Source organism: Lysinibacillus sp. FSL K6-3209, from assembly GCF_037976175.1.
Lineage (GTDB): Bacteria > Bacillota > Bacilli > Bacillales_A > Planococcaceae > Lysinibacillus > Lysinibacillus sphaericus_D.
The window spans coordinates 976,619-1,034,289 of the sequence record NZ_CP150264.1 but is presented as its reverse complement, the minus strand read 5'-3'; the positions used below and the strand labels follow the sequence as shown (position 1 = coordinate 1,034,289).

General features: G+C 38.8%; 52 protein-coding genes and 1 other annotated feature (2 of these 53 running past the window's edge). Of the genes, 6 read left to right on the top strand and 46 right to left on the bottom strand.

Features of this window, described 5'->3' with window-relative positions:
• The 5 genes from MHH88_RS04865 to MHH88_RS04845 form a co-directional block, all read left to right on the top strand.
• Positions 1-879, top strand: partial view of a peptide ABC transporter substrate-binding protein gene (locus MHH88_RS04865; RefSeq protein WP_339261711.1) — the 3' portion only. It extends 777 nt beyond the left edge of the window; 879 of the gene's 1,656 nt are visible here — the last part of the coding sequence; its start codon lies beyond the left edge, outside the window; the stop codon is at positions 877-879.
• Positions 880-1,008: 129 nt separating this feature from the next.
• On the top strand, positions 1,009-1,938 hold the full coding sequence (locus MHH88_RS04860; RefSeq protein ID WP_069510206.1) for an ABC transporter permease: 930 nt from the start codon (positions 1,009-1,011) through the stop codon (positions 1,936-1,938).
• Positions 1,938-2,858, top strand: a complete 921-nt coding sequence (locus tag MHH88_RS04855; protein ID WP_024362097.1) for an ABC transporter permease — start codon at positions 1,938-1,940, stop codon at positions 2,856-2,858. Before MHH88_RS04860 ends, MHH88_RS04855 begins: the two co-directional genes overlap by 1 nt.
• Positions 2,859-2,871: 13 nt before the next feature.
• On the top strand, positions 2,872-3,927 hold the full coding sequence (locus tag MHH88_RS04850; protein ID WP_024362098.1) for an ABC transporter ATP-binding protein: 1,056 nt from the start codon (positions 2,872-2,874) through the stop codon (positions 3,925-3,927).
• The gene (locus MHH88_RS04845; protein WP_069510208.1) at positions 3,920-4,846 is read left to right on the top strand and encodes an ATP-binding cassette domain-containing protein; all 927 of its coding nucleotides are present in this window, start codon (positions 3,920-3,922) and stop codon (positions 4,844-4,846) included. Before MHH88_RS04850 ends, MHH88_RS04845 begins: the two co-directional genes overlap by 8 nt.
• An 85-nt stretch (positions 4,847-4,931) precedes the next feature.
• Here MHH88_RS04845 and opp4A (MHH88_RS04840) read toward each other — a convergent pair whose 3' ends face one another.
• The 26 genes from opp4A (MHH88_RS04840) to MHH88_RS04715 form a co-directional block, all read right to left on the bottom strand.
• A complete protein-coding gene (gene opp4A, locus MHH88_RS04840; RefSeq protein WP_339261710.1) occupies positions 4,932-6,737 on the bottom strand; it encodes an oligopeptide ABC transporter substrate-binding protein in 1,806 nt (601 codons plus the stop codon).
• A 62-nt stretch (positions 6,738-6,799) separates the two neighbouring features.
• Positions 6,800-8,608, bottom strand: a complete 1,809-nt coding sequence (locus MHH88_RS04835) for an oligopeptide ABC transporter substrate-binding protein (protein ID WP_339261709.1) — start codon at positions 8,606-8,608, stop codon at positions 6,800-6,802.
• A gap of 17 nt (positions 8,609-8,625) precedes the next feature.
• Positions 8,626-9,528, bottom strand: a complete 903-nt coding sequence (locus tag MHH88_RS04830; RefSeq protein WP_069510214.1) for an ABC transporter permease — start codon at positions 9,526-9,528, stop codon at positions 8,626-8,628.
• A gap of 30 nt (positions 9,529-9,558) precedes the next feature.
• Positions 9,559-10,521: an oligopeptide ABC transporter permease gene (gene opp4B / locus MHH88_RS04825; RefSeq protein WP_069510216.1), complete on the bottom strand. Its 963-nt coding sequence runs from the start codon at positions 10,519-10,521 to the stop codon at positions 9,559-9,561.
• A 1-nt stretch (position 10,522) separates the two neighbouring features.
• A complete protein-coding gene (locus MHH88_RS04820) occupies positions 10,523-11,470 on the bottom strand; it encodes an ATP-binding cassette domain-containing protein (protein ID WP_069510218.1) in 948 nt (315 codons plus the stop codon).
• Positions 11,467-12,477 (bottom strand): ABC transporter ATP-binding protein, encoded by a 1,011-nt coding sequence (locus MHH88_RS04815; protein WP_103977314.1) that lies wholly within the window; start codon positions 12,475-12,477, stop codon positions 11,467-11,469. The genes MHH88_RS04820 and MHH88_RS04815 overlap by 4 nt, the downstream gene beginning before the upstream one ends.
• A 589-nt stretch (positions 12,478-13,066) precedes the next feature.
• Positions 13,067-13,876, bottom strand: coding sequence for a hypothetical protein (locus tag MHH88_RS04810; protein WP_339261708.1), 810 nt, complete (start codon positions 13,874-13,876; stop codon positions 13,067-13,069).
• Between the two features lie 54 nt (positions 13,877-13,930).
• The gene (gene opp4C, locus MHH88_RS04805; protein ID WP_069510219.1) at positions 13,931-14,842 is read right to left on the bottom strand and encodes an oligopeptide ABC transporter permease; all 912 of its coding nucleotides are present in this window, start codon (positions 14,840-14,842) and stop codon (positions 13,931-13,933) included.
• 13 nt (positions 14,843-14,855) lie between these two features.
• Entirely contained in the window at positions 14,856-15,821 is a 966-nt protein-coding gene (gene opp4B, locus MHH88_RS04800; protein ID WP_069510221.1) for an oligopeptide ABC transporter permease, read from the bottom strand.
• A 92-nt stretch (positions 15,822-15,913) separates the two neighbouring features.
• A complete protein-coding gene (gene opp4A, locus MHH88_RS04795) occupies positions 15,914-17,641 on the bottom strand; it encodes an oligopeptide ABC transporter substrate-binding protein (RefSeq protein ID WP_339261707.1) in 1,728 nt (575 codons plus the stop codon).
• Positions 17,642-17,703: 62 nt separating this feature from the next.
• Entirely contained in the window at positions 17,704-18,693 is a 990-nt protein-coding gene (locus MHH88_RS04790; RefSeq protein ID WP_069510223.1) for an oligopeptide/dipeptide ABC transporter ATP-binding protein, read from the bottom strand.
• A gap of 4 nt (positions 18,694-18,697) precedes the next feature.
• Positions 18,698-19,693, bottom strand: coding sequence for an ABC transporter ATP-binding protein (locus tag MHH88_RS04785; protein WP_029747186.1), 996 nt, complete (start codon positions 19,691-19,693; stop codon positions 18,698-18,700).
• Between the two features lie 788 nt (positions 19,694-20,481).
• Positions 20,482-21,111 (bottom strand): orotate phosphoribosyltransferase, encoded by a 630-nt coding sequence (gene pyrE, locus MHH88_RS04780; RefSeq protein WP_069510225.1) that lies wholly within the window; start codon positions 21,109-21,111, stop codon positions 20,482-20,484.
• Positions 21,108-21,818, bottom strand: coding sequence for an orotidine-5'-phosphate decarboxylase (gene pyrF / locus MHH88_RS04775; protein WP_069510227.1), 711 nt, complete (start codon positions 21,816-21,818; stop codon positions 21,108-21,110). The genes pyrE and pyrF overlap by 4 nt, the downstream gene beginning before the upstream one ends.
• Positions 21,818-22,729 (bottom strand): dihydroorotate dehydrogenase, encoded by a 912-nt coding sequence (locus MHH88_RS04770; protein WP_103977318.1) that lies wholly within the window; start codon positions 22,727-22,729, stop codon positions 21,818-21,820. Before MHH88_RS04770 ends, pyrF begins: the two co-directional genes overlap by 1 nt.
• Entirely contained in the window at positions 22,726-23,499 is a 774-nt protein-coding gene (locus MHH88_RS04765) for a dihydroorotate dehydrogenase electron transfer subunit (RefSeq protein ID WP_024362113.1), read from the bottom strand. Before MHH88_RS04765 ends, MHH88_RS04770 begins: the two co-directional genes overlap by 4 nt.
• A gap of 1 nt (position 23,500) precedes the next feature.
• A complete protein-coding gene (gene carB, locus MHH88_RS04760; RefSeq protein ID WP_339261706.1) occupies positions 23,501-26,698 on the bottom strand; it encodes a carbamoyl-phosphate synthase large subunit in 3,198 nt (1,065 codons plus the stop codon).
• Positions 26,691-27,791, bottom strand: coding sequence for a glutamine-hydrolyzing carbamoyl-phosphate synthase small subunit (gene carA / locus MHH88_RS04755; RefSeq protein WP_024362115.1), 1,101 nt, complete (start codon positions 27,789-27,791; stop codon positions 26,691-26,693). The genes carB and carA overlap by 8 nt, the downstream gene beginning before the upstream one ends.
• Positions 27,791-29,068 (bottom strand): dihydroorotase, encoded by a 1,278-nt coding sequence (locus MHH88_RS04750; RefSeq protein WP_339261705.1) that lies wholly within the window; start codon positions 29,066-29,068, stop codon positions 27,791-27,793. Before MHH88_RS04750 ends, carA begins: the two co-directional genes overlap by 1 nt.
• Before the next feature lies 1 nt (position 29,069).
• Positions 29,070-29,948, bottom strand: coding sequence for an aspartate carbamoyltransferase catalytic subunit (locus MHH88_RS04745; protein WP_069510231.1), 879 nt, complete (start codon positions 29,946-29,948; stop codon positions 29,070-29,072).
• A 206-nt stretch (positions 29,949-30,154) separates the two neighbouring features.
• Positions 30,155-31,465, bottom strand: a complete 1,311-nt coding sequence (locus MHH88_RS04740) for a solute carrier family 23 protein (protein WP_069510232.1) — start codon at positions 31,463-31,465, stop codon at positions 30,155-30,157.
• Positions 31,466-31,485: 20 nt separating this feature from the next.
• Positions 31,486-32,028 (bottom strand): bifunctional pyr operon transcriptional regulator/uracil phosphoribosyltransferase PyrR, encoded by a 543-nt coding sequence (gene pyrR / locus MHH88_RS04735; RefSeq protein ID WP_024362119.1) that lies wholly within the window; start codon positions 32,026-32,028, stop codon positions 31,486-31,488.
• 279 nt (positions 32,029-32,307) lie between these two features.
• Entirely contained in the window at positions 32,308-33,219 is a 912-nt protein-coding gene (locus MHH88_RS04730) for an RluA family pseudouridine synthase (RefSeq protein ID WP_339261704.1), read from the bottom strand.
• Positions 33,216-33,695, bottom strand: coding sequence for a signal peptidase II (lspA, locus tag MHH88_RS04725; RefSeq protein WP_069510235.1), 480 nt, complete (start codon positions 33,693-33,695; stop codon positions 33,216-33,218). The genes MHH88_RS04730 and lspA overlap by 4 nt, the downstream gene beginning before the upstream one ends.
• Before the next feature lie 572 nt (positions 33,696-34,267).
• Positions 34,268-35,836, bottom strand: a complete 1,569-nt coding sequence (locus MHH88_RS04720; RefSeq protein ID WP_069510236.1) for a cation acetate symporter — start codon at positions 35,834-35,836, stop codon at positions 34,268-34,270.
• 23 nt (positions 35,837-35,859) lie between these two features.
• The gene (locus MHH88_RS04715; RefSeq protein ID WP_024362123.1) at positions 35,860-36,189 is read right to left on the bottom strand and encodes a hypothetical protein; all 330 of its coding nucleotides are present in this window, start codon (positions 36,187-36,189) and stop codon (positions 35,860-35,862) included.
• A 245-nt stretch (positions 36,190-36,434) separates the two neighbouring features.
• On the opposite strand from MHH88_RS04715, the gene MHH88_RS04710 reads away from it, so the two are divergent.
• On the top strand, positions 36,435-37,613 hold the full coding sequence (locus MHH88_RS04710; protein WP_069510240.1) for an AraC family transcriptional regulator: 1,179 nt from the start codon (positions 36,435-36,437) through the stop codon (positions 37,611-37,613).
• A gap of 181 nt (positions 37,614-37,794) precedes the next feature.
• Here the strand turns inward: MHH88_RS04710 and ileS are convergent, their stop codons facing one another.
• The 20 genes from ileS to MHH88_RS04610 form a co-directional block, all read right to left on the bottom strand.
• Positions 37,795-40,563, bottom strand: coding sequence for an isoleucine--tRNA ligase (ileS, locus tag MHH88_RS04705; RefSeq protein ID WP_339261703.1), 2,769 nt, complete (start codon positions 40,561-40,563; stop codon positions 37,795-37,797).
• A 193-nt stretch (positions 40,564-40,756) separates the two neighbouring features.
• Positions 40,757-40,978 (bottom strand) — a binding site (T-box leader).
• Between the two features lie 109 nt (positions 40,979-41,087).
• A complete protein-coding gene (locus MHH88_RS04700) occupies positions 41,088-41,612 on the bottom strand; it encodes a DivIVA domain-containing protein (RefSeq protein ID WP_024362126.1) in 525 nt (174 codons plus the stop codon).
• Positions 41,613-41,707: 95 nt separating this feature from the next.
• Entirely contained in the window at positions 41,708-42,496 is a 789-nt protein-coding gene (locus tag MHH88_RS04695; RefSeq protein WP_339261702.1) for an RNA-binding protein, read from the bottom strand.
• A 115-nt stretch (positions 42,497-42,611) separates the two neighbouring features.
• Complete coding sequence (locus MHH88_RS04690; RefSeq protein ID WP_024362128.1) at positions 42,612-42,890, bottom strand: YggT family protein; 279 nt, start codon at positions 42,888-42,890, stop codon at positions 42,612-42,614.
• Positions 42,891-42,910: 20 nt separating this feature from the next.
• A complete protein-coding gene (locus MHH88_RS04685; protein WP_069510245.1) occupies positions 42,911-43,405 on the bottom strand; it encodes a cell division protein SepF in 495 nt (164 codons plus the stop codon).
• A complete protein-coding gene (locus tag MHH88_RS04680) occupies positions 43,389-44,093 on the bottom strand; it encodes a YggS family pyridoxal phosphate-dependent enzyme (protein WP_339261701.1) in 705 nt (234 codons plus the stop codon). Before MHH88_RS04680 ends, MHH88_RS04685 begins: the two co-directional genes overlap by 17 nt.
• A 171-nt stretch (positions 44,094-44,264) precedes the next feature.
• A complete protein-coding gene (locus MHH88_RS04675) occupies positions 44,265-44,501 on the bottom strand; it encodes a YlmC/YmxH family sporulation protein (protein ID WP_024362131.1) in 237 nt (78 codons plus the stop codon).
• A 216-nt stretch (positions 44,502-44,717) separates the two neighbouring features.
• Positions 44,718-45,491: an RNA polymerase sporulation sigma factor SigG gene (gene sigG / locus MHH88_RS04670; protein ID WP_024362132.1), complete on the bottom strand. Its 774-nt coding sequence runs from the start codon at positions 45,489-45,491 to the stop codon at positions 44,718-44,720.
• Between the two features lie 114 nt (positions 45,492-45,605).
• The gene (sigE, locus tag MHH88_RS04665) at positions 45,606-46,313 is read right to left on the bottom strand and encodes an RNA polymerase sporulation sigma factor SigE (RefSeq protein WP_024362133.1); all 708 of its coding nucleotides are present in this window, start codon (positions 46,311-46,313) and stop codon (positions 45,606-45,608) included.
• A 13-nt stretch (positions 46,314-46,326) separates the two neighbouring features.
• Entirely contained in the window at positions 46,327-47,160 is an 834-nt protein-coding gene (locus tag MHH88_RS04660) for a sigma-E processing peptidase SpoIIGA (RefSeq protein WP_103977323.1), read from the bottom strand.
• A 201-nt stretch (positions 47,161-47,361) separates the two neighbouring features.
• On the bottom strand, positions 47,362-48,519 hold the full coding sequence (ftsZ, locus tag MHH88_RS04655) for a cell division protein FtsZ (protein ID WP_339261700.1): 1,158 nt from the start codon (positions 48,517-48,519) through the stop codon (positions 47,362-47,364).
• A 53-nt stretch (positions 48,520-48,572) separates the two neighbouring features.
• Positions 48,573-49,856 (bottom strand): cell division protein FtsA, encoded by a 1,284-nt coding sequence (gene ftsA / locus MHH88_RS04650; protein ID WP_024362136.1) that lies wholly within the window; start codon positions 49,854-49,856, stop codon positions 48,573-48,575.
• 94 nt (positions 49,857-49,950) lie between these two features.
• Positions 49,951-50,322, bottom strand: a complete 372-nt coding sequence (locus MHH88_RS04645; RefSeq protein ID WP_069510250.1) for a small basic family protein — start codon at positions 50,320-50,322, stop codon at positions 49,951-49,953.
• Positions 50,323-50,325: 3 nt separating this feature from the next.
• Positions 50,326-51,045, bottom strand: a complete 720-nt coding sequence (locus tag MHH88_RS04640) for a DUF881 domain-containing protein (protein WP_103977324.1) — start codon at positions 51,043-51,045, stop codon at positions 50,326-50,328.
• A gap of 150 nt (positions 51,046-51,195) precedes the next feature.
• Positions 51,196-51,924, bottom strand: coding sequence for a DUF881 domain-containing protein (locus MHH88_RS04635; RefSeq protein ID WP_339261699.1), 729 nt, complete (start codon positions 51,922-51,924; stop codon positions 51,196-51,198).
• On the bottom strand, positions 51,902-52,735 hold the full coding sequence (locus MHH88_RS04630; RefSeq protein WP_024362140.1) for an FtsQ-type POTRA domain-containing protein: 834 nt from the start codon (positions 52,733-52,735) through the stop codon (positions 51,902-51,904). Before MHH88_RS04630 ends, MHH88_RS04635 begins: the two co-directional genes overlap by 23 nt.
• A 21-nt stretch (positions 52,736-52,756) precedes the next feature.
• A complete protein-coding gene (gene ftsW, locus MHH88_RS04625; RefSeq protein ID WP_339261698.1) occupies positions 52,757-53,836 on the bottom strand; it encodes a putative lipid II flippase FtsW in 1,080 nt (359 codons plus the stop codon).
• A gap of 40 nt (positions 53,837-53,876) precedes the next feature.
• Complete coding sequence (gene murD / locus MHH88_RS04620) at positions 53,877-55,226, bottom strand: UDP-N-acetylmuramoyl-L-alanine--D-glutamate ligase (RefSeq protein ID WP_339261697.1); 1,350 nt, start codon at positions 55,224-55,226, stop codon at positions 53,877-53,879.
• Positions 55,226-56,197 (bottom strand): phospho-N-acetylmuramoyl-pentapeptide-transferase, encoded by a 972-nt coding sequence (mraY, locus tag MHH88_RS04615; protein ID WP_024362143.1) that lies wholly within the window; start codon positions 56,195-56,197, stop codon positions 55,226-55,228. The genes murD and mraY overlap by 1 nt, the downstream gene beginning before the upstream one ends.
• 125 nt (positions 56,198-56,322) lie before the next feature.
• Positions 56,323-57,671, bottom strand: the 3' portion of a protein-coding gene (locus MHH88_RS04610) for a stage V sporulation protein D (protein ID WP_069510263.1). Its footprint extends 568 nt past the window's final position; the window shows 1,349 of its 1,917 coding nt (coding positions 569-1,917); its start codon lies beyond the right edge, outside the window — the gene reads right to left on this strand; it ends in the stop codon at positions 56,323-56,325.

The window sequence follows — 57,671 nt, the reverse complement described above, 5'->3', positions numbered from 1 at the left end:
GAAAACGAAGCAACTGCTGTAACAATGTTCAAAAATGGAGAAATTGATTACTTAGGTTCTCCATACCAAACAGTGGCACTTGATGCTATTGATGGATTCAAAGCTGACAAGTCATTAAATATCGATGACTATGCTGCTATCTATTGGTACAAATTCAACACAACAGATAAAGTTACTGGAAACGCTAACATCCGTAAAGCGTTAACATTAGCAATCGACCGTCAAGGCTTAATTGACAACGTAACTAAAGGTGAACAAAAACCTGCATTAGGTATGGTTCCATCTGCAATCAGTGGTTTTGAAGAAGACCGCGGTTACTACAAAGATAACGATGTTGAAGGTGCTAAAGCAGCACTTGAAGCTGGTATGAAAGAACTTGGTATTAAAGACGCTAAAGATATCAAAATTAACTTATCATTCAATACAAGTGAAGCACACGCTTCTATCGCTCAATACATCCAAGAAGGATGGAGCAAAAACCTTGGAATTACTGTAAGTCTTGATAACTCAGAATGGCAAGTTTACTTAGAAAAACTTAACGTTCTTGACTATCAAATCGGTCGTATGGGCTGGATTGCAGACTACAACGATCCTTACACATTCTTAGAAATGTACGATACTGCTAAAAACGGTAACAACGATACTGGTTGGGAAAATCCGAAGTACAAAGAATTGTTAAAACAATCAGTTGCAGAAGTAGATACAGCTAAACGTCTTGAGCTATTAAAAGAAGCTGAAGCTATCGCAGTTTCAGAATTCCCAGTAGCGCCAATCTACTACTACACAAACCTTTCAGTAAAACAAAAGTATGTTAAAAACATGGGACCAGATAGACTTGGTATCATCCAACTTAAAAACGTTGATTTAGACGCTAAATAATCTAAATAATATTTTTTAAGCTCTACAGCGAAGAGCTGCCTCGAAGCCACTTCGGCGCGAGTCAGCTCTTTTTAAAATACGAAGGCATATATTTGTCAGAAAATTGACAAATAGAAGGAGGAGTTTTATGTGATTAATTATATTTTGAAAAGGCTGATGTATATACTTCTCGCGCTTTTCGTCATCGTAACGGCTACGTTTTTCTTAATGCGTCTTGCTCCAGGTAGTCCTTTTGCAAGTGAACGTAATTTCCCTCCGCAAATCGAGGAAAAGTTAAACGAAACGTATGGATTAAATAACCCTTGGTATATTCAATATAAAGATTATTTAATCGATACGGCCTCATTTAATTTCGGTGAGTCTATGAAGTATAAAGCGCGTTCTACAAATGACATGATTAATGAGAGCTTCCCTGTTTCGTTAACTCTTGGGATTGAAGCTATGCTATTGGCGGTTGGATTCGGTGTATTAATAGGCGTAGTTTCAGCGCTTTATCATAATAAGTGGCCGGATTATTTGGCAACGTCCTTTGCGGTGCTCGGAATATCGGTACCATCGTTTATTTTGGCAGGCTTAATGCAGTATTTCTTAGCTTATAAATTAGGCTGGTTCCCTGTTAGTGGATGGAAAGGCTTCGTTTATAGTATTTTACCTGCCCTTGCTATTGCGTTCTCACATATGGGCTTTATCGCTAAACTAACACGTTCCAGTATGCTTGAACAAAACAGCAGTGATTATGTAAAAATGGCTCGTGCGAAAGGGATTGGCAAATGGACAGTCGTTTTCCGCCATACTTTACGTAATGCCCTTCTACCAGTTATCACGTACCTTGGTCCATTAACAGCTGGTGTTGTAACAGGTAGTTTTATCGTTGAAAATATATTCGCAATCCCTGGTCTAGGTAAACACTTTGTACAAAGTATTACAAACCGTGATTACACAGTTATCATGGGAACGACAGTGTTCTATTCAATCATCCTTTTATTTGCGGTATTAATTGTCGATATTTTATATAGCTTTATTGATCCGCGAATTAAGTTGAAGGGAGCGAAAAAGTAATGACGCAACAACCGATTAACAAAGATATGTTTAAAATTGTCGGTGGAAATCATGAAGCAACTGATAAATTAGCTGATAAATCCGTTTCCTTCTGGAAGGAAGTATTTATTCGTTTTTCACATAACAAGATGGCGATTTTTGGTTTAGTCACTTTAATCATCATTATTTTAATGGCGATTTTTGCACCGATGCTTTCACAATATAAATACAGCGATCAACTTGGTGTTTTCAACTCCCCACCATCTGCAGAATTTTGGTTTGGGACAGATGATTTAGGGCGTGATATTTTCGTACGTATTTGGGCAGGTGCTCGTATTTCCTTATTTATCGGTATTACAGCGGCGGTTATTGACTTAATTATCGGCGTTCTTTGGGGAAGTATTTCAGGTTTAGCTGGTGGTCGCGTTGATAATATTATGATGCGTATTGCCGACGTATTAACTGCGGTTCCTTACCTATTAGTCGTAATCGTATTATTAGTTGTTTTACAACCAGGTTTATTCCCTATGATTATCGCCCTTTCGATTACAGGCTGGATTAACATGGCTCGTATCGTCCGTGGTGAAGTATTATCGATTAAAAATCAAGAATATGTACTTGCTGCACGTACTTTAGGTGCTAGCACAGGGCATTTAATTTTAAAACATTTAATTCCAAATGCGCTTGGTGCAATTTTAGTAACAATGACATTAACAATTCCATCTGCTATTTTCACGGAATCGTTCTTAAGTTACCTTGGACTTGGTGTCCCTGCTCCACACGCTTCATGGGGTACAATGGCATCTGACGGAAATAAAGCGATTGCTAACGCTCCGTGGCGCTTAATTTTCCCAGCAGTATTTATCTCGCTAACAATCTTTGCGTTTAATGCTATTGGTGATGGCTTACGAGATGCACTAGATCCAAAACTACGTAAATAAGGAGGTGGCCGAAATGAGTAAAACAATTTTAGAAGTAAAAGATTTAAAAATTAACTTTAAAACTTATGCTGGACTTGTCCATGCTGTTCGTGGTGTAAACTTCGATTTAAAAGAAGGTGAAACGCTAGCGATCGTTGGTGAATCTGGTTCTGGTAAGAGTGTTACGAGTAACGCCTTAATGAAATTAATTCCACAGCCACCTGGTATTTATGAGTCAGGACAAATTTTATTCAATGGCCGTGATTTAATTCCACTTAGTGAAAAAGAAATGTCAAAAGTGCGCGGAAATGAAATTGCTATGATTTTCCAAGATCCGATGACAAGTTTGAACCCAACGATGAAGGTCGGACGTCAAATTACTGAAGTAATTTTACAACATAAAAAAGTTTCAAAAGATGCGGCGAAAAAACGCGCGATTGAACTTTTAACGCAAGTAGGTATTCCATTCCCTGAAAAACGTTATAACCAATATCCACATGAATTTTCAGGCGGGATGCGCCAACGTGTTGTAATCGCTATTGCACTTGCGGCAGATCCGAAGTTGTTAATTGCCGATGAGCCTACAACAGCATTAGACGTAACTATTCAAGCACAAATTTTAGAATTAATGAAAGAAATTCAAAAGAATTCTAAAACATCTATCATTTTCATTACCCACGACCTTGGTGTTGTGGCTAACGTTGCTGACCGTGTAGCCGTTATGTACGCTGGTCAAATCGTTGAATACGGTACAGTAGATGATATTTTCTATAATCCAAAACATCCTTATACTTGGGGATTACTTGGTTCTATGCCTGATTTAGATAGTAATGAGGACGAGCTATTACGTACGATTCCAGGTTCACCACCGGATCTTACAAATCCTCCAAAAGGTGATGCGTTTGCTGCTCGTAATGAATTTGCAATGGCCATTGACTATGAGCAAGAGCCACCAATGTTCAAAGTAAGCGACACACACTATGCAAAAACTTGGTTGTTGCATCCTGACGCGCCAAAAATTCCACTTCCAGATGCGGTTGCTAAACGTATTGAAGGCTTTATTGCGAAGGAGGAAGAATTCAATGACTAAAACGGGTGCAAAAAAAATTCTTGAAGTTAAAAACGTAAAACAATATTTCGGTTCACCAAGCAACCCTATTAAAGCTGTTGATGGTATTAGTTTTGATGTCTACGAAGGTGAAACACTTGGTCTTGTTGGTGAATCAGGCTGTGGTAAATCAACGACTGGTCGTTCAATCATTCGCCTCTATGATATTACAGGTGGCGAAATTATTTTCGACGGTGAAAACGTTCATGGTAAAAAATCTAAAAATGAATTAAAGAATTTTAATCGTCAAATGCAAATGATTTTCCAAGATCCATACGCATCGTTAAACCCGCGTATGACGGCTGGCGAAATCATTGGGGAAGCTTTCGATATTCACGGTTTGTATAAGGATAAGAAAGCACGTCGCGAAAAAATCAACCAATTGCTTGAAGCTGTTGGTTTAAACAAAGAGCACGCTAACCGTTATGCCCATGAATTCTCTGGTGGTCAACGTCAACGTATCGGTATCGCACGTGCGCTAAGCTTAGATCCTAAGTTTATCATTGCCGATGAACCTATCTCTGCACTTGACGTATCGATTCAAGCGCAAGTTGTAAACTTATTAAAACAACTACAAAAAGAACGTGGCTTAACGTATCTTTTCATTGCCCATGACCTTTCGATGGTTAAATATATCAGTGACCGTATCGCTGTTATGTACCGTGGTAAAATTATGGAAATCGGTAAAGCAGATGATATTTACAATCATCCTGTACACCCTTATACAAAATCATTATTATCAGCTATTCCGCTTCCAGACCCTATGTCAGAAAAGCGTCGTCAACGTATTCCTTATAAACATACAGAAGTTGACGAAAGCGCCACATACCATGAAGTTGGCGAACAACATTATGTATATGGTACTGCTGACCTTGTGAAAACTTGGGTTGCCACTAAGTAATATATATGATCCATCCGCTGCAATTATGCATTGGATGGATCATTTTTTTAGGATTATTCTTTTAAACATCTCTTTCTCTTTACGCTTATTTTATTGGCGCATCAGCTATCAATTCAAGATCTTGAATCTCTGTACCTGTTTCACGATCGATATTATAGCTTTTTATTCGTTTATTAATCGCAATCGTGGATGTACTAAATAACATCGGAATAACCATTGCCTTGTCAGCCATATATTCTTGCCATTTACGGAATGCTTGCGCACGATACGTGGCATCTAACGCCTCTTGTGAGTCAATATCATTTAATAGCTTCGTTAAATCATCCGAAACGTAGCGACTAAAGTTAAATGCGGCTCCTTTGCTGTACAATCCTGCTGGTGATGGGTTCGTACCAGTACTCCATGCAGCGATAAAGATATCAATTTCAGGATCGTCTGCTTGTACTTTATCGTAGAAGTTGTTAAATTCAATTAAACGACCAGTCGTGAGTTGTACATCCAAGCCAACATCTTTCCAGTTTTGACGGTAGTACTCAATAATTGCTTCAGCCGTATCAGAACCTGACATTGCAGCTAAACGAATCGTAAACTTATTGCCTTCTTTATCTTCACGAATACCGTCTCCATCAATATCTTTATAACCTGCTGCATCTAATAGTTGTTTCGCTTTTTCAGGATTATAGTGGTAGCCCTTTAGCGTGTCATCATAGTATGTTTTAAACGCTGGTGGAATTAGAGAATTGGCACGCACGCGAAGACCTTGATAAAATCTATCTGTTACCGTTTCAATATCCATCGCATAAGCAATAGCATGCCGTAAATCAATATCATTCATTTTTGCGTTTTCATCATAAATGTTTTCGCCCTTTTCTTGATCGTATTTCCCTAATTTAAAGCCTAAGTAGCTGTAAGATAATTCAGGACGACCTAATATTGATATATTCGTTAAATCCTTTACACTGTCATATTGCGTTGCAGGGAAAGAAGCGATATCAAATTGCCCTGCTTTCAATGCTTCACTAATCGTAGACGTCGAAACCACTTGTACAATCAGCTTATCAATTTTTGGCTTCCCTTTATAATAATGCTCATTGGCAACAAACTGTACTGACTCGCCATTGACGATATTATCAAATTTAAATGGTCCAAGTGTAATTGGATTTTTGCGTACAGCATCGGATGAAATTAAATCTTTTACCGCAATGGAGGCTAGTTGATGTTTCGGTGCCGCATAGCCCCATAAGCCATCGCCACCTGAATAAATAGCTGGTGACACTTTTTTAAATGCGATTTCAATCGACTTATCATCTATTTTTTTAATACCTGCTATCGTATCTGCTTTGCCATCATGGTATTCTTCAGCTCCTATAATATTTCGAAAATCATCATCATAGCGCACACCGTCATAATCCGGATGACCGATAATTTCATACGGATAGATTAAATCTTCTGCCGTTAATGGCGTGCCATCCGACCATTTCACATCACCTTGAATCGTGATTGTCACCTTTTTATTGTCCGTATCGACATCTAACTTGGCAATTCCCTCATCTGTTATTAAAAAGTCGCCATCGACATCAAATAGACCATTTGAAGCATAACCCATAATAGATGCATCCGTAGCATCCGCAGCAAGTTCAGCAAGGAAAATGCCCTTGAACGGCGAGTCCGATACAAGCCCTACATGTAATGTACCACCTTCAATGGCTTCCCCCTCATTTGTAACTTCCATCGGTAGCAAACTTGTATCTACTTTGTTATCTTCTGTTTCGGCTGGTTTATCATTGCTATCTTCCGCCTCGTTTGCCTGCTCTTTATTCTTGCTACTGCAAGCAGCTAATAACAACATGATTATGAATATCACGAATAACGTCAACGACTTTTTTGTCATCGTTATTCCTCCCCCTTACATTGACATTGTGAATCTCGCATCTGTACTAGACTTAAATTGCCCTATTTGATTGGTGTTTCTGCTAATAATTCAATATTTTGTTTCTCTGTCGTATTTCCATATTGAATATTGTAATTTTTAATGCGTTTATTGACAGGAATAATCTCAGTACGGAAATACATTGGAATAATCGTTGCTTTATCATTCATATAAACTTGCCATGCACGGAAAGCTTGTGCGCGATAATGTGCATCTAGTGCTGCTTCAGAATCAATATTATTTAATAGCTTTGTAAGGTCATCTGAAACATAGCGACTGTAGTTAAATGAGGCTCCTTTACTATAGAGCCCTGCTGGTGAAGGGTTTGTCCCCGTACCCCATGCAGCCATATACATATCAATTTCAGGATCATCTGCTTGTACTTTCTCGTAAAAATTATTGAATTCAAGAAGACGCCCTGTCGTTAATTGCACATCTAAACCAACATCTTTCCAATTTTGACGATAGTATTCAACAATCGCTTCATCCGTATCAGAACCGGCTATTGCCGCTAAACGAATGGCAAACTTATTGCCGTCTTTATCTTCGCGAATACCATCACCATCTGTATCTTTATAGCCTGCTACATCTAGTAATTGTTTCGCTTTTTCAGGATCATAGTGGTAGCCCTCTAGCGTGTTATCATAGTAAGATTTAAAAGCTGGTGGGATTAAGGAGTTCGCCCGCACCCGTAATCCTTGATAAAATTTATCTGTTACCGTTTCAATATCCATGGCATAAGCAATTGCTTTACGTAAATCAGCATCATTCATTTTGGCCTTTTCATCATAAACATTCTCGCCTTTTTCTTGATCATAGTGTCCAAGCTTAAAGCCTAAATAGCTGTATGCTAATTCAGGACGCCCTAATATCGAAATATTCGTTAAATTTTTTATACTATCATATTGATTGGCTCTAAATTCGGATGTTAAATCGAATTTCCCCGTTTTCAGCGCTTCCCCCACCGATGTTGAAGGAACAACTTGCACAACTACTTTCTCTATCTTTGGCTTCCCTTTATAATAATGCTCATTGGCAACAAACTGTACGGACTCTCCATTGACGATATTGTCAAATTTAAATGGCCCAAGTGTAATTGGATTTTTGCGTACAGCATCAGAAGAAATTAAATCTTTTATGGCAATGGATTCGAGTTGATGCTTCGGTGCTGCATAGCCCCATAAGCCATCCCCTCCTGAATAAATAGCGGGTGACACTTTTTCAAGTGCGATTTCAATCGACTTGTCATCTATTTTTTTAATGCCTGCTATCGTGTCTGCTTTGCCATCATGGTACTCTTCAGCCCCTATAATATTTTTAAAATCATCATCATAGCGCACGCCTTCATAATCGGGATGGCCAATAATCTCATATGGATAGATTAAGTCATCTGCCGTTAATGGTGTGCCATCCGACCATTTTACATCGCCTTGTATTGTAATAAGCACTTTTTTATTGGCAGCATCGACATCTAATTTAGCTATTCCCTTATCCGTGATTAAAAAGTCTTCATCTAATACAAATAAGCTATTTGTTGCGTAAGCCATGATTTCTGCGTCATAAACATCAGAGTAATACTCCCATGAGAAAACGCCTTTGAATGGAGAATCTGTCACAAGCCCAACATGTAATGTGCCATCTTGCACAGCATCCCCTTCGTTCGTTACTTCAAATGGAAGTGTACTTGTATCTACTTTGTTATCTTCTGTTTGTGCTGGTTTATCATTGCTATCTTTTGCTTCGCTTGCTTGCTCTTTATCGGAGCTTTTACAGGCAGTTAATAGCAATATGATTGTCAACGTCACGACAGTTATCAACCACTTTTTTGTCATTGTTATTACCTCCTATATCATCCCAATCTTTGTTTTGCATCAGCGGCACGACGAAGGGCTTGACCGATATAATTGATGCCAAGTATCAATAGTAAAATTAATAACGATGCTGGTAACCATACCCACCATTTCTCGGCTAACACAAGTGGATTTCTAGCATAGCTTACTAAAGTACCTAAACTTGGCGTAGAGGGTGGTAGCCCAAATCCTAAAAATGATAAGCCTGTTTCGATTCCAATATTGCCAGCAAGACTTAAAGTAAACTCTACAATTAATAACGAACTTAAATTAGGCAAGACGCCTTTAAACATAATTGCGAAATCACTTGTCCCCATTGTTTTAGAAGCGCTTACATAATCCCTTCGCCCTTCCGATAATGCTTTACTTCGAATTAACCGTGCAATGCCTATCCATTGAAATACACTAATAATCATAACGAGCTCAAAAACACCATATTCAGGGATAATGGACACAAGGACTATAAAAATCATAAATGTCGGCAATGTAATAATAAAATCAATGATGCGCATCATGACATTGTCTACAATTCCGCTGTAATAGCCCATAATAATCCCTAGCGCAATTCCAATTATATTGGCAATAACAGTCACCCAAATGGCGATTAACAGTGAATTTTTAGCGCCAATCACTAATTGCCCAAGTACATCACGTCCTGCTTCATCCGCCCCTAAAATATAGCCATTCTCGCCTGGCTCTGTGTAGCGTTCAAACAGATTGATTTTTAACACGTTCTCTTGATCGAGCAGCCAAGCAGTAATAAAAATAGAAATGATGATTAGTGTAACGCCCACAAAAGAAAACATTGCAACTCTATCTTTCTTAAACTCTCGTAAAACAACTTGTATACCTGTTGGCGGTGTACTTTCCATCATTACTGTTTCATTGTTATGTTGTGTCATGTCCTTTCACCTCAACATTATGTTTAGTCGTTAGTCTATACGGATACGCGGATCAACAATGCTCATAATAATATCCGACAACAGACTACCTAATAATGCTAAGAAACCATACAGCATAATCAGTGCGGTAATGACACTATAGTCGCGACTCGTTATCGAACTAATAAACAATTCCCCCATACCTGGATAGCCGTAAATCGTTTCGATAAAAATGGAGCCGCCTAATAAACCTGTAATTGTAAACCCTAAAAACGCTGCAATTGGAAGTACTGAATTGCGGAAAATATGCCGCGTATAAATTCTTCTTATTGGAATCCCTTTACTGCGAGCAGTTTTGACATAATCCTGTGTTTTGGCATCAATAATTTCTGAGCGTAAATATTGGATAATCCCTGTAGTACCCAAAATAGCTGCCGTCATCGCAGGTAATAGCAAGTGATATATTTTATTCCAAAAATAGGTTAGTGTTCCCGATTCTAGGCCTACATCAACGGTTCCACTCGTTGGAAACCACATTAGGCGATAACCAAAAACAAATAAAAACACGAGTGATAAAACAAATGTCGGAATCGCAAAGCTAATAAAGCTATATAAAATAATGGCTTTGTCTAACAATGTATCTTGTTTACGTCCTGCAAGCATTCCAAGCGGTATGGCTAATAAATAAACCAGTATCACACTCAGTAATGACAACCAAAATGTATTGAGTGCACGCTCCCCAATCAATGTTGACACCGCAATTTTATATGTATAGCTTTGTCCAAAATCTCCTTGAAGAGCATTTGTAATCCAGCGATAATATTGTTCATACCAAGGGTCATAGAAGCCTGCTTGTATGCGTAGTTCCTCAATTCTTGATGGGTCGGTTTCAGGTGTGATTAACCCTGTAAACGGATCACCAGGCATTTGCTTTGCCAATATAAAGACGATTAAACTCAAGATAAACAATTGTGGAATCATGACGAGTACACGTCTAACAACCGTTTTCCACATGTTACAATCCCTCCTGCTCAATTTCGGACATCGCCACTTTATGCGTATCGGAAATAGATTTTAAAGGGTATACTTTGCCTTGCTTATCATAATATTGATGATGGTCTTTTTGATACTTCTCTTCCACTTTTTGTCGTACTGCTTTGCGCTCCATCCTTGTTTCAGGCTCAATATGCGGAATCGCGGACAGTAAGCGATTTGTGTAAATATGCTGTGGATTGTTATAAATATCCTGACGGGTACCAGTTTCCACAAAGCGCCCCTTATACATAATGGCAATGTAATCACACATATGTTTCACGACACCTAGGTCATGGGAGATAAATAAATAACTTAGCCCATATTCTTGCTGAATGTCTTTCATAAAGTTCAGCACTTGTGCTTGCACCGACAAATCGAGTGCCGACACAGGTTCATCTGCAATAATCAATTTCGGATTACAAGCAACCGCGCGCGCTATACCAAGTCGCTGCTTTTGCCCTCCAGAAAATTCATGAGGATACTTTAACAGCACATCCTCTGACATACCGACAATGGCTAGTAATTCTTTAATTCGCTTGCGCTCCTCCTGATCACCGAGCTTCATAAAGTTACGTATCGGCTCTGCCAGTATATCGATTACGCGCTTTCTAGGGTTCATACTAGAATGAGCATCTTGAAATATCATTTGAATATCACGACTATAGGCTGACCCTCGCTTGCGACGTCGATTGGTAACATTCTGTCCTTCATAAATAATTTGCCCCGTTGTTACCTTTTCCAGACCAATAATGGCTTTACCTGTAGTAGATTTCCCTGAACCTGACTCGCCAACTAAACCGTATGTTTTTCCTTTTTCAAATGCCATTGTAATGCCATCAACCGCATACACTTTATCTTTTATCGTATTGAAAAAGCCACCTCGAATCGGATAATGGACGTTTAAATCTTTAATTTGCATAAAGCTCATCCTGACACCCCCTCGCTTTCTCCTGCAAAATGAAAGTGTTGCCAGCATGTACAACGAACAAAATGCTCAGGTGCAATTTCATGTAATTGTGGATGACTTTCATGTGCGGATGCGTCAATCCATGGTATACGCGAGGAAAATCGACAACCTTCACGTGGCAAATTTACAAGTGAAGGCACCATGCCTTGTATTACCTCTAGGCGTTCATGTTCCTCATGAGTTTGTGGAATCGAGTTTAATAGGGATCGTGTATATGGATGTTTGGCATTGTTAAAAAGCTCTTGAACAGGTGCCTCTTCAATCACTTGGCCCGCATACATCACAGCAACTCGATCTGCAACCTCTGCTACAACACCTAAGTCATGGGTAATTAAAATAACGCCAGCATGTGTCTCATCTTGTAACGCTTTTAACAGATCTAAAATTTGTGCTTGTATCGTTACATCCAATGCTGTTGTCGGTTCATCAGCAATAATGATGGCAGGTTTGCTCGATAAAGCAATGGCAATCATTACGCGTTGACGCATACCACCTGATAATTGATGAGGAAATTGTCGGGCAACCCGTTTAGGATTCGCAATACCTACTTGCTCTAACAACTCTATTACCCGTTCTTCCCGTTGCTGCTTTGTAAGTGTTGTATGATAAATAAGCCCTTCTGCAATTTGTTCGTGGATGCGCATTAATGGATTTAATGCCGAAAGAGGATCCTGAAAAATAAAGCCTATATCATTCCCTCGTAATTGATTGAATTGCTCTTCACTTAACTGTGTTAAATTTTGTTGATTGTAAAGTATTTCTCCCGTCACTTTTGTATTCATTGCATTATGTAAGCCTACAATTGTTGTAGCTAACGTACTTTTCCCACAGCCCGACTCTCCAACTATAGCCAAAATCTCATTTTTTCTAAGCGAAAGCGAAACATCTTCTATTGCTGCATGATATGTGTCTTTTAATCGAAAGCTCGTCGTTAAGTTTTTTATCGTCAACAAGTCATTTGTACACAAACAATCTCCCTCCTACAATTATTTATCTAACCATACACTTTCTCTATATTAGAATTGCAATATATCTAAAATCCCCCTTTCATCACTCTTATTTTTCGTGAAAAATAATGTTTATCAAAATTACCTACCACAAGAAAAAACACGCTTTTCTATAGATAGAATAATCAGATAATTAAATGTATTGCTATTTTATCTAGAAATAATACGTAAAATCAAGCTTATTTTGCAAATTACTATTATAAAATTAAAGTGCATTAGCCTAGTTTTCACTACAAGAAAATTAGTTTCCTTTTGTCAAATTTGATTATTTGTTATCTTAACAAAATAAATACGTAAGGTGAATGTAGTTATTTTAAAATAATTAATTGAATATGAAATTTTAACTGGTAGTTGTATTTAACTTAATATATTAACTATCAATAAACTTTATAGATATATTTATGGTTATCTATTTTCCATAACAAACATTCAGCATTAACCACTTCTTATTACATTAACAAAATTAAAATATAACTAATATAAATAAGTTATATTTTAATTTCAATTTCAGTGATGTTATTTAAGTTTGTAACTTTTTACAGAAAAATAGTTAGTTTTTACGCTTTATAAAATACTTACATGTACAATTTTGATACCTCCCGTTTTCATGCCTTGAGCGGAGGATTTCACCCTGCTCCGCGGGTATCTCCTTGCTCCGCGGGTATTTCTCCTTGCTCCGCGGGTATTCACTCTCCCTGCTCCGCGGGTATTTCACTCTGCTTCGCGGGTATTCTCCCTTGTTCCGCGGGTATTTCACTCTGCTTCGCGGGTATTTTCCCTTGTTCCGCGGGTATTTCACTCTGCTCCGCGGGTATTTCTCCTTGCTCCGCGGGTATTTCTCCTTGCTCCGCGGGTATTTCTCCCTGCTTCGCGGGTATTTCTCCCTGCTTCGCGGGTATTCTCCCTTGCTCCGCGGATATTTCTCCTTGCTTCGCGGGTATTTCTCCCTGCTTCGCGGGTATTCTCCCTTGTTCCGCGGGTATTTCACCTTGCTCCGCGGGTATTTCACTCTCCTTCGCGGATATTTCACTCTGCCCCACGGGTATCTCCTTGCTCCGCGGGTATCTCCTTGCTCCGCGGAGATTTCTCCCTGCTCCGCGGGTATTTCTCCTTGCTCCGCGGGTATTTCTCCCTGCTTCGCGGGTATTTCTCCCTGCTTCGCGGGTATTCTCCCTTGCTCCGCGGGTATTTCACTCTGCTCCGCGGGTATTTCTCCTTGCTCCGCGGGTATTTCTCCTTGCTCCGCGGGTATTTCTCCTTGCTCCGCGGGTATTTCTCCCTGCTTCGCGGGTATTCTCCCTTGCTCCGCGGGTATTTCACCCTGCTCCGCGGGTATTCTCCCTCCCAAAACAAATAGCAAATGGCACCTATCAAAGTAAAATTTACTTTGATAGGTGCCATTTATTCACCAACATTATCTTCTTGATTTCGGATTCATTGCATCTTTCAGCCCTTCACCGATAAAATTGATCGATAAGATAACCAATGTAATCGCTGTTGCAGGTGGAATCCAAATCCAAATTTTATCTCTTAATACATCTGAGTTTCTAGCCTCAGATAACATATTGCCCCAGCTTGGTGTATCTGCTGGCACACCAAAGTTTAAGAAACTTAACGCGGACTCGATAACAATCGTTACTGCCATTAATAGCGTAGCTTGTACAATAATCGTAGAAGCGACGTTAGGTAGTAAATGTTTGATAATGATTTTCGATGATTTACAGCCGATTGACTCTGCAGCTAAAATGTACTCATTTTCTTTCTCCGCAAGAATTCGACTTCGAACAACGCGGGCAACACTTCCCCAACTTAATACGGAAATAACAATAATTAATGTCCATAATCCTGAAACTTTGCCGACTAGAATCGTATTTAAAACGATAACGAAAACTAATAATGGGAACATTAAAACAAAGTCTGTGAAACGCATTAAAATTTGGTCAACCTTGCCCCCAAAGTAACCCGAAATCGCCCCAATCGTTGTCCCAATTAAAACAATAAAAAACATACAGCCGATGCCAACCGTCAATGAGGATCTACCAGCATATAGCATTCGCGTAAAAACATCACGACCATTCGTATCCGTTCCAAGCCAGTTCTCACTTGAAGGTGGCTGACTAATTTTCGTAAAGTCTACACGCACGATATCTTTTGTCGTAATATACGGTGCCAAAAACGATAGAATAATAACGATTAGTAAAAAAATAAGGCTGATCATCGCTAATTTATTTTTAAAGAACTTTCTTCTCGCTATCACCCATGGAGAGGGGCTTTTATTCGGTGTTTTTTTTGGTGCAGAAGCTTCTTGTTTTGTTACAATCTCCACATATTTCCCCTCCCTAATCTAGTCTAATTCGCGGATCTACTATACCGTACAGTAAATCGGCTACTAAATTTCCAAAAAGTGTTAAGAACGAAAGTAACATAGTTATCGACATCATGACCGCATAATCTCTTCTTCCAACGGAATCTAAGAACAGTGCACCTATTCCGGGATAAGTAAAGATGGTTTCTGTAATAACCGCACCGCTAATTAATGTAGCGATGTCAAACCCAAGGAAAGTAATAATCGGAATAATCGAATTTCTTAAAATATGCTTGTTGTAAATTTTTGATTCCTTTGTTCCTTTTGCTCTTGCCGTACGTACAAAATCTTTTCGACTGTTTTCAATAATATCGTTGCGCAAAAATTGCGTGTAGGATGCCGTTCCCATTAATCCTAAAACAAGGGCTGGTAATAATACATGGTGGATCCTACTTAAATAATAAGCAAATGTGCCTTCCTGCAGCCCTACACCAACTGAGCCGTTGAATGGGAACCACCCTAATTGGAAAGAGAACACATAAATAGCGACAATGCCGGCAACAAATGACGGAATCGCTAAAGCTAGGTAATTATACGAAGCTATTAGATTATCACCTAATGTATAAGGTTTTCTTCCTGCATACATCCCCATGATAAAAGCAAAAATATACGTAAAAATTAAAGATGTAATGGCTAAAAATAATGTATTTGGAATTCGCTGTGCAATCACTTCCACTGCAGGTTTTTTATAAACGGTTGATTTGCCAAAATCCCCTTGTACAAAATTCGCCATCCATCTTCCATATTGCACGATAATTGGATCATTATAGCCTAACTTCTCTCTCATTTCCTCGATGTATTGTGGGTTTGTATTGGATGGATCAATTTCTCCCGCAAATGGATCTCCTGGCATCATTTTTGCTAAGAAGAACACAACTAACGAAATAAGGAGTAACAATGGAATCATGCCGAGTAGTCTTCGAAGTGTGTATTGAAGCATGTGACGTCCCCTTATCAATTAAAATTTACTACTATCAAGCTCCAATTTGAGCCTGATAGTAGTAGGTTTCTCAGCCTTGATTAAGCACTAACTTACTCAACAATGTGCCATTTATAAACGTCTGTTTGGAATCCAACAGCGTTAATATGAACACCTTGTAGTCGATTGTTAATACCATATAAATCTAGATTTTCCCATAATGGTAGTGCTGGTAATTGTTCGTTGAAGTATTTTTGCCAATTAACATACACTTTTTTACGGTAGTCTTTATCAAATGCTTTTTCACTTAACGCTTCTTTTAATAATTTGTCATTCTCTGCATCTACATAACGACCGTAGTTCCATTCTGCATCATTAGCCCATAAACCTGATGGGTCTGGATCAGAACCCATGCTCCAAGAACCGAAGAATGCCTCTAATGCTGCATCATCGTTATCTTTCATTTCATTGTACAAATTAAACTCAACTAAGCTTCCTGTTGCTAATTCTGTTTTTACGCCAATATCATTCCAAGATTGAATGATTGCTTGTGAACGACCTTCAAATGCAGCTGGTCCTGCATAGTGACCAAATAAAATTTTGAATGGTTGACCTTTTGGATCTTCAACAAATCCATCACCGTCTGTATCAACATAGCCTGCTGTTTTTAACAGCTCTTTCGCTTTATCCACATTAAACTCGTATGCATTTAAATCTGAAGCATCTGCAGCAGTCCAGAAAGTAACTGGGATAACTGTGTTCGCTACTTTCGCTTTTCCTTCTAAGAAAGCATCGATCATTGCTGGACGGTTAAGAGCATATAATAGTGCCTGACGTAATTCTTTTGAATTGAATTTATCAAAATCAGCTACATTTTTCAGTGTAGCTTTATCACGATGACCAAAACGAAGCCCGATATAAGAATAGCTCACACCAGTTGTTTCTTCGATACGTACATTGCTTAATGCAGAAAGCTCTTTCACAGATTGTGGTCTAATATCCATGATGTCGATTTCTCCGTTTTGGAACGCACCCGCAGCTAATGATGGGTCAATTACTTTTACAATAACACCATCAAGCGCTGGTTTCCCTTTCCAGTAATCATCAAAACGCTCTAATTCAGAATACTCGCCGTCTACCACTTTTTTCACTTTAAACGCGCCTAATCCTACAGGGTTTTCGCGCACTTGTTTTGATTCACTTAAATCTTTTACTGCAATGCCTTCATAATGTTTCTTAGGCATTGGGTATTGCCAAATGCTTTCTAAGTTATTAATTTTCACTTCTTTAAAAGTAATTTTAATTGTGTAAGGATCTACAACTTCAATTCCTGCAATTTTATCTGCTTTGCCTGCTTTTTTCTCTTCTGCCCCTTTTACGCCTTCAACATAGTTGAAACGAGGACCATCATAATCAGGGTGTGCTAACGTTTCTAATGCGAAAACCCAGTCTTCACCTGTTAGTTCCTCACCATTATGCCATTTTACGCCCTTTTCGAAATTGAACGTATACGTTAATTTATCTTCACTAATATCCCATTTTGCAAGGTTTGGTACATATTCTAATTCATCATTTACATCATACACGCCATCCATCATGAAATTTTGGATATAGCTATCTACGATACTTCCTGCAAAGGCAGGGTCAAATACGCCCTCTGGCGCTTGGTCTGTTCCGAATGTAACCACGCCACCTTCTTTAACATCAGTAGTTGCCGCTGGCGTTTCCTTATCTTTTTGTGCATCTTTGTCAGTAGTCCCTGAATCACTATTACATGCTGCTAGGAATAAAGCCATGACAAGCATCAGTAACAGTGACCATAATGTTTTTGTCTTTTTCATTCTTTTCCCCCCGTTAAAATTTTATTTTGAAAAGCATTGTTTCCTGTATTTTCTTGCCGTTGTTAATATAAGTGGCAAGCAACGTTATGGTCTGGCTTCACCTCCTTTAATACTGGTTTCGTTAAGGAACATTCCATCATGGCTTTAGGGCATCTTGGATGGAATGGACATCCTGTCGGAGGATTTGCGGGACTTGGTACATCACCTTCTAATACAATGCGCGTACTTTTTTTGCGAGGATCCGGTACGGGTATCGCGGAAATAAGCGCTTGTGTATAAGGGTGCAATGGTTCATCATAAATACTCGTCTTGTTAGCAATTTCAACAATATTTCCTAGATACATCACGCCAATGCGATCACTCATATGCTTCACAACACTTAAATCATGCGCAATAAATAAAAAGGTTAAGTCAAACTCATCCTGCAATTCTTTTAATAGATTCAAAACTTGAGATTGAACGGAAACATCCAAAGCAGAAACAGGTTCATCGGCGATAATTAGTTTTGGTTTTAGAGCTAGGGCTCTCGCAATACCAATTCGCTGACGCTGCCCTCCTGAAAATTCATGCGCATACTTATAATAGGCATCTTCAGGTAAGCCTACTTTGCGCAATAACTCCACAACTTCACCTTTTAATGAATTGAGCGTTTTGTTATGGAAATTCATAATGGGCTCCGCTACAATACTGCCAACCATTTGCATTGGATTTAACGATGCATAAGGATCTTGGAATACCATTTGGATATCTTTTCTTATCTCTCTTAATGATTTGCCTTGTAATTTTGTAATATCCTGACCATTAAAAATGATTTGTCCTTCAGTAGAATCTAACAATCGAATAATAGTACGCCCAGTTGTTGATTTTCCACAGCCTGATTCCCCTACCAACCCGAGTGTTTCACCATTTTTAATAGAAAATGAAATATTATCGACCGCTTTCACATGTCCGACTGTCTTTTTTATAAATCCGCCTTTTATCGGGTAATAAGTTTTTAGGTTGTTCACTTCAAGTAAGTTTTCTTTACGTTGTTTGATTGTAGTTTCTGTCATGTTGTTACCTCACACTTTCTTTAGGATAGCAACCTTCATATAGTAAGCACGAAACCTCATGACCATCAGCCATTTGTGCAAGCTGTGGCGTTACTGTACTACACTCAGGTTTTACAGACGGGCATCTATCGGCAAAGCGACAGCCAAAAGTAGGCATATTTTTTAATGAAGGCACGATGCCCTGGATTGTTGTTAACTCACTCACCTCTAAATCAATACGAGGAATCGATGCCATTAACAGCTTTGTATACGGATGTTGTGGGTTATAAAACAAATTATCTACATTCGTGCGTTCTACAATTTTCCCAGCATACATAATGATGACTTCATCACACATTTCTGCCACTACACCTAAGTCATGCGTGATCAAAATAATGGACATATCATTTTTCTCTTGAATTTTTTTCAGCAGCTCTAGAATTTGGGCTTGCACAGTGACATCTAGTGCAGTAGTCGGTTCATCAGCAATTAAAAGCTTTGGATGACAGGCAATCGCAATTGCAATCATTACCCTTTGTCGCATCCCTCCAGATAATTGGTGGGGATATTCGTCAACAATTTTGTCTGGTCTAGGGATGCCTACACTTTTTAACAATTCGATGGCTTGCTGCCTTGCTTCTGTTTTGGAGATTGACAGATGATTTAATAAAATCTCTTCAATCTGATTACCAATTGTAAATACAGGGTTTAAAGATGTCATAGGCTCTTGAAAGATCATACTAATATCTTTTCCTCGTATTTTATTCATTTCATCGCTTGAATAATTTTCTATATTTTGGCCTTGGAACTTTATTTCCCCGCCAGTAACTTTGCCAATTCCTTGGGGCAGTAGCTGCATAATTGACAGTGACATAACACTTTTACCACAGCCTGATTCCCCTACAATCCCTACAATTTGACCAGGCTTAACCGAAAAGGACACATTATCGACTGCATGATAAATATCCCCTTCTATATCAAAACCAGTTTTTAGGTTCTTTACTTCGAGCATTAAATTCATTTAATCATCACACCTTCGTAAATTTTTTCTAAATAGAAATATGTAGTAAATACTAGCGATGTCCAAACTTTCCTGATTCAATATTCAGAAAAAAGATTTGAAACGGATTAAACTTATTTCAAAATTATTTCTACTCAAATAATTAATAGTTTTTATTATATTGAATTTAAATACATATTAATAAATTTTTTACAGTATAAACAAAAAAACAACTTACTATTTACTTATAGAATTATCTGAAAATTATCTCTACGGCTATTTTATCTAGAAATAATACATTTAATCAAGAGTTTTTTTACAACTCTTCATAATGTTATATACATAATAAACCGTACAACTATTACAAAAATTTTTTCTTTTTACAAATTAATTCTAATGAAATATTTGCTAATCTATTTATCCGTTCTACTTTTCATTAGTTTTTTATTATTTAAATATAATAAATAACAAGATTGCACAATCCTAACTTCTTCACACATTGCATTCTTTTATTTGGTAAACTTGATTATTATTGGACTTACTTTAATTTTCTGTTTATTTTTAATACTCAATTATTATCAACATATAATTTTTCCCTTTAAAGCATTAATATTAAAAAGCGATTTTTATTACATTAGAAAACTTTATTTTATTGAATTTTCTTTAACATACATCTCCTTATATTTAATTTTTATATTTCAATCCTTCACAGTTCCTTTCCAATAAAAAAACGACCACAGGTTATCATAACCGTGATCGTTTCATTATTCTTTATTAAACAGATTCGTTATAGCTAGTCAAAAATGCGATTATAACTCTCCAGCTTTAAGTTTTGCATGCCAATCTTTTAAAAATGGAATATCTTCTTCTTTAATGGCACCAGATTCGTTCGCTGCTTCAATTAGATAATCGAAGTTTGTTAAAGATACGTACTTTATGCCCGCTTCATCAAATGCTTGTTCAGCACGTGGTAAGTTATACGTATAAACACATACAACCCCTAATACTTCACAACCCGCTGCACGTAAAGCTTCAACTGCTGTAATGGAAGAACCACCTGTTGACACAATATCTTCGACTACGATGACTTTTTGTCCAGCAGCGTATTTTCCTTCAATCTGATTGCCACGACCATGTTCTTTTGCCTTTGAGCGTACATAGACCATCGGTAAGTCTAAAATATCACTTACCCATGCAGCATGTGGAATACCTGCTGTGGCTGTACCAGCTACGATTTCTGTTGCACCAAAGTTCTCTTTAATCACAGTGGCTAAGCCATTTGCCAATTGTTTACGGATAACTGGGTCAGAGATTGTTAGACGCGTATCACAGTAAATTGGAGATTTAATACCTGATGCCCATGTAAAAAGTTCTGTTGGATTTAATTCGACAGCGCCAACTTTAAGCATAGCGTGTGCGATTTCGTTTTGTAATGTCATATTGATGCCTCCCATAGTTCACTTACCATTTTATATGCTGCTACTGGATCTTGCGCACCTGTTACGGCACGGCCTACTACGATTAAAGAAGAACCATCACGTTTGGCGCCATCCGGTGTAGCGATGCGCTTTTGATCGTGAGCGTCACCGCCTGCTAAACGGATACCAGGTGTGACACGTAAAAAGTCTTGGCCACACACTTCAGCAATTGCTTGTGCTTCATGTACCGAGCAAACCACACCATTCAAGCCTGCTTGTTTTGTTAAGTTTGCATAATGCAATACCGATTCTTGCAATGTTAACGCAATTTTTTGCTCTGCTTGCATTTGCGCTTCCGTAGTGGATGTTAGTTGTGTCACTGCAATCAATGCAGCGCGCTCTTGACCTGCGGGTGTCCCTGCTTCCAAACCTTCGAGTGCGGCTTCCATCATCGGACGCCCGCCCGCTGCATGGACATTGACTAAATTAACCCCTAATTTAGCTAAGCCCTTCATCGCTGAGCCAACCGTATTAGGAATATCATGTAGCTTTAAGTCTAAGAAAATATCATGACCTAAATCTTTCACTTTGCGGACAATATCTGGACCTTCTTGCATATAAAGCTCCATACCAATTTTGACGAAAAGAGGCTCTTGAAAATGTGCTAAAAACTTGAAAACTTCTGCTTCTCCTGGGAAATCAAGTGCTAGAATTGGTTTTGTATTCATTAACGATGGCTCCTTCCGATAATATCCGTAATATGTTCTACACCTAAAGCGTCAAGCTTTGCAGGTAATTCCTCAATGATATTCGGGCAAACAAAATGATCGACAAAGTTGGCTGTTCCAACCGCAACTGCTGATGCACCAGCAGACATAAAATCAATAACATCTTGTGCTTCGCTTACGCCACCCATCCCAATAATCGGAATATTGACTGCCTTATACACCTCATATACCATACGAATGGCAACAGGTTTTACTGCAGGACCTGATAAGCCCCCTGTACCGTTGGCAATGACAGGTTTACCTGTACGTTCATGTAAGCGCATGCCGATTAATGTATTAATCATCGTAATGCCATCCGCTCCACCTGCTTCAACAGCTTGCGCAATTTCTACGATATTTGTAACGTTTGGTGATAATTTCACGTAAACAGGTACTTCCGACACTGCCTTGACAGCTGCAACCAAATCTCTTGCTGTTGCTGGATCTGTCCCGAATTGAATACCGCCACATTTTACGTTCGGGCATGAAATATTAAGTTCTAGTGCTTTGACATTGGGTGCAGCTGAGATGCGACGTGCTACTTCCACGTAATCTGCTGTTTCCGTTCCCGCTACATTGGCAATAATCGGCACATCATAGCCTTCTAAAAACTTTAATTCTTCATTCATTACTTTTTCAATACCAGGATTTTGTAAACCAATCGCATTTAACATTCCTGCTGCTGTTTCCGCTACACGAGGTGTCGGATTGCCAAGTCTTGTTTCTACAGTTGTTGCTTTAATCATAATCGCGCCAAGTTTCGATAAATCGTATAGTTGCGCATACTCACGACCAAAGCCAAAGCAACCTGAAGCTGGCATAATTGGATTTTTTAAATCTAAGCCAGGTAATTGGATATTTAAACGACTCATAATGCCACCGTACCTTTCGGGAATACTGGACCGTCAGAGCATACTTTGACATAGTCTTTATCAATTTGATCTGTTGTCTTACATACACACGCGAAGCAAGCTCCAATGCCACAGCCCATTCGCTCTTCAAAAGATAAATAGCCTTCTTTTTCAGGATAGAAACCTTCTAAAGCTTTTAACATCGGTAGAGGACCACAAGAATAGAACACATCAAACTCCGGTGCACGTGATTCTAAAACGTTCGTCACAAAGCCCTTTGTTCCTTTTGAGCCATCGACTGTTACATAATGTGTTTCACCAAGTGCGTTAAATTCCTCTTCGTAGAAGCATACATCCTCTGTTTGGAAGCCTAATACATGGATGGTCTTCACACCACGTGCATTAAGTTGTTTTGACAGCTCATGTAAAGGAGGTACACCGATGCCGCCACCAACTAATAATGCTGTCCCACCTGTCTTTACCGCATCAACTGGGAAGCCATTACCGATTGGGCCAAGGACATTGACTAGCTGCCCTTCACGATTTGTCGCTAACACCTTTGTTCCTCGACCTTCCGCACGATAAATCATGGTAAATTCACTGTTGTCTTTATCTATGTTTGCAATACTAATAGGTCGACGTAAAAGCGGCTCCAATGAATCTGACACCTTTACATGGACAAACTGGCCAGGAGTCATATCCTGAACCAGTTCACCACGAAGTGTCAATTCGAAAATGTTTGTCGCAATTTGCTTTTGAGAGACGACCGTCATTTTCTCTTGACGAATCATATTAATGTACTACCTCCGCTTTTGGCATTTGTTCTGCTGTAAATGTCATTGATTCAATTACACGTAGCATTGCTTCTGCTGTATCTAGAGAAGTTAAGCAAGGCACACCATTTTCTACAGACTCACGTCGAATGCGGAATCCATCACGCGCTGGTTGCTTGCCTTTTGTTAATGTGTTCACTACTAATTGCGCTTCCCCATTTTGAATTAAATCAAGTAATGTTTGTCCTTTGGCACCGATTTTACCTACTACATCAGTACGAACACCAGCAGCTTCAAATGCTTGTGCAGTACCTTCAGTCGCTACAATGCGGTAGCCTACTGTTGAAAAGCGTTTAGCAAGTACAATTGCTTCTTCTTTATCTTTATCAGATACAGTGAATAATACTGTGCCTTCTGTGCGAATTTCCATACCTGCTGCAACTAAGCCTTTATATAGTGCTTTTTCTAATGTTGCATCTTTCCCCATTACTTCCCCTGTCGATTTCATTTCAGGTCCTAATGTAATGTCCACTCGGCGTAATTTAGCGAATGAGAATACTGGTACTTTAACAAATACACCTTTTTGCTCTGCCGCTAAGCCAGTTGGGTAGCCTTGCGCTACGATTGATTTTCCAAGAATGGCTTTTGTTGCAATGTTCGCCATTGGGATATTCGTAATTTTACTTAAGAACGGTACTGTACGAGATGAACGAGGATTTACCTCAATGACATACACTTCACCTTGGGAAATAACATACTGGATGTTCATTAAGCCGATAATGCCAAGACCTTTTGCTAAACGCGTTGTGTAATCCACTAATGTATCTTTTTGCGCTTGTGTTAATTTTTGTGGTGGGTATACCGAAATCGAGTCACCAGAGTGTACCCCTGCACGTTCGATATGTTCCATAATACCTGGGATTAAAACATTTTCACCGTCACAAATCGCATCGACTTCAATTTCTTGTCCCGTTAAGTAACGGTCTACGAGTACTGGGTGATCTGGTGATGCCTCAACAGCGTTTTCCATATAGTGTTGTAATTCTTGTTCGTTATACACAATTTCCATTGCACGTCCACCAAGTACATACGAAGGACGAACTAGTACTGGGAAGCCTAAGCGTTCGCCAATGGCAAGTGCTTCTTCCGTTGAAACAGCTGTTTCACCTGGAGGCTGTGGAATGTCTAATGCATGTAAAGCTTGTTCGAATTTATCGCGGTTTTCTGCACGGTCGATATCTTCTAATGATGTACCTAAAATTTTCACACCATTTGCAGCTAATTTATCAGCAAGGTTAATGGCTGTTTGACCACCGAATTGGACAACTACACCAATTGGTTGTTCTAAATCGATAATATGCATAACATCTTCGATTGTTAATGGCTCGAAGTATAGCTTATCTGAAATCGAGAAGTCCGTTGATACGGTTTCTGGATTTGAGTTAATAATGATTGCTTCATAGCCTGCTTCTTGAATTGCCCATACAGAGTGCACTGTTGCATAGTCGAACTCTACCCCTTGACCGATACGGATTGGACCCGAACCTAATACAACAACGGATGGTTTATCAGATTTGATTGATTCGTTTTCTTCCTCATAAGTACCGTAGAAATATGGTGTTTCAGATTCAAACTCTGCTGCACATGTATCAACCATTTTGTAAACTGGGATAATGCCGTTTTCTTTACGGTACGCATATACTGCCTCTGGCGTTGTGTCCCATAGCTCGGCAATTTTTTTATCAGCAAAGCCTAGACGTTTTGCAGTGCGTAATATTTCTTTATCGTTTTTATGGTTAGCAAGTGTTTGCTCCATATCTACGATGTTTTTAAATTTATTTAAGAAGAATAAGTCAATTGCAGACCATTCATGGATTTGCTCGATTGTTACACCACGGCGCAATGCTTCACCGATGAAGAATAAACGCTCATCTCCCGCTTTACGGATACGTTTTTCAATCCAAGAGTCAGAGTTATCTTCTGCATGTTTTAGCTCTAAATGTACTTGACCTGTTTCAAGAGAACGAACAGCTTTCAGCATAGCTTCTTCAAACGTACGACCAAGTGCCATTACTTCACCAGTTGCCTTCATTTGTGTGCCTAAGTTACGTTTTGCTGATTCGAATTTATCGAATGGCCAGCGTGGAATTTTTGCGACAATGTAGTCTAGTGCTGGCTCGAAGCAAGCATACGTTGAACCTGTCACTGGATTTTTGATTTCATCTAATGTTAAACCTACTGCAATTTTTGCTGCTAGCTTGGCAATTGGGTAACCCGTTGCTTTTGACGCTAATGCAGATGAACGAGATACACGTGGGTTTACTTCGATGACATAGTAATTGAAGCTATATGGATCAAGTGCTAACTGTACGTTACAGCCACCTTCAATTTTTAGTGCACGGATAATATCTAATGAGATATTACGTAACATTTGGTTTTCACGGTCAGAAAGTGTTTGTGTTGGTGCTACGACGATAGAGTCACCTGTATGAATCCCTACAGGGTCGACATTTTCCATGTTACAAACTACGATGGCATTGTCAGCCGCATCGCGCATTACTTCGTATTCAATCTCTTTAAAGCCAGCGATTGATTTTTCAAGTAAGCATTGTGTAACTGGCGAATATTTTAAACCTGATGTAACGATTTCTTCTAAGTCTTGATCGTTATAACAAATACCACCGCCTGTACCGCCAAGTGTGAATGCAGGGCGTACAATTACTGGATAACCGATTTTTGCAACAAAGTTTTTCGCTTCATCTAAGTTATGAATAATATCTGATTCTGGTACTGGAGCACCTAGTTCATACATCAGGTTACGGAATAAATCACGGTCTTCTGCTTTATGAATAGCATCGAGCTTCGTACCAAGAATTTCGATATTTAGCTCATTTAAAATACCAGAGTTATCTAACTCAATCGCCATATTTAACCCTGTTTGACCACCTAGTGTAGGTAAGATGGCATCTGGGCGCTCTTTGCGTAAAATACGTGAGACAAATTCAAGTGTGATTGGCTCAATGTATACTTTGTCTGCAATTTCTGTATCTGTCATGATTGTTGCAGGGTTTGAGTTTATTAAAATAACGCGGTAGCCTTCTTCTTTTAATGAAAGACAAGCTTGTGTTCCGGCATAGTCAAATTCTGCTGCTTGTCCGATGACGATTGGACCTGACCCGATTACTAAAATAGTTTCTATATCTGTACGTTTAGGCATGTTGTTTCCCCTTCCCTGCTTCTGCTTCCATCATTTCAATGAATTCATCAAATAAGTGGTTTGAATCTTCTGGTCCTGGTGATGCTTCTGGGTGATATTGTACTGTGAAGATTGGATATTTCTTATGACGGACACCTTCACAAGTACCATCATTTAAAGCGACATGTGTTAATTCTAAATCTGTATCTTTTAATGATTCTATATCGATTGCATAACCATGGTTTTGAGATGTTAAATCTGTACGTCCTGTACGTAAATCTTTAACTGGGTGGTTACCACCACGGTGACCGAATGGTAATTTAAATGCCTTCGCACCACTTGCTAATGAGAAGATTTGGTGACCTAAGCAAATACCGAACATTGGCACTTTTCCGATTAAATTACGTACTGTTTCGATACCTTCTGCCACGTCCTCTGGGTTACCAGGGCCATTTGACAGCATAATACCGTCTGGATGCCATGCTAAAATTTCTGCTGCTGGTGTGTTGTATGGTACAACAAGGACATCACAATCACGCTTGTTTAATTCACGTAAAATACCGTGTTTCATACCGTAGTCAATTAACACTACTCGTTTGCCACGACCTGGTGATGGATAGGCAGCCTTTGGTGATACTTCGCGCACGTGATGTGTAATTGCTGGTGTCGCTTGTAGTTTTGCCACAATTTCTTCTACATTTACTTCTTCGTCAGCCGCAGTCAAGATGGCCTTAACAGAACCTTTGCTACGAATAATGCGTGTTAGCTTACGTGTATCAATGCCTTCAATTCCTGGGATATCTTTTGATGTTAAATATTCATCAACTGTTAAATCACATCTGAAATTCGACGGTGTTTTTGCTAGTTCGCGGACAACAAATCCACGAATTGCCGGTGTGATTGATTCGAAATCATCACGATTAATACCGTAGTTACCGATAAGTGGGTATGTTAACGTTACGATTTGTCCATAGAATGAAGGATCTGAAATCGTTTCTTGATATCCTGTCATCCCCGTAGTGAATACGACTTCACCTTGTGAAGCTCGCTCACTACCGAACGCTGTGCCTGTAAATACTGTGCCATCTTCTAAAATAAGTAAACGTTTTTTCATTACTCTGCCTCCTGGTATACGATATTACCTTCAAAAATTGTTACGACTGGCCAACCTTTTGCAACACAACCGTTGAATGGTGTATTGCGACCTTTTGATACAAATCCTTCTGCATCAATCGTTTGTTCTTTCTGTAAATCAATTAAAACCATGTCTGCCGAAGCCCCTACTTCTAACGTTCCATATGGTAAGTCAAAAATTTGTGCCGCTTTTACAGTCATCCAATCTACCAATTGCTTTAAAGTCCATTTCCCTGTTTCAACAAATTGTGTGTACAACAGCGGGAAGGCTGTTTCAAAGCCTACGATGCCGAATGGTGCACCAACCATGCCACAGCATTTTTCTTCTATTGTATGTGGTGCATGGTCTGTGGCGATGCAGTCAATCGTGCCGTCAAGTAGTGCTGCGTGTAGAGAATCCTTATCATCTGCACCTCGTAATGGCGGGTTCATTTTCCAGTTTGCATCATCGGATGGGATATCCATCTCTTCTAGTAATAAATGGTGTGGACAAACTTCTGCTGTGACGCGGATGCCTGCTGCTTTTGCATCGCGTACTGCACGCACTGATTCTTTTGTTGAAACGTGACACACATGGTAGCGTGCTCCTGCCGCTTCTGCAAGCAAAACATCGCGAGCAATTTGGACAGATTCACAAATGGACGGAATACCTGGTAAACCTAGCTCTTTGTTACGCTTGCCTTCATGCATAACACCATCATAAATTAATGAATTATCTTCACAGTGTGCGACAACGACCATGTCATGCTTTGCCGCATCCTGCATTTGTTCATACATTGTGGATGCAAGCTGAATACCTACACCATCATCGGAAAACGCTACTGCGCCATGTGCTTTTAATTCTTCAATATTCGTACGAACTTCCCCTGAAATATCTTGTGTTAATGAGCCGTATGGTAGTACACGAATTACTGCACTTTCTTGAATAAGCCCATTTATTAATTGCATGTTTTCAACCGTGTCAGGCACTGGTTTTGTATTTGGCATAGCACAAATTGTTGTAAAACCGCCTTTTGCGGCAGATGCTGAACCTGTTGCAATTGTTTCTTTATGTTCAAACCCTGGTTCGCGTAGATGTGTATGCACATCCACAAACCCTGGTGCAACAACTAAACCATTTCCTTCGATTATTTCTGCACCAGCTACATTGACCTCTTGTCCAATGGCAGTAATTTTGCCATCTACTATGGCGATATTTACTGTTTGCAATTCACCTTGTTCATTTAACATTTGTACATTTTGAAGTACTTTCGTCATGTTATTCTCTCCCTTGTAAAATCGTTTCAATTATTGCCATACGTGTGTATACACCATTGCGTACTTGGTCAAAGATGCGAGACCGTTCACATTCTACTAGCTCTGATGCAATTTCTACATCGCGGTTAACTGGCGCTGGATGCATAATAATTGCTGTGTCCTTCATTTTCTTCTCTCGTTCTACTGTCAAGCCATACTCTTCATGATAGCTTTCTTTTGAGAAGCTTTTATTTACTTTATGACGCTCATGTTGTACACGAAGTAACATAATGACATCACTTATTTCGATTAAATCGTCCCAAGAATGATGTGCTTTAAAATCCCCTGCCCATTCTACTGGACAAAGAAAATGTACATTTGCCCCTAACCGCTGTAATGCGGATGCATTGGATTTTGCTACACGGCTATGAGAAATATCTCCGGCGATTGTAATATTTAACCCTTCGAAAGAACCAAACTCTTTTTTTATCGTATACAGATCAAGTAATGATTGGGATGGATGTTGACCAGCGCCATCTCCTGCATTTATAACGGCAACATTGATGCCTTCTAGTAGCTCGTTATAATATTCATCTTCTTTGGCGCGGATAACAACCGCATCCATGCCAATCATTTCTAACGTCTTAACTGTATCGTACATTGTTTCGCCCTTTGTTACACTTGAAAAGCTTGCGTCAAACGGGATCACCGTACAGCCTACTTTGCGCTCTGCCATCTCAAAACTTGTTTTCGTACGTGTACTCGGTTCAAAAAATAAGTTTGCTACGTTATAAGCACGAGATAACGATGATGTTTCGCCATTTTCAAACGCCTGCGCACGATGTAAAATGCTGTTAATCTCTTCAGTTGTTAAATGTTCCATTGATAATAAGTTCTTCATCATGTACCTCCATTAGGTTGTGTGTCATGAACGTCTATGTATGACGTCCTTCATTATTTATTTGGCTAAATAATGTAAAAGCCCCGCTGATGTCGTCAGCGAGGCATAAGGAGGCGTGACAAACTATAGTAAGCCTATTACTTACTTATTGCTTGTCCACAACTTCCCTTTTTTTGCCTCTCTGGACAATTCATTAAAAGGTACTACTATGATTGATTATTTTGATTGTATGGTACTGGTATATCAGCTTCTTTTTTACCTGGTAGAATTGCATTTAGCACAACACCGATAATCGCTGCTAGCGCCATGCCTTCTAAACTTAATGATTCTGTGACGATAAATTTCGCACCGCCGATACCAATTACAAGGATAACAGAGGCAATCACTAAATTGCGGCTGTTACCAAAGTCCACATGATTGTCTACTAGCATACGTAAACCGCTTGATGCGATGATACCAAACAGTAGAATGGAAACACCACCAAGAACTGCTGTTGGAATCGTTGCAATCACCGCCATTGCTTTCCCGAAGAATGACAGCACAATTGCTACGACTGCCGCACCTGCTATTACATATACGCTGTAAACTCGTGTAATGGCAAGGACACCAATGTTTTCACCGTATGTTGTCTTTGGTGGACCACCTATAAATGCACTAATCAAGGTCCCAAAGCCATCACCTAGTAAAGAACGGTGTAAGCCTGGTTCTTTAATATAGTCTCGATTGACTACTTTTCCTAATACAAGTTGGTGACCGATATGTTCTGAAATGGTTACAATCACAATCGGTACCATCGCGAGTAAAATTGTCGATGTAATCGTAAAGTCATAATTTACACCTGGGATAATAAAATGTGGTAGTGCAAACATTTTCGCCTCTTTAATTGGTTCGAAGTTGACGATCCCGATAAAAATCGAGTAGACATAGCCAACTATTAAGCCGATTAATATTGGCATTGTACTTAAAATTCCCTTAAAGAAGATGGTAAAGATAATCGCTGTAAATAATGTGACAAGTGCCGCTGAGAAATGTAGCAAGTTATATTCTCCGTCAACATTCATTGCCATGTTAACTGCTGTTCCTGATAAGCCAAGACCGATAACCATAATAACTGGCCCTACAACGATAGGCGGAAGGATTTTCATAATCCATTTATAACCGCTCTTCCAAATTATAAGTGACACAATGCCGTAGGTAATTCCGACTGCCATCGCTCCGATCATAGCATTACCTGGATTTACACTTAAACCATTGTCATCTAAACCGCCTGCAGCGATTAATATCGGTGCGATAAAGGCAAAGGATGAACCTAAATAGGCTGGTACTTGAAACTTCGTAATTAATAAGAAGAACAATGTGGCAATCCCACTTGTTAGAAGGGCGATTGCTGGGCTAAGCCCAACCAGTTGTGGTACTAAAATTGTTGACCCAAACATAGCAAACATGTGTTGGAAACTTAATGTCACTAATTGGACTGGGGTCGGTTTATCATTTATATCTAATACTGCCTTTGACATGACGCTTCCTCACTTTATAATTAGTCTTCTTTATAAATAATGACGCAATCTTCGCCATCAACTTCTAGTAAATTAACGACGATACGTTCCGTTCCTGATGTCGGAACATTTTTCCCAACATAATCCGCTCGAATTGGTAGCTCACGGTGTCCGCGATCAATTAGCACTGCTAGTTGAATTTGCGCAGGTCTTCCTAAATCCATTACTGCATCTAGTGCCGCTCGAACTGTACGTCCTGTATAGAGTACATCATCGACTAAAATAATTTTTTGGTTGGCTACCACATAATCAATATCTACTTGCTCGACATGTGCCTGTTCATTTTCATGCTTCGTTGATAAGTCATCTCGATAAAGGGTGATGTCCAACTCCCCTGTACGAATCGCTTTACCCTCGATTTTTTCTATACGTTCTGCTAAGCGTCTTGCAAGGAAGGCACCGCGCGTTTTAATCCCAACTAATATACATTCGTCAATTCCTTTATTGCGTTCAATAATCTCATGTGCAATACGTGTTAATGCTCTTGTCATCGATGGCCCATCTAATAGCTCATTTTTTGACATTTTTTGTCCTCCTCTCTTTCCTCTATTTTCATCGGGTTGTTACAGATGCTTACACACTTGCAAAAGCATCATTGAAACGGCATAAAAAAACCTCTCGAGGCGAATAGCCTGAGAGGGTTGAGTACGTGTTTAAATAGCATGTTGGAAAAATTTGCAGCACAAATTTTAGCAACACGTTCACATGTACCTTCTCAGCCTCTCTGGACTGCCATTAAAGGTGAATATTAAGTTAAAGTCGTTCATTCACTTTCGTTAGTATAGACCTTCTTTAATTATCCGTCAATCCTTATTTCTTAATTCGTCTAATAATTGTACATAATCAACAGGAAGTGGTGCTTCAAACTCCATATATTCGCCAGTAGTCGGATGCGTGAATCCTAAAACACCTGCGTGCAATACTTGTCCACCAAAATCAATGGTCTTTCTTGGTCCATATTTTGGGTCGCCAACAAGTGGGAATCCAATATACTGCATATGGACACGAATTTGGTGTGTACGTCCCGTTTCAAGACGACACTCTACTAATGTGTAATCACCGAAGCGTTCAATTACTTGGAAGTGCGTCACCGCATGTTTCCCTTTATCCACAACAGCTTGTTTTTGACGGTCCTTTTGATCACGTCCAATTGGTGCATCAATTGTCCCTTTATCGTGAGCAATATGTCCATGCACAAGCGCTGTGTATTTACGTGTGACTGTTTTATTCACAAGCTGCTCAACTAATGATTCATGTGCTTTATCATTTTTCGCTACCATAAGCAAACCTGATGTGTCTTTATCGATTCGGTGTACAATACCTGGACGCATGATCCCATTTATGCCCGATAAATCTGTGCAATGATACATTAAACCATTTACCAGTGTACCCGTCATATGCCCTGGCGCAGGATGGACTACCATTCCTTTTGGTTTGTTGACAACGAGTACATCTGCGTCTTCATACACGATTTCAAGGTCTAAATTTTCAGCAATAACGTCTAAAGGTTCTGCCTCTGGCACGACGATTTCAACAACATCGCCTGCTTTCACCTTGTATTTTGCTTTTACTGCTTCACCATTTACTTTAACAATTCCTTCTGTAATCCAATTGCTAATTTGTGTACGAGACCATTCATTCTGTATACTCGAAACCGCTTTATCAATGCGCTCTCCTTGTTGCTGTTCTTCAATTGTATATGATACTTGTGTCATTGTTTCACCTGTTTCTTTTCTTTTTTATCTTCGGCGATTAAACCAATCATTAATACGACAACGGCAATTGTTAATGCTGCATCCGCAATATTAAAAATCGGGAAATCGTAATTAATAATAGGGATTAATACGTCGGCAAAATCTACTACTTCTCCTCTAAATATACGGTCAATAAAATTACCAATGGCACCGCCCAATAACAGCATTAAGCCCACTTGAAAAAGAGGCTTGCCCTTTGCCTCTTTATGATAAAAGTAAATGATGGCAATAATAACACCTATTGTCACGATAGAAAATAACCACATTTGCCCTTCAAGCATCCCCCAGGCTGCACCTCTATTACGATGAGATAAAATACCAAACCAAGGATCCCATACGGCAATACGTTCACCAAACTCCATATTTTTCACAATTAGCCATTTTGTCCATTGATCGAGAATAATGACAAAAGCGGCCAATCCATAATATTTATACACAGCTATTCCTCCGTTCACTCAACATCCTACCTATTCTACCATAAGAGCTTATATAGCAATAACTAATATAACATGAAAATATGACAGAAACACACGCTGTAGTCCAAAAGTAAAAATCATAGCCTGCCGCTATCCTACTAAAGCCATTTCCTAATAAACAACAAGTTGTCCCTCTATTCGAGGAAGCTTTCCATTCAAAAATAGAAAACCGTTGATTTCCGTTCCAGGCGCTCCCTTTCCGCAGGCACGGCTTCAACTAATTTTTGCGGCAGAAGCCGCAAAAATGGATTTTCCGCTCGTGCTGTTCCTGCAGGAGTGTCGCGCCTTCCACTCCAATCAACTAGTATCGACTGCTAATATGATATTCTGGTTTGAAAAAATACATCAAGATGGTGACGCTTTTCAACAGCGGTCTCACTGTTTAGTCTAGCCGTCTTAATATAGTAAGCTTTTACGTTTTTCGTACAATTTTTATAGAAGTTTAAAAAACGGTAGACCCACTCAAAGAAATTTGAATGGGTCTACCGTCTATGCTTTCTTCACTAAAAGAACTAACGTGCAATGTTAATCATCTATGCAGTTTCGGATTCCTTCGAGTGCACTCGCTTCATGAAATCGTTTACATCAGCAGGTACTTTACGATCTAATAATGACACAACAATAACAGATAGGAAACCGACTGGTACTGTTACGATGCCAGGGATTTTGAATTGTAGGAAACTTGGAAGTGTTCCTGGTAAGAAAATCATCCACATCGACACGAGGAGACCAATCACTAACCCTGCAATTGCTCCTTTTTCGGTCATCCCTCTCCACCAAATACCTAATATAAAGATTGGTGTAAATGTACTTGCGGCAACCGTAAATGCTAAAGCAACTAAATGACCGATGGAAGCATCCTTTACGAGTAACCCAAGTCCGCCATATAAAATACCTAAAATAACAATCGCCACTTTTCCAGCAACTACACGCTGTTTTTGTGTAATATCTTTTTTCATAAAGCTAGCATATAAATCATGCGCTAATGCACCAGAGCTTGTAATAAATAATCCTGATAAGTTAGAGAAAATAGCAGCGAATGCCCCTGCAATCACAAGACCGAGCAGCCAATCGCCCCCTAATGCAAGCGCCGTTGTTGGAATAACCATATTATTGCCACCAAGCACTAAATCTCTCATTACTTCCTCACTCGCAGTACCTGAAATGAAAATAGCACGACCAACAACCCCTAAAAATACGGCTAACAAGAAGAATGCACTCGCAATACCAATCGCCATTAAAGCAGATTTACGTGCAGCCTTAGCACTCGGATTTGTATAAAAACGCAATAAAATATGCGGTAACCCTATCGTACCTAATGCTAAACCAATGGTCATACTAATCGTTTGCCAAAACGTCGGGAAATAGAAGCCTGTCCCCGTCCATGCGGCACCATCAAAATTTATATCGCTTCCATCCAAGGCATACGGTGATGTCCCAGTAATAGGTCCATTAAAGGAATTGATGGCTGCTAAAATTTTATCGTAATGCAAGCCACCATACATCGCTGCAATAAGCATCACAATAAATGCACCTAGACGAATCCACAGCTCTAATGCTTGGTTGATCGTCGTGCCCTTCATACCACCGATTCCTACATAGAAAATCATCACGACACATGTGAAAATAATACCAAATTCATAAGAAGTCCCAAAGAACATACTTAATATTTGTGCTGCGCCTAGTAGCTGTGGCGCCGCATAGAAACCTGAAATTGCTAAAACTACAATGACTGCGGCTAAACGAGCTCGTCTACTATGAAAGCGATAGGCTAAAAAGTCTGCTACGGTAAATGCACCAAATCTTCTTAATGGCCCAGCAACAAAAATAGCTAATAGCGTCAAACCAATCGAGAAGCAAAATGCATAATAGGCTCCATCATAGCCTAATTGAAAGGTTAAACCAGCAATCCCTAAAAATGTAGCTGCACTTAAATAGTCTCCCCCTATAGCTGAACCGTTCGTAAACCATCCAAAGCTCCGTCCCCCAACGAAGAAATCAGATGCTGTTGTATTTTTTTTCGTTAAATACGTAATGTATACAATCGTTCCCATTAGGGCAATTGTTAATAACATTTTTGGTTCTAAAATTGTCTCTAACATTCAACCTACCCCCTTAAGTTGCACTACTTCGTTGACATCTCATATTTTTTCAAGCGCTTTTCATACAATGTCGTATGCACAAAGGCAATGACAAAAGCCATCAACATCATGACGATTGTCGTAACAAACCAAGTAACGGTCATACCGCCCCACAATTTCTTAAATGCAAATTCAGGAGCAAACCAATTCATCACTGGAATAGTAAAAATTAAAATAAAATAAAATACCGTTAAGCTAAATCCTGTAGTAAACTCATCCTTCATAATTTTATGTGTTGTCGGATCTAACGGTGGCAAATCTTTCACATCTACAGTTCCAGCTTCTACATACTCGTAATCATGACTTCCTGCCATATTACTAACCCCCTTTTGTATAGATGAATAATTATCTGAAATTTCAAATTATTATTCACTACAACTATTCTATTCTATTTTTCCAATAATATAGGTACAATATTTTGCTGTATTAGTACAAAATATTGCTATTTTAAGTTAAAATATTTCTAGTAACCTTCATTATATTTTTTGACTTTAGAAAGGGGCTGTTTAGTATTTTAGGCGTCGTATGGTACGTTGAGAATTCAATTGAAAAACAGCAAATGCTAGGGTGGTTAGAAGAATTCCTCCCTAACACATTTACTGAATGTACACAACCAAGTGCACATGAAGTAGTTATATTCGTCTATGAAATTAGGGGATTATTTGATTGGATTAAGGTCAATCGTTTAAAGAAACATTATCCTAACAGTATAATTGTCCCGATTGTTGCAGTACACCTAGCTTACTCGGCTGGTATTGCCATTGAATTAAATTTACAAGCGCTTCTAATAAAACCGTTGCACAAACAAAAGTTTTTACGAATTGTAAAAAAGCTTTATACTTCCTATAAAGAACAGCAAGCAAGTACAGTCACGATGCTTGAACTTTCGCAACAATTTCCTCAAGATCATACATCGCCGTTTCGCGAAGCGTTTTTGAGACGCTTAATACGGGGAGAAATCAACAATGAACAGGAAATTGTACAAGCCTCTTCCTTTTTATCAACTGACTGTATTCCCAATATCGTTTTCTTAATTCAAGGCTACGTAGATATTCAGCACAACCGACCGATTCCTTATGATGCTAGTAGTGTAATTACAAATGTTTTTCGTCAACACTTTGCCGATAAAGCACCGTTGTCCTTTTTAAATTTCGAGCGTTATTTATTACTGCTCATGCGGATTCCTATAACGTATACATCCTTTAAACATTGGGAAGAGGGTGTCACTACTTTACTGACAGTGATTGAGCAATTGAAAAACGATTATAGTATCCATCTTTTTATGGGCATTGGTGGTGTTTTTTTGCAATCTATGCAAGTCAAAGAATCCTATAGTCAAGCTAGAAAAGCACGTAGAAAGCCACCAGTCGATAATATTCATATACGATTTTATGAGGATTTAACGAAGCATGAACAGCTACAAAAGGCTATTCACTACATTGAGGAGCATTACGATGAACAGCTAGTTATTAGCGATGTAGCAAAATCTATTAATTTTAGTCCTACTCACTTTAGCCGATTATTTAAAAAAGAAACGGGTCGTAATTTTGTCGATTATGTAGCGTATACACGCATAATTAAAACACTCCCATACTTGCGGAAATTTGACTACACCATTGAAAAAATCGCAGCAAGCTCTGGCTTTAATACACCCAATTATTACAGCCTTACATTTAAAAAATATGTAGGAATATCTCCAACGGATTACCGAAACACAATCGAAATATTGTTTAAATAAAGATTACTTTTGCATGTTTGTATCCTAAAACCTATTCATCTAGACATCCTCGCTTACCTCCCATTTATGGTCTACTTTCCACTATGTTCTTAATTTGGATCGGTATGTTCAACATTTTCCACGCATTCAAAAAATGAGCAGCCGATCTAAAATCATCGAGCTGCTCATTGTTCATTAATTTTTATACATAATATTTTTCAACAACTTCGGCACAACGAGCACACACTGTTGGATGTGCTTCATTTGTTCCAACTGTTGCAGAAATTGACCAGCAACGCTCACATTTTTCGCCTGTTGCTTTTTCAACAACAATAGAAACATGTTCTAACGCTAACGCTTCAGCAGGAGCTGATTCAATTGCTGCTACCTCAAAAGCAGAAACGATAGAAAGTTGGGCAAAATCAATGTTTGCATCATGCAATAATGTTAACACTTCTGGGTTAGCATAAACTGTTATTTTCGCTTCAAGAGACTTACCGATTGTTTTAGCATTACGCGCTTCTTCTAATGCTTTTAGAATATCATCACGCACTTCGATAATCGCTGCCCATTTGCCACGAAGCTCCTCAAAGTTTGCTTGCTCATCTACTGATGGGAAATCAGTTAATTGCACTGACACCTCTTCTACAACACCTTGTGCATGTAAGTAAGACCAAACCTCATCCGTTGTATGTGGAATAATTGGTGTCATGACTGTTACTAATGTCATTAATGTATCATACATGACTGTTTGCATTGCACGACGGTCTTTATTGTCATGCCCTTCAATATAAACAACGTCTTTTGCGATGTCTAAGTAGAAAGAAGATAATTCTACAGCAACAAAGTTATTCACCGCATGGTAGACAGCCGCAAAATCATAGCGGTCGTAAGCAGCACGCACCGTTTTTAAGACATCTTGTAAACGCATATAAATGTATTGATCCATTTCGCGTAAATCTGCATAGGCTACACGATCTTTTTGTGGATTGAAATCAGCTACATTACCGTGTAAGAAACGGAATGTATTACGGATTTTACGGTACACTTCAGACACTTGTTTTAACATATCCATAGAAATACGCACATCAGCCGTATAATCTACAGATGCTACCCATAGACGTAAAATATCAGCACCATATTGGTCCATTACCTTTTGAGGGATAATAACGTTTCCTAGTGACTTACTCATTTTGCGACCATCGCCATCAAGAACGAAACCATGCGTTAATAAGCCTTTATAAGGCGCATGGCCATTAATCGCCACAGATGTAATTAACGAAGAGTTAAACCATCCACGGTGTTGGTCAGAACCTTCTAAGTAAAGATCTGCTGGATATTTCAGTCCACGTTCGACTAGCACACCTTGGTGAGATGAACCTGAGTCAAACCAAACGTCCATAATATCATTTTCTTTCGTAAACTCACCATTCGGGCTACCTGGATGTGTAAAGCCTTCTGGCAATAATTCTTTCGCAGTCATTTGGAACCAAATATTTGAACCATGTTCACGGAATAATGCAGAAATATGCGCAATTGTTTCTGGTGTAATGATTGGTTCACCATTTTCAGCATAGAAAATTGGAATTGGTACACCCCATGCACGTTGACGAGAAATAACCCAATCGCCACGATCACGAATCATATTATAAAGACGTGTTTCACCCCAAGCAGGTGTAAATGTCGTCGATTTAACCGCTGCTAATAATTCATCACGGAAGGCATCTATAGACGCAAACCATTGTGGTGTAGCACGATAAATAACTGGTTTTTTCGTACGCCAGTCATGTGGATACGAGTGCGTAAAGAAGCTTAATTTTTCAAGTGCGCCAACTTCTTCTAATTTGGCAGTAACCATTTTGTTTGCATCATTGTAGAAGACACCTTCAAAACCTGGTGCTTCGTCTGTATAACAACCGCTGTTATCCACTGGACTAAGAATAGGTAAACCATAAGCTTTCCCAATTTGATAGTCATCTTCACCATGTCCTGGAGCTGTATGAACACAACCTGTACCTGCTTCAGCAGAAACATGTTCCCCGACCATCACAAGCGATTCACGGTCGTAGAATGGATGTTGTGCTACAAGACGATCTAATGCTTCCCCTTTTACTTCTTGCACAACTTCGTACGTTTCCCATTCAAGCTCTTTTGCAACTGTTTCTAACAATTCTTTCGCGATAATGAATTTTTTATCTGCTACCGCCACAACCACATAGATAAACTCTGGATTTAACGAAATCCCTAAGTTTGCAGGTAGTGTCCAAGGTGTAGTCGTCCAAATAATAAATTTCGCATCGGCTGGCACAACACCTTTTGCGTCTTTAATAGCAAAGCTGACATAAATAGAAGCTGATTTAACATCTTTATATTCAATTTCTGCTTCCGCTAATGCTGACTCAGATGAAGGCGACCAATATACAGGTTTTAAACCTTTATAAATATAGCCTTTTTCCGCCATTTTACCGAATACTTCAATTTGGCGCGCTTCAAATTCTGGTTTTAACGTAATATATGGGTTTTCCCAATCGCCACGAATACCTAGACGGCGGAATTGTGCACGCTGATTGTCAATTTGCTCATAAGCATATTTTTCACAAAGCTCACGGAAATCTGCAATGGACATTTCTTTACGTTTAACACCTTTGTTTGTTAAAGCTTGTTCAATTGGTAAACCATGTGTATCCCAACCTGGAATATAGTTGACATGATAGCCAGTCATGGAGCGATGGCGTGTAATCATATCTTTTATCACTTTATTTAACGCATGGCCAATATGAATATCACCATTTGCATATGGGGGGCCATCATGTAACACATACTCTGGGCGACCAGCTGTACGCTCCATTTGTAATTTATTGATGTCCATCTCATTCCATTTTTCTTGCATTTTTGGTTCATTTGCTGGTAAGTTCCCACGCATAGGAAAATCCGTTTTCGGCATTAATAAGGTTTCTTTATACTCCACCATTTGTAATTCCTCCTTTATTTTTCGCAAACAGAGAACAACTGCTTAGCATTCATGGCATGCAGCTTCTTCAAAGCCTCAGCAAAGTAAATGCAACACGACTTGCGCTTTTTTTAAAAACGATGCTATTTCGAATGTCCTGCGAATGTTGCCCTAAAAGTCAAAACAGTAACAACAAAAAAGCCTCTCAATCCCTGTAAGGGACGAGAAGCTTGAACTCGCGGTACCACCCTAGTTGTAGTACATAATATACTACCGCTTGAAAGCACGTTAACGTTGTGCGCTCCGAAATAACTTACTAGCCGTTCAGTTATTTAGCTCAGAAGTGATTTTCTTTGTTATTTGCTTGTATGGGCTCCCACTATCCCCAAATCGCTTGTCAACGCCTAACAAATACTGTCTTCGTCTCTGCCTCTATGCATATAAGTGCTTATTTTATTTACTATTACAATAGTATATGGAAATCCACGAATTGCGTCAAGTCATATTCATCACATGATACCTTCACTTTTAAGTAAAAGCCTTATTTACATTTCTTCTGACTCTTGCGCTTCCTCAACAGAAGACTGAATTTCGGTTAAATCAATATCATACTGCAATAAATGATCCCAATCATCTGCATTCAGTAAATCTAACTGTGCTTCTACAAGCATTTTAAAACGATTGCGGAAAACCTTTGATTGTTTTTTCAGTTCATCTATCTCGATTGTTACTTTACGTGCTTTCGTTAATGCCTCATTGACGATGCGATCAGCATTTTTTTCTGCTTCCTTCACAATAAGCTTTGCTTCTTTTTGCGAATTTCTGCGTACTTCATCAGCCGCCTCTTGGGCAACCACTATAGATTTTTGTAATGTTTCCTCTAAAGAATTAAAATGTCTCGCTTGCTCTAAAGCCATTTCTAATTGCTTATCGACTTCTTTTTTTTCACGCAGTAATTTTTCATAATCTTTAATGATTTGATCTAAAAATTCATTTACTTCATCTTCAGCATATCCTCTGAAAGATTTTGTAAACTCCTTATTATGTATATCAATAGGTGATAATGGCATACGATCCTTCTCTCCTTTACATGTACATTCGTAATTCTTATTATACAATTGTTCTAACAACTTAGCAGTAAAAATAAATGGAAATTACATGTTTTTTAGCCTTTTTGGGTCAATCGACCGATTTGTAAACGGATTTTATCTTTCTTTGTTCGGCCTTCAGTCATTATTATTTTCACTCGACCACTTCCACGTATGGACAAAATATCACCTTCTTGACACTCAAAAGCAACTGTATCTCGTTCAGTCCAGTTTACTCGCACTTTTTTTCCTGTAATAAGTGCTTGAGCTTTTTGACGAGAAACCTTTAATACCGTTGCAATAATGACATCTAAACGCATAGAAGACACCGTATGTGACTCCTCCTGCCAGTCCTCTTCATTTTCGATAAGTGCTTGGAACTCTTTCATTGATTCGACATGTACTTTTACTTTCCCAATCCCCGTTAAATGAAGGCGTATATAATCTGCCACCTCTTCCGCTACGACAAACTGTACTTGTTGTTCATTGACGCGAATATCCCCGAATTTGGCACGATCAAGGCCCAGTGATAAAAGGGCACCGAGTACATCGGGATGACGTAATTGCACAAACCTTGCAGGATAGTGAATAGTAAAGACTTTCAGCTGGTAATCTTCCTTCTGGGGCTCAAAATATGTTGGGAAAATAAGCATGCGCTGACGTTCTGCCTCATGAAATAGACCATCACTTGTTGTATGGAGCACATTGTTTTGCCCAATAACAGATGCTACAATAAAACGCTGTCTTGGGTCTAAAAAATCAGTAAGTTTAGGGGCATAACGATCTTCCACCTCGCGCTGCCAGCTTACTACTTGCTCAATAAAGGGTTGCTCGTCCTTCCTAAAATGTTGTATTAAATGCTCCATCTATCGTTCACCTCATCTACCTCATCCATTTGTTCATTCATTAGAAACTACTACTTTTTTAAGCCTAGTATTTCCCCTTTACACAAAAAATCCCCACCAACTGTGAGGATTTTGACTAAAACATAAAGAATATTTTTTGAATTACAATAAAAAGTCCGTTTTTAATAAAATTCAACATAAATATTGCTACAATCGGAGAAATATCAATCATACCGATAGTTGGAATAAATTTTCTGAAAATCCCTAAATACGGCTCACATACTTTTTCTAAAAAACGGCCAATTGCTGAACTTTGAGCAGCAGGTACCCAAGACATTAAAACATATGCAACTAGCATAAATGAATACACAGTAAATGCTAAATCCACATAATGCAAAATGATATATAAAGTCATATAAACTACAATCCTCGCTATTAATTATCGTCTAAAATAAAATTGGAAATTTCGCCAGACACTTCTACATTATCTGGTGTGCATAAGAAAATATCTTTGCCTATACGTTGAATGTCTCCACCAAGTGCATAGACTGTACCACTTAAAAAGTCGATGATTCTTATACCTTGTTCTCGTTCGATACGTTGTAGATTAACAATCGTTGCACGTTTGTTCTTTAAGTTTTCTGCGATATCTTGTGCCTCTGCATAAACTCTCGGTTCTACTAATACAACTTTCGCACCCTTTGTATTCATAGCTGCTTGTAAACTGACAATATTATTATTGGCAGCTGTACTTTGCGGTACAATTTCATGAATCTGTGCTTTACGTTCCTTAATGACCTTTTTAGGTTTAGCTGCATGAATCGGTTGTTGCTGTACGGGTTGTTGCTGTTGAATAGGAGCTTGCGTGATTTCTTCTTCTAATTCTTCTTCAAGATAAAAGAAGTTTTTAATTTTATTTTTCATGCTCATCCTGTTCCCCTCTTTCATTTCCAACAAGAGCCGTTCCGACTCGAACGAATGTAGCTCCTTCCTCTACCGCTATTTCAAAGTCATTAGACATGCCCATTGATAACTCGGTACAAGGCGCGTGTGCGAATCCTCGTTCGGCTATTTGCTGTTGACATTGTTTTAATTGCTTAAAAACAGAGCGAATAATTGTTTCGTCCTCTGTATTTGGTGCCATTGTCATTAGACCTACAACTTGAATTTTCGTAAAGTTTTGTAAAGATTCAATAAATGTAACTGCGTCATCAATCGTTAAACCATGCTTTGATTGTTCACCTGACACATTAACTTGTACAAAACATTTTACAGGTTTTGTTGCTCTTTTTTCAATCTCTTCAGCTAAACTTAAACGATCTAATGAATGTAAGTAATCAATTTCATTAATAACTTGTTTTACTTTTCGAGTTTGTAATGATCCAATATAATGCCAGTGTACATTTGCTTGAATGGCTTCAATTTTTTGCTTTAAGCCCTCAGGACGATTTTCACCTAAATGTATAAGCCCTGCATCAATTGCTTCTTGTGTTCGTTCAACGGAAACCTCTTTCGTTACAGCAATAATTTGTACGTTAGTTGCTTTACGATTTGAGCGTTGTTGTGCTACTTGTATTTGACTATTAATTTTGTCTAAATTTGTTAAGATCTTCGTCACTGTTTTTCCCAACTTTACAACTTAGTTTCCTTTATTGTAACAAGCAACTCTTGATTTATCAATGAATAGCCTGACCTATTAATACTGATACATTCACGTTGCTTAAACGACATGAGGGGCTACAGTCTTACTGTTCAAAAAATAGAAGCAAGCCACACAGATGCTATGATTCTACGATAATGCCTTTACTAGAATGACATCCTTTCCTACAACAAGAACATCCTTCATATGGACTTTTCTAATCGACTCTTCTCCTCTAAAAAAACCTAGATACTTTCTCGGCTCCGCAATCATAAACGCAGTTACATAGCCAGTTTCTTTCGATACCTCTGCATCTACGACAAAGCCTAAAAAACGTCCATTGCCTGCTTCTATTACTTCTTTTTGCTGTAACATTGAGAAACGCATTTGTATCCCTCCTAGTAAATCAATACCACTCATACCAGTGTCAATTTTTATTTAAGCTACAACTTGCATTGTTACATGCTAACTTGCTGCTACACAAAGCAACATCCTCACATTATTGTTCTTTATTAGCTTTAATAAAATCTATGACATGTACCATCGTTTTATTTTAAATGAAGATAAAATGCGCACCGAAAGTTTCGGGTGCGCATTGTCTACTCACTTATAATCTTTCTGCATCGTTTCAATGGCATTTTTTTCAAGACGTGAAATTTGCGCTTGGGAAATCCCTAATTCTTTGGCAATTTCAGTTTGTGTCTCACCATAATAAAAACGCTTTGCTACAATCATTTGCTGACGTACATCTAATTTTTGCAAGCTTTCCTTCACCGACACGTAGGCAACCCATTGATCTTCCGATACATCATCATCACGTAATTGGTCCATCATATAAACAGCGTCTCCACCGTCTGCATAAATAGGCTCTTGTAATGAAACTGGGTCTTGAATGGCATCTAAAGCAAATAATACATCTTCCTTTTTCATGTCAATCATTTCAGCAATTTCTTCAATCGTTGGTTCTCGCAAATTATCGGTTATCCATTGTTCTTTTGCCTGCATCGCCTTATACGCAATATCTCTAAGAGAACGAGAAACACGTAGTGCATGATGATCACGCAGATGGCGACGAATTTCACCAATGATCATTGGTACAGCATATGTTGAAAATCTTACATTATGCTTTAAATCGAAATGATCAATGGCTTTCATGAGGCCAATACAGCCTACCTGAAATAAATCATCTGCCTGTTCACCCCTATAGGCAAATCGTCCGACAATACTTAGCACTAACCTTAAATTGCACATTACAAGCTCTTCCCGAATCTCAGTTTCTCCTGCTTGTAATCGAATGAAGAGTTCCTTCATTTCTTCGTGCTTTAAAATTGGCAAAGTCGATGTATCTAAGCCGCAAAGATCTACTTTTGTTCGCATATTCGATTCCTCCGGATGTTATTCTCTGACTAAACCGTTACATCAGTTTGTCCGACAGAATCGAGAATATGCAGAAAAAGCGTGACCAATTTTAGGTAGGATAAATTTCCCTATCTAAGAAATTGGCTGATTTAAATTTTCTCGTAAATCTTGAATAATTTTCTTTTCTAGCCTAGAAATATATGATTGCGAAATACCTAAATGATCGGCTACTTCTTTTTGTGTCATTTCAATTTTACCGTTTAAACCGAACCGACATTCCATAATATATCTTTCACGTGCACCTAATAAATTAATGGCATGGAACATATGTTGACGTTCAATTTTCTTTTCAACATTATCTAAAATAATATGTTCCTCTGTGCCTAAAATATCAGACAATAGTAATTCATTTCCGTCAGCATCAGAATTTAGTGGCTCATCTAGTGAAACTTCACCCTTCATGCGACTCGTTTTACGTAAATGCATCAAAATTTCATTTTCAATACAACGTGATGCGTACGTGGCAAGTTTAATATTTTTATCTGTATTGAACGTTTCAATCGCCTTTATTAAGCCAATCGAACCAATACTAATTAAATCTTCAATCGGCGTACCCGTATTATCAAAACGTCTAGCAATATAAACAACAAGACGTAAATTACGTTCAATAAGTGTATCTCTAGCTCGTAAATCTCCGTTCATAAAGGATGCAATGACTGTGACTTCTTCTTCTCGACTTAGTGGCACTGGCAATGAATCATTTCCCCCTATATAGTACGTTTCACGACTCCGAAACTTACCCCATAATTTTTTCAAGCTAGCAAGTAGCCTAAGAAGCAATAGTTCTCCCCCTCTATGAGTTATTTGAAAGCGCTGAAAAATGTAAAATTGCTGCTGTGCTATGTGGAAAATTTTTAGCTTTTTTCGTTAACACGATATATTCATTTGTTTTCACTTGTGATGACTCCCCTTTTATATGCCATTCATCAAAGCGAAAACCTAAAACTACTGTTTGTTGCTGTACAGTATTAACATGAATAAATCGAATAAGACGCTGATAATCTACTGAAAACATTGATACATCGTAAGGATCTGTTTCTTGCCACTGCATTAATGCTTCACGAATTGTCGCTGGTAAATAAGGCCGTAGCGCTGCATAGGAAACAAAATGGACAGGTTTTCCCGATAACGGCTCGATACATTGATTGCCTGTATCTACAAATGCCGAAAGTGGAATTTCTTTGTCAAAAACCTTCAAGATTGTTTGAAATACAAATTGTCCACTTACTCTCTCCAACTTAACAAAGCCCCATTGCTTATAAAAAATGATTAAATTACCAACTGCGAGCAATAAGCAAATCACAATAAAATGCATGACAGAAAGATTCTTTAAATACGGTTGTAATGCTGTTAACAGTCCACCGATAACAATCGTAGCTGTCAGGACAATCGGTCCTTGCTTTTGAAAGCTTCGAAGCTTAAAGCGAAAGGCTAGACCGATTAGTACAATGAAACTTAGCACAATCGTAAGCAGCGTTTGACCACCAATTACAGCTATTAAACTACTAATTATTGAACTCATTAATAATCTCGTATTCTTTACAAAAACGCCTGTAACTTTTGCTGTAAACGTCAGTATTGCTAGATTATAAAGCGTATTAATGAGCACCAGCCATTCTCCATACATAACAGCCGCCTCCTACTTACAAAGTTAGCATGCCAGCGCTACAAATATTGTCAAACAATCGCATGATTTCCTAAAAATGTTTTGACAAAAAACATCGTTTCCTTACACAAAAAGTGCCAGTCACGCAAACAATTCAGAATTGTTTGCGTGACTGGCACTTAAAAAACTCGTATTTTACATGATGTAAAATACGAGTTTTGATTATCCACGATTTTTGCGGTTACGTAAAAATGCAGGGACTTCTAACATATCATCTTGTGCATAATTTTGATGATTTTGACGCGGTTGTTCTTGTTGTACATGAACTTCTTGACGTTGCTCACGAATAGGCGCTTGTTGTTGTTGAGCAGCTTGTCGATTATTATTAATGCTCGGACGCACATTTCCTCTGTGTTGTTGTAATGCCTCTTCAGAGAAGCCTGTTGCAATCACCGTAACAATGATTTCGTCTTTTAAATTTTCATTAATAACCGAACCGAAGATCATATTCACTTCTTCATCTGAAGCCGATGCCACAATATCTGCCGCTTCTTGTACTTCAAATAAGCTAAGGTTAGAACCACCTGTAATGTTCATCAGTACACCTTTAGCGCCATCAATAGATGATTCAAGTAATGGACTTGAAATTGCTTTTTTAGCAGCTTCTGCTGCACGATTTTCACCTGTCGCAATACCAATACCCATTAACGCAGAACCTTTGTTAGACATAATTGTTTTTACGTCCGCAAAGTCTAGGTTGATAAGACCTGGTGTTGCAATTAAATCCGAAATACCTTGTACACCTTGACGTAAAACGTTATCCGCTTCACGGAAAGCTTCCAACATCGGAGTCGATTTGTCGACAATTTGTAAGAGCTTGTCGTTTGGAATAACGATCAATGTATCTACGGCTTCTTTCATGCCTCCGATACCACCGATTGCCTGTGTTTGTCGTTTGCGTCCTTCAAAAGTAAACGGTCGTGTTACGACACCAACAGTTAAAGCGCCTAAATCGCGGGCAATTTGTGCGATAACTGGTGCAGCACCAGTACCTGTGCCACCGCCCATTCCGGCTGTAACGAATACCATATCCGCTCCGCGTAATACTTCTTCTAATTGCTCACGGCTTTCTTCTGCCGCCTTCTTCCCTACTTCTGGATTAGCTCCTGCTCCTAAGCCACGTGTAAGCTTTGTACCGATTTGTAGCTTAATTTCAGCTTTCGATAAATTTAAAGCCTGTGCATCCGTGTTTACAGCGATGAAGTCAACGCCTTGTACACCATGCTCTATCATTCGGTTAACAGCGTTGTTACCGCCACCACCCACACCAATGACTTTTATAACTGCAAGTTGATCGACACTTGTATCAAATTCTAACATTCTTTTTTCCTCCCACGGTAACTCGACTCTGTATCATTCATTACGCATTCAAGTTAATCAAAAAATTTATCAAATAATTTTTTTGCTCTACCGATTACGCTTCCTTTTGATTCTGAAGGTGCAGCATATTCTTGCTTTTTAGATGCAGGCGCTTGTGCACCGACAACCGCATATTCAATAGGCTGCGTATTCGTACCTTTTCCGTAAAAATCATCTTCTAAATAGGCGTAACGAATCAGTCCAACTGCCGTCGTAAATGAAGGCTCTCTAACGCCAATATAATCTGGAGTATATATTCTAACACGCGTTTGCAGTATTTGGCGTGCTAATTGAGCAATACCATCTAGCTTTGCAACACCACCTGTTAAAACAACACCGCCTGGCAAATCGCGAACGCCTAAACGTGCTAACTCATCAATTACTAGTTCAAATAGTTCTTCTAATCTTGCACCAATAATTTCAGAAATATAGCGTTGGCTGTACTGGTCCCTAGAATCTGTACCTACAACTGGCACTTCAAACAGTTCATCGTCTGAAGCATCATCGTAAAAGGCATGTCCAAATTGGTGTTTTATTTGCTCCGCTTGATCTGTCGGTGTTTTTAAAACAATTGAAATGTCTTTTGTAATATGATCGCCACCTACCGGAATAACACCAGTATGTGTCAGTAGCCCTTCTTCAAATACTGCAATAGTCGTTGAGCCACCACCCAATTCAATAAATGCTGTACCTTGGTTTTTCTCATCTTCCGTTAATGCAAAAAAACCAGCAGCTAGTGGTTGTAAATATATTTCTCTAATGCTTAATCCTGCTTTCTCTACGCAACGAAGTACATTGTGTAACAACGTTTTAGAGGTCGTAATCATTGTCGCGTCCATTTCGAGACGAATACCTATCATACCTCGTGGATCTTTAATTTCATCTAAATTATCTACTATAAACTGTCTAGGAATGATGTTGACTAATTCACGTTCAGGAGGTATTGACATGACTTGTGCAGATTCTACCACTCTGTCTAAATCATCATCTGTAATTTCTCTATTTTCACTATTTACAGCGACAACACCTTTAACTAGTTGTAACATCGTCTGGTTCGCTGGAACGCCTAAAACGACTTCGTCGATTTGATAACCAGTCATCCGCTCTGCTTGTTCTACTGCTTTTCGAATAGACTGAACTGTTGCATCAATATCAACAATCGCACCTTTTCGAACACCATTCGATTTTACATTACCGACCCCAATTACATGTAATTGTCCGTCGCTCATTTCACCTATTAATACTTTGATAGAGGAAGATCCTATATCGAGTGATATATACAATTCCTGCTGATTCAATTCGCTGCACCTCCTTGAAAATGCTCTTAATTTCATTCTATTGTAAATCTTGCATAATGTCTAAGCAAATCGAGTATTTTGGTCAATTTTTCTCTCATTCTATGGAAGTTTTCTTCTTGTTGTGACGTTTTTCATCTAACCGAGTTAGTAAAATACGCCTAATGATTGCTATATTTTGGAACAAACGTACTCCAAAAGCGAAAATGGCTGCTAAATATAAGTCTACACCTAAATTCACACCTAAAAATGCCAGTCCCGCCGCAAGAACTATATTAAAAAAGAAACCTGATACAAATACTTTATCGTCATATACATGCTGTAATTGAGCTCGTATACCGCCAAATAACGTGTCTAAAGCAGCCAGCACTGCTATAGACAAATAATTTTCATAAATAGAGGGGATTTGGATATTTGTTAACAAGCCTAGTGCTAGTCCCAACACCAAACCTAGAAATGGTAGCCACATAGTTTATTCTCCTTTTTTGACTTCTGTTAAATAATCATTCGTCAACGGCTGATCGTATGCCGGTATGGTTACCAATTCAGTCGGCTCCTCTATTACTAAATTAAAATTATCTAAATAAAATGAATCGATAAATGTGGAAGCTTGAATGGAATTATACATTTTTTGAGCTGCTTTAAATGTCGTTGTCCCAACATAAATTTCGAATGGCGGCGAAGAAAGTGCTACACTGTTCACCGTTGTTTTCCCGTTTATGTCCCTAATAGCTGTGGTATGAACAATACGATTTCCATCAATTGCAACACTAGCAGCATCATATTTAAATAATTCATTCAGTAATTGGGTAAGTAAGTCTGGAGAAATCTCTTTTATTTCATACCCCATTGCTACTAATTCTGGGGCTGGCTCCACTCGAAGTATCACCCCAGGACCTGTTATATCCGTAAGACCTGCCTGTTGCTTTAAACGATTTACTGTCTCATTTAAAACACCTTGTAAATTAGTTTTTTCAGATTGCTCATAGCGACCCACTACCTCATTGAGTGAGCGAATATCTGCTAATAATGTGGAATGCCTTTTCTTTTCTTCTGCTAATTCCTCTCGTATGGCCCAAATATCTCGTGTATCTCGCTCAGCTGGTTTTTGAATGGTATTGTATTGTACCGCTATCATCAAACCGATAATAAATAGCACGATCGTTATTCGGGTGTACATATTTTTTTTCAAAATAGCCCCTCCTAGACGCATCGCAAACAATTACTCCTTGATATCATCAAATTTAGACTTTGCATTCCATAAATACAAATCATTATCTAGGACATCCACAGGAGGCTTAACATAACTTTCAGCCCATGTTCATACATAGAATCGCTGTAGTTAACTTTCTACTTTTACATTAGGCATCATTAACTTTTGATTTTCTTCTAAGGACACCACAATGTTGTCATTTAACAATTGATCTACTACACCACCACTTAAGTTCAATGAAGCGCGGAGTGTCCCTGAATCCCCAATAGCCTCGATGACAAATGGAGCTGGGTGTTGCTTGCCGTCAATTGTAATAACAGGACCATTACATCTAATGTAAGAATTCGCCATGACCCGTTGTCCATTAATGGCAATCGCTTGTGCCCCAGAAATTTTTAATTCATTTAGCAACTTAAAAACATGACTTTCGTGGACGATATAATCATTAGGGTTTGCAGATTTAGGATCGTAATCACCATCTTGAAGCGTAATACGTATACCCTTTCCTTCTGAATTTAAATCACCTAATAGTAAGCGTAAATCTTCTGCTTCTTGAACTAATTTCTTAGAGTCCTTTTCATTTGATGCAAATTTCTTTTCATAGTGCCGAATTTTTTCTTGTAACAAGTTGGCTTCTTCTGTTAGTTCTTTATTGCGCTCTTGTTGTTCAATGAGCTCCTCACGATATGAATCTTCTTGTTCAAATAGCTCTGATTTAATGGCGCTAGTTTGGCGATTGTCTTTCGCTTGGTTGTAAGAATAGCCGATGATAAACCCTGTTGTTATGCAAACGATGAGCAGCTCAAATTGTTTCCTCGTAAAGAAGTTCCCTTTGCTATTCTGTTTCTTGTTGTTCATCTTCATTCACTTCCTGATTGGCCACTTTTCCATCAGGGTTGTCCTCCATATCAATGTTCACTTTGTTGTACTCATCATTAAAGGGCCGGTAATAAGAGCCGACTTCTATGTCGATAACACCCTTTTCTAAATCTGCAATTTGCGCAACAATGGATGGATAATAATTTAGCTTTTCAGCTAATGTTGGTATCACTGCACGTACTTCATAGCCGTCATTCATATAAAGCTTGACCGCATTAGGATTGGCCTCATTACTGTTAGTATTGACTTGTGAGATTAAAGCTAAAACTTCAGGTTTTAATCGGGCTAATTGCTCTACAAGCTTGTTAATTGTTTTTTCCCCCGTTATGCCAATAAAAACGGGCGCATCAATGGGGATATTGTCACCAGCTTGCTCGAATTTTTTACCATTCTCTAATAATGGATAATAGGTTCCATCACCCGCTAGATACGCAACTTTTTTCCATTCCTTAATATCAATCGTTACGCCTCTCAGCCATTTACGCTTTACTTGTACCTCTTGCACCCATTTGTCCTTCAATATAGCCTGCTCTACATCTTTAACCGTAAAACCCCACATCGACTTTCCTGGTGCAAGTGTACTAGCATCTAAATAATATTGTTCGTCAGCTAGTTTAGCACCGTTCACCGTAATGTTTTTAATATCACTGTAAGGAGATTGAAAATAAAGGAGTACAGCTAGCACCAAAAAGAAAAGTAATATTAGGACTATGAATTTACGATTTGTACGCTTTTTTCGTCGCAGTTTTAGCGTAGGTATGCGATCTTCTATATCAATTACTTTCTCCATAAAAGTACTCCTCCTTTATATTTATTTCGCTAATTGATAAATAATACCTATTATTAACCACATTGTTACTAAAGATGTTCCACCATAGCTAATAAAAGGTAATGTGACACCGGTTACAGGAACCAAACCGATAACTACTGCAATATTTAAAAATGCCTGCACCGTTAACATTGTCACAAGTCCAATAATGGCGTAATAGGATGTTCTTGATTTAGCCTGTACTGCAAATTTATAACCAGCGTAAATTGTCAACACAAACAGCGCTAAAATAACAAGTCCACCTACTAAACCGATTTCTTCTAAAATAATGGCATAAATAAAATCATTTTGTGGTTCAGGTAAATACAAAAACTTTTGTCTACTTTGGCCAAAGCCATGTCCAAAAATCCCTGCTGGACCAATTGCCATTAACGATTGTACAGCCTGAAATCCACTGACTAAAGGGTCGGCCCATGGATCAAGAAACGCTTCAATTCGTTTAAGTCGATACGGTGCCGTTGCAATCAATCCTACTAATCCAGCAACTCCCGCTACCATAATCATTGCATAAAGTTTTAACGGATACCCTGCCACAAATAACAGTAAAAAAACAGAGACAACGAGTATAAAAACAGAGCCAAAATCGGGCTGAAGCATAATCAGCGCAACCGGTATTATTACTATAACGGCATGACGCCAATTTACTACTGGTGTTCCGGTTTTATGTTGCGCCAAGATATGACTCATGTAAACAAGAACGGTAATTTTCGTTAGTTCAGCAGGTTGTATTGTTAATGGTCCTACACCAATCCAACTTTGTGAACCATTTCGCTCAAGACCAATCCCTGGTATAAGAACAAGGACAAGTAAAACCAACGAAAATAGATAAGCCATCTTCCAAAAGGATTGCTCTTTCAAGATTTCTAATCGAACCGTGATCAAAAACACGACAATGCCTACCCCAAAATACAAACTTTGTTTCATATAAAACGGCATTTTTCCACTATAATGAACGGCACTCCAATAGGTACCTGCAGAATAGACGAAAATAATGCCGATTACTGATAGCATCAAAGTTGTGACGAGCAATAAATAGCTTTCTTTCCCTCTCAGTAATGCCATCCTTCCACGTCAAGTATATTCTAAAATAGTTACAGGCTCATTACAGCTTCATTACAGCATCAATAAAAACATCCCCGCGGATTTCAAAGCTGTCATATTGATCCCAACTTGCACATGCAGGTGATAGTAAAATAACATCTCCTTCTGCAGACATTGGTGCGGCATAATGTACCGCATCTTCTACATTTTGAGCAATGACCGTTTGTGGAACACCACAAGACTTAGCAAATTCTACAAAGCGTAAGCCCGTTTCACCGAATGCTACTACACCTTTGACATGCCCCATGCAAGGTCGTAACTCTTCAAAAGAATGTCCACGGTCTAAACCACCCGCTAGCAAAATAACGGGTGCTTGGAATGCATCTAGCGCACTTTTCGTAGCTAGACAATTAGTTGCTTTAGAATCATTGTAAATTTTTCGACCATTCCACTCACGGACAAATTGGGTACGGTGACGAACACCTCCAAATTTAGCTAAAACTTCTTCCATTTTAGCTTTTTCGCAGCCAATCAATATACAAGCTGCTACCGCCGCTAAAATATTTTCTAAATTATGTTTACCCGGCAACGCAATACTCGCTCTGTCCATAAACGGTTCACCTTGCCAATAGATTGTTGTATCATCAGCGCTAATCCCTTGCTCAGTACGTCCCTTCGAAGAAAACGGCACTTTCTGTGCATTGGATTTTGCAGCATAGCCTACAACAATCGGCTGATCCGCATTGAAAATGAAATAATCTGTTTCATCTTGATTGCGTGTTACGCCAAATTTTGCTTCAGCATAGTTATCAAACGTACCGTGATAATCAAGGTGTGCATCATAAAGATTTGTTAATATAGAAATTTTTGGTTTAAATGTTTTAGTGCCCATCAGTTGGAAAGACGAAAGCTCTGTCACAATGACATTATCTTCTTGTGCTTCTTTTGCCACACCACAAGCTACTGTCCCAATATTACCTGCGATTAATGGCTTCTTCGCACCATTTTCCAGCATTTCGAATATTAATGTCGTCGTTGTCGTTTTACCATTAGAACCTGTAATACCGATAAATGGTGCATCACTAATTAAATAGGCAAGCTCTATTTCTGTCCATACAGGAATTTCACGTTTTATCGCATCTGCTACGATATTATTGCTGTAAGGGATACCTGGATTTTTAACGACTATTTCAAAGCCTTCATCCAGTAAATCCTCTGGATGACGACCACAAATAACGGTAATTCCTTTTTGCAATAGACCTTGTGCATCAGGGCTTTCATCAAACGGCTTAGAATCATTGACTGTCACAAAGGCGCCAAGCTCATGTAAAATCTCCGCTGCTGCAACACCACTTTTAGCTAGGCCTAAAACAAGGACTTTTTTATGTTGTAAATCTGTATACTCTCTCATTAGAACGCCTCCGATAAGACTGCAATCAATGCTACTGCTAAAGCAGTTGACCAAAAGACAAGTACAACTTTCCATTCTGACCAACCTGATAATTCAAAATGATGGTGGATAGGACTCATCTTAAAAATACGTTTTTTGCGAATTTTAAAGCTACCCACCTGCAAAATGACAGATAGTGTTTCAATCACAAACACTAATCCAACTAAGACAAGTAAAAACTCTTCTTTAACTAAGACAGATACCATCGCTAATGCACCACCGAGTGCAAGTGAACCAGTATCCCCCATAAATACCTTTGCAGGGTTTGCATTGAATAGTAAAAACCCTAACAAAGCACCTGTTACCGCAAATGTAAATAAAGCGATATCAGCTTGATCTTGGAATAGTGCAATAACACCGAATGCCGCAAAAGCAATAGATGCTGTACCTGCCACAAGCCCGTCTAGACCATCCGTTAGGTTGACAGCATTAGAAAAACCAACTAACCAGAAAATTAAAAACGCTACATAAAAAATACCAAGATCAATTGTCCAGTCTGTAAAAGGAATAGCTAACGTTGTATCAAAAGAACTTGCGTGTAATAAGAAGTATGCAAGTATTGCAATGACAATTTGCCCTATTAACTTTTGAATAGATGTTAACCCTAGATTGCGTTTAAAGATAACCTTCAAGCCGTCATCTAAAAAGCCAATCAAGCCAAAGCCTACGAGCACAAGTAAAAGGACCACGGTTTGTGAGGTGAATAAATCTAAAAAGCTACCAATGCCAACTGTTGTAAGGATGATGGCGATTAAAAAGATAATGCCTCCCATCGTTGGTGTACCTGCTTTTTTCATGTGCGATTTTGGTCCTTCTTCACGAATACTTTGCCCAAACTTCAATCGACGAAGAAGTGGAATACTAATTGGTGCCAAGATAACTGTTACTATAAAAGCAATAGCTAAAATGGTAAGCGTTGTTGCGAGTTTCATTGAAAAATCTCCTTTAAATCTTGTTTCACTTTCTTCTTCACGAAAAAAGTACAAACTCTCATATAATTATTACTACCCTTCATAATAATAGTGGTTCTTTCCCTTTTTTTAAAGGTAAAGTTACATTAGTTCACTAAATATAAATGAATGGTGCCGTCTTGTTTGATAACACTATCCACTTCAGGTAATTGACTACCAATTTTAGCTCCTTCTCCATGCCATTCGATACGGAATGGATAATGTTGCTTGGCAATGTCATCCTTCGTTTGACCAATAAAACTTGGTACTTTCACAGTAAGCGGGTCACCCCAACGATAATCCTTTTCAAGCTGTTCCTTTGATTTTTCAATACCAATAAAAGGTGCTACATCTTCAATAATTTGACCAACAATCGGAGCCGCTACCACGCCACCAAATTGTGTTGTTTTCTTCGGATTATCTACCGCTACGTATACGACAATTTGCGGATTATCCGCTGGTGCAAAGCCTATAAAAGATACGATATACTCGCCATCTTTATACCGGCCATTTTCAACTTTTTGTGCTGTACCTGTTTTACCCCCAATACGCAGACCATCTCGATACGCTTGTCGACCTGATCCCTTCGCTACTACCGACTCTAACGCTTCACGTACTTTTGCAGACGTTTCTTCACGAATTACTTGTCTTTTAATAACTGGTTCTGTTTCATTAATCGTTTCACCCGTATCGGGATTAAATATTTTCTTTACAACATACGGCGTATACAGCTTGCCCCCATTGACGGCAGCAGCTACTGCTTGCACCTGCTGGATCGGTGTTACGGCTACCCCTTGACCGAATGAAGTGGTCGCTTGTTCTACAGGGCCAAATGCCTCTTTCGAAAATAGTATCCCTGAAGCTTCACCAGCAATATTGGAACCTGTTTTTTCTCCAAAACCAAAGTCTTTAATATACTGTAATAATCTTTCACTGCCCAAACGTTGACCTAATTCGATAAAACCAGGGTTACAAGAATTTTGTACAACTTCTAAAAACGTTTCATGTCCGTGACCTTCACGCTTCCAACAGCGCAATCTAGCACCGGCAACCATTGTAAAGCCTTGATCGTAAAAAGTATCCTTTTCCAAGTCCACCAAGTTCTCTTCTAAAGCAGCACTAAGCGTAATAATTTTGAATGTAGAGCCTGGCTCATAGGTCATCCACACTGGCAGATTCCGATTATAGATAGCAGGCTCGACCTGCTGATATTCAGCCGGATGAAAGGTAGGATAGGAGGCTAAAGCTAGTATTTCACCTGTATTAGGATTCATTGCTACCGCCATTGCCTGATCTGCTTCATAACGTTCCATTGCCTGTGATAATTCACGTTCAACGACTTGCTGTACATCGACATCAATCGTTAGCTCGATTGTTGCCCCATCTTCTCCTGCTTTCCATGCACTTGCAACATTGGGTAAGTTATTACCTTTAGCATCTGTAAAAAGCCGTATAG

What these genes read in the sequence shown, in the direction of transcription:
- MHH88_RS04770 (WP_103977318.1), bottom strand. Translation starts at nt 22,729, where the DNA reads ATGAGTCGTTTAAATATCCAATTACCTGGCTTAGATTTAAAAAATCCA.
- MHH88_RS04845 (WP_069510208.1), top strand. Translation starts at nt 3,920, where the DNA reads ATGACTAAAACGGGTGCAAAAAAAATTCTTGAAGTTAAAAACGTAAAA.
- MHH88_RS04790 (WP_069510223.1), bottom strand. Translation starts at nt 18,693, where the DNA reads ATGACAGAAACTACAATCAAACAACGTAAAGAAAACTTACTTGAAGTG.
- sigG (WP_024362132.1), bottom strand. Translation starts at nt 45,491, where the DNA reads ATGCGAACAAAAGTAGATCTTTGCGGCTTAGATACATCGACTTTGCCA.
- MHH88_RS04745 (WP_069510231.1), bottom strand. Translation starts at nt 29,948, where the DNA reads ATGAAGAACTTATTATCAATGGAACATTTAACAACTGAAGAGATTAAC.
- MHH88_RS04855 (WP_024362097.1), top strand. Translation starts at nt 1,938, where the DNA reads ATGACGCAACAACCGATTAACAAAGATATGTTTAAAATTGTCGGTGGA.
- MHH88_RS04700 (WP_024362126.1), bottom strand. Translation starts at nt 41,612, where the DNA reads ATGCCATTATCACCTATTGATATACATAATAAGGAGTTTACAAAATCT.
- pyrF (WP_069510227.1), bottom strand. Translation starts at nt 21,818, where the DNA reads ATGAATACAAAACCAATTCTAGCACTTGATTTCCCAGGAGAAGCAGAA.
- MHH88_RS04750 (WP_339261705.1), bottom strand. Translation starts at nt 29,068, where the DNA reads ATGACGAAAGTACTTCAAAATGTACAAATGTTAAATGAACAAGGTGAA.
- carA (WP_024362115.1), bottom strand. Translation starts at nt 27,791, where the DNA reads ATGAAAAAACGTTTACTTATTTTAGAAGATGGCACAGTATTTACAGGC.
- MHH88_RS04630 (WP_024362140.1), bottom strand. Translation starts at nt 52,735, where the DNA reads ATGGAGAAAGTAATTGATATAGAAGATCGCATACCTACGCTAAAACTG.
- MHH88_RS04710 (WP_069510240.1), top strand. Translation starts at nt 36,435, where the DNA reads ATGCTAGGGTGGTTAGAAGAATTCCTCCCTAACACATTTACTGAATGT.
- opp4B (WP_069510216.1), bottom strand. Translation starts at nt 10,521, where the DNA reads ATGTGGAAAACGGTTGTTAGACGTGTACTCGTCATGATTCCACAATTG.
- opp4A (WP_339261710.1), bottom strand. Translation starts at nt 6,737, where the DNA reads ATGACAAAAAAGTCGTTGACGTTATTCGTGATATTCATAATCATGTTG.
- opp4B (WP_069510221.1), bottom strand. Translation starts at nt 15,821, where the DNA reads ATGCTTCAATACACACTTCGAAGACTACTCGGCATGATTCCATTGTTA.
- MHH88_RS04730 (WP_339261704.1), bottom strand. Translation starts at nt 33,219, where the DNA reads ATGACACAAGTATCATATACAATTGAAGAACAGCAACAAGGAGAGCGC.
- MHH88_RS04675 (WP_024362131.1), bottom strand. Translation starts at nt 44,501, where the DNA reads ATGCGTTTCTCAATGTTACAGCAAAAAGAAGTAATAGAAGCAGGCAAT.
- MHH88_RS04695 (WP_339261702.1), bottom strand. Translation starts at nt 42,496, where the DNA reads ATGGAGCATTTAATACAACATTTTAGGAAGGACGAGCAACCCTTTATT.
- MHH88_RS04690 (WP_024362128.1), bottom strand. Translation starts at nt 42,890, where the DNA reads ATGACTTTATATATCATTTTGCATTATGTGGATTTAGCATTTACTGTG.
- opp4A (WP_339261707.1), bottom strand. Translation starts at nt 17,641, where the DNA reads ATGAAAAAGACAAAAACATTATGGTCACTGTTACTGATGCTTGTCATG.
- mraY (WP_024362143.1), bottom strand. Translation starts at nt 56,197, where the DNA reads ATGAAACTCGCAACAACGCTTACCATTTTAGCTATTGCTTTTATAGTA.
- MHH88_RS04715 (WP_024362123.1), bottom strand. Translation starts at nt 36,189, where the DNA reads ATGGCAGGAAGTCATGATTACGAGTATGTAGAAGCTGGAACTGTAGAT.
- MHH88_RS04765 (WP_024362113.1), bottom strand. Translation starts at nt 23,499, where the DNA reads ATGATTCGTCAAGAGAAAATGACGGTCGTCTCTCAAAAGCAAATTGCG.
- murD (WP_339261697.1), bottom strand. Translation starts at nt 55,226, where the DNA reads ATGAGAGAGTATACAGATTTACAACATAAAAAAGTCCTTGTTTTAGGC.
- pyrR (WP_024362119.1), bottom strand. Translation starts at nt 32,028, where the DNA reads ATGTCAAAAAATGAGCTATTAGATGGGCCATCGATGACAAGAGCATTA.
- MHH88_RS04830 (WP_069510214.1), bottom strand. Translation starts at nt 9,528, where the DNA reads ATGACACAACATAACAATGAAACAGTAATGATGGAAAGTACACCGCCA.
- ileS (WP_339261703.1), bottom strand. Translation starts at nt 40,563, where the DNA reads ATGGTGGAGTATAAAGAAACCTTATTAATGCCGAAAACGGATTTTCCT.
- MHH88_RS04635 (WP_339261699.1), bottom strand. Translation starts at nt 51,924, where the DNA reads ATGAACAACAAGAAACAGAATAGCAAAGGGAACTTCTTTACGAGGAAA.
- carB (WP_339261706.1), bottom strand. Translation starts at nt 26,698, where the DNA reads ATGCCTAAACGTACAGATATAGAAACTATTTTAGTAATCGGGTCAGGT.
- MHH88_RS04685 (WP_069510245.1), bottom strand. Translation starts at nt 43,405, where the DNA reads ATGAGCATGAAAAATAAAATTAAAAACTTCTTTTATCTTGAAGAAGAA.
- MHH88_RS04820 (WP_069510218.1), bottom strand. Translation starts at nt 11,470, where the DNA reads ATGAGCTTTATGCAAATTAAAGATTTAAACGTCCATTATCCGATTCGA.
- MHH88_RS04660 (WP_103977323.1), bottom strand. Translation starts at nt 47,160, where the DNA reads ATGTATGGAGAATGGCTGGTGCTCATTAATACGCTTTATAATCTAGCA.
- ftsZ (WP_339261700.1), bottom strand. Translation starts at nt 48,519, where the DNA reads ATGTTAGAATTTGATACAAGTGTCGATCAACTTGCAGTTATAAAAGTC.
- ftsW (WP_339261698.1), bottom strand. Translation starts at nt 53,836, where the DNA reads ATGGCATTACTGAGAGGGAAAGAAAGCTATTTATTGCTCGTCACAACT.
- MHH88_RS04645 (WP_069510250.1), bottom strand. Translation starts at nt 50,322, where the DNA reads ATGTGGCTACCATTTCTAGGTTTGGTGTTGGGACTAGCACTAGGCTTG.
- MHH88_RS04835 (WP_339261709.1), bottom strand. Translation starts at nt 8,608, where the DNA reads ATGACAAAAAAGTGGTTGATAACTGTCGTGACGTTGACAATCATATTG.
- MHH88_RS04720 (WP_069510236.1), bottom strand. Translation starts at nt 35,836, where the DNA reads ATGTTAGAGACAATTTTAGAACCAAAAATGTTATTAACAATTGCCCTA.
- pyrE (WP_069510225.1), bottom strand. Translation starts at nt 21,111, where the DNA reads ATGACATTACAAAACGAAATCGCACACGCTATGCTTAAAGTTGGCGCT.
- MHH88_RS04850 (WP_024362098.1), top strand. Translation starts at nt 2,872, where the DNA reads ATGAGTAAAACAATTTTAGAAGTAAAAGATTTAAAAATTAACTTTAAA.
- MHH88_RS04785 (WP_029747186.1), bottom strand. Translation starts at nt 19,693, where the DNA reads ATGAATTTAATGCTCGAAGTAAAGAACCTAAAAACTGGTTTTGATATA.
- MHH88_RS04740 (WP_069510232.1), bottom strand. Translation starts at nt 31,465, where the DNA reads ATGTCAAAGGCAGTATTAGATATAAATGATAAACCGACCCCAGTCCAA.